The organism is Actinophytocola sp., from assembly GCF_050699935.1.
Lineage (GTDB): Bacteria > Actinomycetota > Actinomycetes > Mycobacteriales > Pseudonocardiaceae > Actinophytocola.
Genome location: NZ_JBOHGB010000043.1, coordinates 1 through 46117, shown reverse-complemented (window position 1 = coordinate 46117; position 46117 = coordinate 1). Strand labels below are relative to the sequence as shown.

The 46117-nt window shown below is 69.2% G+C and carries 39 protein-coding genes and 2 pseudogenes; 37 read left to right on the top strand and 4 right to left on the bottom strand.

Going from position 1 to position 46117, the window contains the following annotated elements:
• The 4 genes from ACRDTB_RS16440 to ACRDTB_RS16425 form a co-directional block, all read left to right on the top strand.
• The coding region (locus ACRDTB_RS16440; protein WP_431431177.1) for a penicillin acylase family protein at positions 1-2314 on the top strand (2314 nt) is incomplete at its 5' end.
• Positions 2311-4116, top strand: a complete 1806-nt coding sequence (locus tag ACRDTB_RS16435) for an amino acid adenylation domain-containing protein (protein WP_431431176.1) — start codon at positions 2311-2313, stop codon at positions 4114-4116. The genes ACRDTB_RS16440 and ACRDTB_RS16435, both read left to right, overlap by 4 nt.
• A gap of 39 nt (positions 4117-4155) precedes the next feature.
• Positions 4156-5418, top strand: a complete 1263-nt coding sequence (locus ACRDTB_RS16430; RefSeq protein ID WP_431431175.1) for a cytochrome P450 — start codon at positions 4156-4158, stop codon at positions 5416-5418.
• Positions 5419-5437: 19 nt separating this feature from the next.
• The gene (locus ACRDTB_RS16425) at positions 5438-6538 is read left to right on the top strand and encodes a branched-chain amino acid aminotransferase (protein WP_431431174.1); all 1101 of its coding nucleotides are present in this window, start codon (positions 5438-5440) and stop codon (positions 6536-6538) included.
• 10 nt (positions 6539-6548) lie between these two features.
• On the opposite strand, the gene ACRDTB_RS16420 is transcribed toward ACRDTB_RS16425, so the two are convergent.
• A complete protein-coding gene (locus ACRDTB_RS16420; RefSeq protein ID WP_431431173.1) occupies positions 6549-7304 on the bottom strand; it encodes a thioesterase II family protein in 756 nt (251 codons plus the stop codon).
• A gap of 86 nt (positions 7305-7390) precedes the next feature.
• Positions 7391-8179, bottom strand: coding sequence for an IS110 family transposase (locus ACRDTB_RS16415; protein ID WP_431431172.1), 789 nt, complete (start codon positions 8177-8179; stop codon positions 7391-7393).
• Between the two features lie 90 nt (positions 8180-8269).
• Between ACRDTB_RS16415 and ACRDTB_RS16410 the strand changes: the two genes are divergently transcribed.
• Both ACRDTB_RS16410 and ACRDTB_RS16405 read left to right on the top strand, forming a co-directional pair.
• A complete protein-coding gene (locus ACRDTB_RS16410) occupies positions 8270-9295 on the top strand; it encodes an ornithine cyclodeaminase (protein WP_431431171.1) in 1026 nt (341 codons plus the stop codon).
• 103 nt (positions 9296-9398) lie between these two features.
• Complete coding sequence (locus ACRDTB_RS16405) at positions 9399-9590, top strand: putative quinol monooxygenase (RefSeq protein ID WP_431431170.1); 192 nt, start codon at positions 9399-9401, stop codon at positions 9588-9590.
• 213 nt (positions 9591-9803) lie between these two features.
• On the opposite strand, the gene ACRDTB_RS16400 is transcribed toward ACRDTB_RS16405, so the two are convergent.
• The gene (locus ACRDTB_RS16400; protein ID WP_431431169.1) at positions 9804-10994 is read right to left on the bottom strand and encodes an MFS transporter; all 1191 of its coding nucleotides are present in this window, start codon (positions 10992-10994) and stop codon (positions 9804-9806) included.
• A 218-nt stretch (positions 10995-11212) separates the two neighbouring features.
• Between ACRDTB_RS16400 and ACRDTB_RS16395 the strand changes: the two genes are divergently transcribed.
• From ACRDTB_RS16395 to ACRDTB_RS16245, 31 genes and pseudogenes are all read left to right on the top strand, one after another.
• A complete protein-coding gene (locus ACRDTB_RS16395; protein WP_431431168.1) occupies positions 11213-11992 on the top strand; it encodes an IclR family transcriptional regulator domain-containing protein in 780 nt (259 codons plus the stop codon).
• A gap of 234 nt (positions 11993-12226) precedes the next feature.
• Positions 12227-12658, top strand: coding sequence for a Zn-ribbon domain-containing OB-fold protein (locus ACRDTB_RS16390; protein WP_431431166.1), 432 nt, complete (start codon positions 12227-12229; stop codon positions 12656-12658).
• Positions 12659-12669: 11 nt separating this feature from the next.
• Positions 12670-13893, top strand: a complete 1224-nt coding sequence (locus ACRDTB_RS16385) for a thiolase family protein (protein WP_431431165.1) — start codon at positions 12670-12672, stop codon at positions 13891-13893.
• Complete coding sequence (locus ACRDTB_RS16380; protein ID WP_431431163.1) at positions 13893-16004, top strand: acetate--CoA ligase family protein; 2112 nt, start codon at positions 13893-13895, stop codon at positions 16002-16004. The genes ACRDTB_RS16385 and ACRDTB_RS16380 overlap by 1 nt, the downstream gene beginning before the upstream one ends.
• Positions 16001-17299 carry an aromatic ring-hydroxylating oxygenase subunit alpha gene (locus tag ACRDTB_RS16375; RefSeq protein ID WP_431431162.1) on the top strand — a complete coding sequence of 433 codons (1299 nt, stop codon included), beginning with the start codon at positions 16001-16003 and terminating at the stop codon, positions 17297-17299. The genes ACRDTB_RS16380 and ACRDTB_RS16375 overlap by 4 nt, the downstream gene beginning before the upstream one ends.
• A 5-nt stretch (positions 17300-17304) precedes the next feature.
• On the top strand, positions 17305-17811 hold the full coding sequence (locus ACRDTB_RS16370; protein WP_431431161.1) for an aromatic-ring-hydroxylating dioxygenase subunit beta: 507 nt from the start codon (positions 17305-17307) through the stop codon (positions 17809-17811).
• 15 nt (positions 17812-17826) lie between these two features.
• On the top strand, positions 17827-18054 hold the full coding sequence (locus ACRDTB_RS16365; RefSeq protein ID WP_431431160.1) for a hypothetical protein: 228 nt from the start codon (positions 17827-17829) through the stop codon (positions 18052-18054).
• Positions 18055-18085: 31 nt separating this feature from the next.
• On the top strand, positions 18086-18292 hold the full coding sequence (locus ACRDTB_RS16360; protein ID WP_431431159.1) for a ferredoxin: 207 nt from the start codon (positions 18086-18088) through the stop codon (positions 18290-18292).
• Complete coding sequence (locus ACRDTB_RS16355) at positions 18289-19500, top strand: FAD-dependent oxidoreductase (protein ID WP_431431158.1); 1212 nt, start codon at positions 18289-18291, stop codon at positions 19498-19500. Before ACRDTB_RS16360 ends, ACRDTB_RS16355 begins: the two co-directional genes overlap by 4 nt.
• A 41-nt stretch (positions 19501-19541) precedes the next feature.
• Positions 19542-21269, top strand: coding sequence for an AMP-binding protein (locus ACRDTB_RS16350; RefSeq protein ID WP_431431157.1), 1728 nt, complete (start codon positions 19542-19544; stop codon positions 21267-21269).
• Between the two features lie 133 nt (positions 21270-21402).
• The gene (locus ACRDTB_RS16345) at positions 21403-22854 is read left to right on the top strand and encodes a hypothetical protein (protein ID WP_431431156.1); all 1452 of its coding nucleotides are present in this window, start codon (positions 21403-21405) and stop codon (positions 22852-22854) included.
• A 95-nt stretch (positions 22855-22949) separates the two neighbouring features.
• The gene (locus ACRDTB_RS16340) at positions 22950-24020 is read left to right on the top strand and encodes a zinc-dependent alcohol dehydrogenase (RefSeq protein ID WP_431431155.1); all 1071 of its coding nucleotides are present in this window, start codon (positions 22950-22952) and stop codon (positions 24018-24020) included.
• Positions 24021-24062: 42 nt separating this feature from the next.
• Positions 24063-25712, top strand: coding sequence for an FAD-dependent oxidoreductase (locus ACRDTB_RS16335; protein WP_431431154.1), 1650 nt, complete (start codon positions 24063-24065; stop codon positions 25710-25712).
• 2 nt (positions 25713-25714) lie between these two features.
• Positions 25715-26137 (top strand): organic hydroperoxide resistance protein, encoded by a 423-nt coding sequence (locus ACRDTB_RS16330; protein ID WP_431431153.1) that lies wholly within the window; start codon positions 25715-25717, stop codon positions 26135-26137.
• 177 nt (positions 26138-26314) lie between these two features.
• Positions 26315-27370 (top strand): ABC transporter substrate-binding protein, encoded by a 1056-nt coding sequence (locus ACRDTB_RS16325; protein ID WP_431431152.1) that lies wholly within the window; start codon positions 26315-26317, stop codon positions 27368-27370.
• A 7-nt stretch (positions 27371-27377) separates the two neighbouring features.
• Positions 27378-29159 (top strand): ABC transporter permease, encoded by a 1782-nt coding sequence (locus tag ACRDTB_RS16320; protein WP_431431151.1) that lies wholly within the window; start codon positions 27378-27380, stop codon positions 29157-29159.
• The gene (locus ACRDTB_RS16315) at positions 29156-30970 is read left to right on the top strand and encodes a thiamine pyrophosphate-binding protein (protein WP_431431150.1); all 1815 of its coding nucleotides are present in this window, start codon (positions 29156-29158) and stop codon (positions 30968-30970) included. Before ACRDTB_RS16320 ends, ACRDTB_RS16315 begins: the two co-directional genes overlap by 4 nt.
• Entirely contained in the window at positions 30967-32184 is a 1218-nt protein-coding gene (locus ACRDTB_RS16310; RefSeq protein WP_431431149.1) for an alpha-hydroxy acid oxidase, read from the top strand. Before ACRDTB_RS16315 ends, ACRDTB_RS16310 begins: the two co-directional genes overlap by 4 nt.
• On the top strand, positions 32178-33818 hold the full coding sequence (locus tag ACRDTB_RS16305) for an AMP-binding protein (RefSeq protein WP_431431148.1): 1641 nt from the start codon (positions 32178-32180) through the stop codon (positions 33816-33818). Before ACRDTB_RS16310 ends, ACRDTB_RS16305 begins: the two co-directional genes overlap by 7 nt.
• Positions 33811-34578, top strand: coding sequence for an enoyl-CoA hydratase/isomerase family protein (locus ACRDTB_RS16300; RefSeq protein WP_431431147.1), 768 nt, complete (start codon positions 33811-33813; stop codon positions 34576-34578). The genes ACRDTB_RS16305 and ACRDTB_RS16300 overlap by 8 nt, the downstream gene beginning before the upstream one ends.
• Positions 34579-34743: 165 nt before the next feature.
• A complete protein-coding gene (locus ACRDTB_RS16295) occupies positions 34744-35844 on the top strand; it encodes an ABC transporter substrate-binding protein (RefSeq protein WP_431431146.1) in 1101 nt (366 codons plus the stop codon).
• A 52-nt stretch (positions 35845-35896) separates the two neighbouring features.
• On the top strand, positions 35897-37672 hold the full coding sequence (locus ACRDTB_RS16290; protein ID WP_431431145.1) for an ABC transporter permease: 1776 nt from the start codon (positions 35897-35899) through the stop codon (positions 37670-37672).
• A 139-nt stretch (positions 37673-37811) separates the two neighbouring features.
• Positions 37812-38903 (top strand): ABC transporter ATP-binding protein, encoded by a 1092-nt coding sequence (locus ACRDTB_RS16285; RefSeq protein ID WP_431431144.1) that lies wholly within the window; start codon positions 37812-37814, stop codon positions 38901-38903.
• A complete protein-coding gene (locus tag ACRDTB_RS16280) occupies positions 38900-40558 on the top strand; it encodes an FAD-binding protein (RefSeq protein WP_431431143.1) in 1659 nt (552 codons plus the stop codon). The genes ACRDTB_RS16285 and ACRDTB_RS16280 overlap by 4 nt, the downstream gene beginning before the upstream one ends.
• A gap of 15 nt (positions 40559-40573) precedes the next feature.
• Entirely contained in the window at positions 40574-41140 is a 567-nt protein-coding gene (locus tag ACRDTB_RS16275; protein WP_431431142.1) for a DUF5134 domain-containing protein, read from the top strand.
• A gap of 340 nt (positions 41141-41480) precedes the next feature.
• Positions 41481-42203: a protocatechuate 3,4-dioxygenase subunit beta gene (pcaH, locus tag ACRDTB_RS16270; protein WP_431431179.1), complete on the top strand. Its 723-nt coding sequence runs from the start codon at positions 41481-41483 to the stop codon at positions 42201-42203.
• Entirely contained in the window at positions 42200-42751 is a 552-nt protein-coding gene (pcaG, locus tag ACRDTB_RS16265; RefSeq protein ID WP_431431141.1) for a protocatechuate 3,4-dioxygenase subunit alpha, read from the top strand. Before pcaH ends, pcaG begins: the two co-directional genes overlap by 4 nt.
• Positions 42748-43470, top strand: a pseudogene (locus tag ACRDTB_RS16260) (alpha/beta fold hydrolase); the annotation flags it as partial. The gene pcaG and the pseudogene ACRDTB_RS16260, both read left to right, overlap by 4 nt.
• Positions 43471-43563: 93 nt before the next feature.
• A complete protein-coding gene (gene pcaC / locus ACRDTB_RS16255; RefSeq protein ID WP_431431178.1) occupies positions 43564-43929 on the top strand; it encodes a 4-carboxymuconolactone decarboxylase in 366 nt (121 codons plus the stop codon).
• A gap of 4 nt (positions 43930-43933) precedes the next feature.
• The gene (locus ACRDTB_RS16250) at positions 43934-44614 is read left to right on the top strand and encodes a 3-oxoacid CoA-transferase subunit A (protein WP_431431140.1); all 681 of its coding nucleotides are present in this window, start codon (positions 43934-43936) and stop codon (positions 44612-44614) included.
• Entirely contained in the window at positions 44611-45345 is a 735-nt protein-coding gene (locus ACRDTB_RS16245) for a 3-oxoacid CoA-transferase subunit B (RefSeq protein ID WP_431431139.1), read from the top strand. The genes ACRDTB_RS16250 and ACRDTB_RS16245 overlap by 4 nt, the downstream gene beginning before the upstream one ends.
• Before the next feature lie 641 nt (positions 45346-45986).
• On the opposite strand, the pseudogene ACRDTB_RS16240 reads toward ACRDTB_RS16245, so the two are convergent.
• Positions 45987-46117: pseudogene (locus tag ACRDTB_RS16240) on the bottom strand (IS5/IS1182 family transposase); the annotation flags it as partial.

Sequence of the window (46117 nt, the reverse complement as noted above, 5' to 3'; positions counted from 1 at the left end):
GCTCTCGGTCGCCGCGGGATGGCTGCCGCTCGCGCCGTGGCCGTCCGTCGCGGTGCTCGGCGCCGGCGCGGTGGGTGTCGCGGCGTACGCGCGCCGCCACCGGGGCCGGATCGTCGTCGAGGCCAGGATGTTGCGTGCGCTCCGCGCGTCCGCGCCGCGGTGCCCGGGTGACACCGTGATCCCCGGGCTGACCGCCGAGGTGACCGCCGAGACCGGGGGCGACGGGGTCACCCGCGTCACCGCCACGAGCTACCACGACGCGGTCCGCGCGCTCGGCCACGTCATGGGCCGCGACCGCGGCTTCCAGCTGGACCTCATGCGCCGCACCGGAAGCGGCCGGCTCGCCGAGGTATGGGGTCGCACCGCGCTGCCCTCGGACATCCGGTTCCGCGAGCTCGGGCTCGGTTCGGCCGCCACCGCGGCCGCCGCCACGCTCGCCGAGCCGGAACGCGCGCTGCTCACCGCGTTCGCCGACGGCGTCAACGCCGCGTTCGCGCACGAGACGCCGTTCGAGTGCCGGTTCCTGTCCTACCGGCCCCAGCCGTGGCGGGTCGAGGACAGCCTGCTCGTCGCGCTCGTCCTGTTCCACTCGCTGTCCTGGAACGAGCAGGCCAAGCGCGCCGAGGCGGTCGTGCGTCGCACGATGCCCGCCGAGATCGCAGACTTCCTCCTACCCACCACCGGCGGCAACGCTCCGCCGGTGCCGGCCGGTCTGGCCGCGCACCGGGCGGAGGACGTGCCGGATGACGACCTCGTCGTGCTCGACCGGGTCGTCGCGGGCTCCAACTGCTGGGTCACCGCGCGGGGCGAGAGCCCCCTCCTCGCGTGCGACCTCCACCTGCCGCTCGGCGTGCCGAACGTCCTCTACGAGATCGACCTGGCCTGGCCGGGCACCAGGTTGCGGGGCCTCGCCGCCCCCGGCCTGCCGGTCGTGCTCACCGGCACCAACGGGCGAATCGCGTGGGGGGTCACGAACCTGACCGCCGACGTGCTCGACCTCGTCCCCACGAGCGCCGGCGGCCAGACCACCACCACCGAACGGGTCCGGGTCCGCGGCCGCGCGGAGCCGGCCGAGGTCACCGTCATCACTGACGGCGGCATGCCGGTCGCCGGCGCGCCACTGTGCGGTGAGCAGGTCGCCGTCCGCTGGACCGGGCACGACCCGCGTGCCGCCGACCTCCGCCTCCACCGTCTCGCCGCCGCCCGCGACGTCGCCGAGGCCGTCGCCGTGCTCGACGACGCCGACGGCGTCGCGCTCAACGTGCTCGTCACCGACGTGGCGGGCCACCTGGCACACCTCGCCACGGGCCTGCTCCCGCGCCGGAAGCCGACCACCCCGCGCACCGACCTCGCCGACGGGCACCTCACCGGCCCGGAACGGCCCCGGGTCCTCGACCCGGCCGACCGGATCCTGGTGTCCGCCAACGACGAAGCGCTGCCCGAGGAGCCCCACCGCATCGGCCTCGACCTCGACCCCGGCTACCGCGCCCGCCGCATCCGCGACGTGCTCACCGCCGCCGACCGCCCCGACGTGGCCGCCATGCACGCGCTCCAACACGACATCGCCGCGGACCTGTACCTGCCCTACCGCGACCTCGCCCTCGCCGCACTGCCCGCCGGTCCGATCGCGACGCTGCTCGCCGGCTGGGACGGCACCGCCGACACCCGCTCCCGCGCGTTCGGCGCGCTGGTGCGGCTGCGCGACGTGCTCGCCCGGCGCGTGCTCACGCCCTACCTCGTCGCGTGCCGGGCCGCCGACCCCGCGTTCCGCTTTCCGTTCCGCGCGTTCGACCGGCCACTGCTCGCGATCCTCCACGCCCGCGACCCCGACCTGCTGCCGGCCGGCGTGACCGACGTCGACGCGTTCGTCACCGGCTGCGTCGCCACCGCCAGTGCCGGCCCCGGTGGCGACCCCGGTGGCGCCCGCCCGCCCAGGTGGGGCCGGCTCAACCGGGTCGGCCTCGGGCACCCGCTCGCCGGACTCGCGCCGTGGGCCGACGCCGTGCTCGGCATCCGGCCCCGTCCCCAGGCCGGGATGCTGCACAGCGTCCGAACCGCCGTGGCCGGGTTCGGCGCCGCCGGCCGGATCGTGCTCACCGCGGCCGGCGTCGCCTCCGTCGCGGTGCCCGCCGGCCAGTCCGGCCACCCGCTGAGCCCGCACTACGCCGACCGGCACGCCGCCTGGGTTGCCCGGTCCGCGCCCCGACCAGGAGCCCGCCGCGACGGCTGCGGCTTCGTGCTCCGACCGCGTCCGGATGCGGGCGTCCACCAGACAGCTGACGTGCTCGGTTGTGAAGGAGATGAGAGCCGATGAGTACGGTGCACGAGCGGCCGGAGGCAACGATCACCGAGTTGTTCGCCGAGCAGGTGCGCAGCAGGCCGGAGGCGACCGCGCTGCGGTTCCTGGGCGAGGACCTGAGCTACGCGGTCCTCGACGAGCGGTCCGACCGCCTGGCCCGGCACCTCGTGGCGATGGGCGTCGGGCCGGAGTGCGTCGTCGGCGTGTGCATCGACCGCTCCTTCGAGATGATCGTCGCGCTGCTCGCGATCCTCAAGGCGGGCGGCGCGTACCTGCCGATCCACGCCAAGGAGCCCGTCGAGCGGTTCCAGTACATGCTCGACCAGGCCGGCACGCGGATCCTGCTCACCCACGAGCGACTCGCCGCGACCTTGCCCGCCGTGGACGCCGAGGTGCTGTCGCTGGACGCGGCGCCGCTGCCGGAGCCGGTGGACCCGACGCCGCTCGACCCGGCCACGATCGCCGACAGCACGGCCTACGTCTGCTACACGTCCGGTTCGACCGGCAAGCCGAAGGGTGTCTCCGTCCCGCACCGCGGCGTGACGCGGCTCGTCCAGGACGGTGACTACGCGCACTTCGGTCCCGACGAGACGATCCTGCAGCTGTGCGCGCTGACCTTCGACCCGGCCACGTTCGAGATCTGGGGCGCGCTGCTCCACGGCGGCAAGCTGGTCATCTACCAGCCCGGCACGCTCGAGCTGGACGCGCTCGCCGAGTGCCTACGCCGTGACGAGGTCACCACCCTGTGGCTGACCACCGGCCTGTTCCACCGCATGGTCGACGGCCAGCTCGACGGCCTCGGCGGCCTGCGGCAGCTGCTGGCCGGCGGTGACGTGCTGTCGCCGGCGCACATCAACCGGGTGCACCGCACCTATCCGAACCTGCGGCTGGTCAACGGGTACGGGCCCACCGAGAACACCTGCTTCACCACGTGCCACGTCGTCACCGAGCCGGTGGGCGAGCGGGTGCCGATCGGCATCCCGATCACCGGGACCCGGACCTACGTCCTCGACGACAAGCTCCAGCCGGTGGCCGACGGCGAGTGGGGCGAGCTGTTCACCTCCGGCGCCGGCCTCGCTCGCGGCTACCTCGGCCGCCCCGGGCTCACGGCGGAGAAGTTCATGCCGGACCTGTACCAGCCCGGTCAGCGCATGTACAGCATCGGCGACGTCGTGCGCAGGGAGCCCGACGGCGCGCTCACCTTCCGCGGCCGCCGGGACAACCAGGTGAAGGTCGGCGGCTACCGGGTCGAGCTCGGCGAGATCGAGGCCGTGCTCGCCGGGCAGCCGAGGGTCAAGGAGGCCGTCGTGGTGGTCCGCGAGGACATCACGCCCGGCGAGAAGGTGCTCGCCGCCTACGTCGTCCCCGAGGGCGACGACGAGAACCTGCTCGCCGACCTGCGGCTCGCGCTGCACCGCAGGCTGCCCGCGCACATGATCCCGCCCGCCATCGTGATCCTCGACCAGTTCCCGCTGACCCGCAACGAGAAGATCGACCGCAAGGCGCTCCCGACTCCCCAGCAGGCGCCCCGCGAGGTCGACACCGAGTTCGAGGCGCCCCGCACCCCGGTCGAGGCGCTGCTCGCCGACATGTGGAGCGACGCGCTCGCGATCCGCGAGGTCGGCGTGTACGACGACTTCTTCGAGCTGGGCGGCAACTCGCTGATGGCGACCGACCTGCTCGCCAAGATCCGCGTCGCGCTCGACGTCGACGTGCCTGGCGCACGCCTGTTCTACGAGAACGCCACCGTCTCCGGTCTCGCCGAGATCGTCGACAAGTCTCCCGCACTGTCCGCCCAGGACGGACCAGCGGCCTGAGCCCGGCCGCCGCCGCTACAACTCACGGAGGAGGAACCCATGAAGCTCACGCGGCCGACGGGCGCTGAGGACATCGACCTGGACTCGGTCGACCTCGTGGACGCCGCCATCCACGGCGAGGGCGACCCGCACGCCATCTGGCACGCCATGCGCGAGCACGACCCGGTGCACTGGCAGCAGGTCACGCCCGAGCTCGGCTTCTGGTCCGCCACTACGTTCGTGGACGTCACCAGGGTCCTCAAGGACCACCACGTGTTCACCTCCGAACACGGCACCCTGCTCAACCTGCTCGGCAAGAAGGACCCGGCGAGCGGTCAACAGCTGCCCGCCACCGATCCGCCCAAGCACACGAAGATGCGCTCGCCGGTGCAGCGCGCGCTCAACAGCCGCATCCTGGCTCGGCACGAGGAGCTGATCCGCAAGGAGATCAGGATGCTCTTCGACGCCGTGGTCGACGGCGAGGTGGTCGACCTCGCCGAGATGAACGCCAAGATCCCGATGGCGGTCACCGGCACCCTCATGGGCCTGGACCGGGAGGACTGGCCGCAGCTCACCTTCCTCACCAGCCAGGCGATCGCACCTGACGACCCGGAGTTCGTGCGGCCGGAGGGCGGCAAGGCGACCCTGCACCGTGCGCACCGCATGCTGTTCGCCGCGTTCGAGGAGGCCATGACCCGCCGCGTCGGTGGCGGCACCGGCGACCTCATCGACATCCTGCGCACCATGGAGCTCGAGGACGGCAGGCGGCTGCGGCCCGGTGAGATCGTGTCCAACTGCTACAGCCTGCTGCTCGGCGCGAACGTCACCACCCCGCACGTGCCCAACGCCGCCATCGTGGAGCTGGTCGAGCACGACCTCTACGACGAGTGGGCCGCCCACCCCGAGCTGCTGGAGAGCGGCATCGAGGAGGCGTTGCGCTGGAGCTCGCCCGCGAGCCATTTCATGCGCTACGCCAAGGTCGACGTCGAGCTGAGCGGCACCACGATTCGCAAGGGCGAGCCCGTCGCCGCGTGGCTCGGCTCCGCGAACCGCGACGCCACCGTCTTCCCCGACCCGTACTCCTTCGACCTGCGCCGCACGTCGAAGGAGCGCAACCTCGCTTTCGGCGTCGGACCGCACTACTGCGTCGGCCACGCGGTCGCCCGGATCACCCTGCGGGTGTTCTTCGAGGAGCTGTTCGAGCAGTTCGCCGGGTTCGAGCTGGCGGGGGAGCCGGAGCACCTGCACTCGAACTTCATCGCCGGGATGAAGCACCTCCCGGTCGTCGCCAGGCGCAGGCAGCCGGTCGGGCCAGCGCGGTGACCGGAGGGAGCAGACGACCATGACGCTGGCGACGGTGTTCCGCCACACCCCGCACCAGAACCCCGCCACACCGGCACGGATCGCGGAGATCCTCGCTGATCCCGGGTTCGGCAAGCACGTCACCGACCACATGGTGACGATCGACTTCGACCCGGAGAACGGCTGGCACGACGGGGAAATCCGCCCGTACGAGGACCTGCGGATCGCCCCGTGCGCCAACGTGCTCAACTACGGGCAGGCCATCTTCGAGGGCCTCAAGGCGTACCGGCAGCCCGACGGGTCCGTCGCCACGTTCCGGCCGGAGGCGAACGCCGCCCGGTTCCGGGACTCCGCGCGCCGCCTCGCCATGCCGGAGCTGCCCGAGGACCTGTTCGTGTCGTCGCTGTCCGAGCTCATCGCCGTCGAGGACCGCTGGATCCCCGCCGGCGACGGGCAGTCGCTGTACCTGCGGCCGTTGATGATCGCGACGTCCACCGACCTGCTCGTCACCCCCGGAACCGAGTACACCTATGTCGTCGTCGCGTTGCCGTCCGGCCCGTACTTCACCGGCGGCGTCACACCGGTGAGCGTGTGGCTGTCCCGCGAGTACGTGCGTGCCGCGCCGGGCGGCACCGGGGCGGCGAAGTTCGCCGGAAACTATGCCGGTACGTTCGTGGCGCAGGCACAGGCGAAGGCGGCGGGCTGCGACCAGGTCGTGTGGCTGGACGCGGTCGAGCGTCGGTGGATCGAGGAGATGGGCGGGATGAACCTGTTCTTCGTCTTCGGCTCCGGCACCGACGCGCGGGTCGTCACGCCCGGTCTCACCGGGACACTGCTGCCCGGTGTCACCCGTGACTCCGTGTTGCGCCTGGCGACCGATCTCGGCCTCGCGGTCGAGGAGCGCCGGGTGTCTACAGAGGAATGGCAGGCCGCGGCCGCGTCCGGCGCGCTGACCGAGGTGTTCGCCTGCGGCACGGCCGCCGTCATCACGCCGGTCGGCGCCGTCCGCCACAGCGAGGGCGGGTTCACCGTCGCCGACGGCGAGCCTGGCCCCGTGACGATGCGGCTGCGCGACCGGCTCACCGGCATCCAGGAAGGGCGTGTGCCCGATCCTTATGGCTGGATGCGCGGGATCGGCTGAGGTGCCGTCACTACGCGGTGGCAATCTGCTCGCCGAGGTCGGCACGGATCTCGGCGAGCAGGGTCTCCGGTGCGGACATGAACTCGAAGTGCCCGCCCGGCAGCTCGACGTGGCGGCAGTCCGCCGACGTGTCCGTCCAGCCACCCATGAGCTTCATGGGGATCTCCGGGTCCTCGCTCCAGCCGATCGCGGTGATCCCGGCCGGGATGGTGATGGCGCCGGGGGAGTAGCGCTTGTTCGCCTCGATGTCGTTGACGAGCACCTCGAGCCCCATCTCGATCAGCGCGCCCGTCGGCTCGCCGCCGAGCCTGGTGATGATGTGGCCCAGCTCCACCCGCAGCCCGTCGGCGTCGAGCTCGAGCAACCTGCCGTACGGACCGTCGTGCGGCGCGACCTGCGAGGAGACGAAGACCCTGGTAGGCAAGGGAAGTCCGGCCGCGGCGAGCTGCCGGGTCACCTCGACGCCGGGCAGCGCGCCGCCGCAGTGGCCGAAGAACGCGAACGGCCGGTCGAGATGCGGGCGCAGGTACTCGATGAGCCCTTCCGCCATGTTCTCGTAGGTCTCGTAGTGCGGCTCGGCGATCCGGTTCTGGCGTGCGGGCGGCTGGATCAGGCAGACGTCGATGTCGCCGACCTTCCTCGGCCACGCCTGGTACATCGAGGCGCCACAGCCCGAGTAGGGGAACAGGAAGAGACGGGCCCGGGCCTCGGGATCCGGCCGGCGCAACAGCCAGCGAGGCGGCCTTGCCCGGCGCGACTCACTCATGTGGACGAACGTAGAGGAAACCCCGTGGTTACTTCAAGTTCCGCGACAGGCCCGCGCCCGACGGGTGGATCTCAATGATGATCCTGTCAAGCGATGGCCGCATTCGGCGCGGCGGGTTGCCGGAGTCGGTTCTCGCGCGGCAGTGCCCACAGGACGTCCACGAGGCGTCGGGCGAGCGCGATGATCGCTTTGGCGTGGCGTTGGTGTTCGGAACGCCTTCGTTGGCAGAGCTCGCGGGATGGTCCGTCGATTCTGAGGCTGGAGCAGGCGGCCAGGCGGGCCGGGCTGCCGAAGACGGTCAGGTCGCCGGCGAGGAATTCGGCGCCGAGCGTGGGTCCCGTGCCGGGCATGCTCTCGATGATCTTCGTGGTCGGGTGGGCACGGAACCGCTCGGCGAGAGTCTTGTCAAGGGTGCGGACGGTGGGGATCGACGCGCGGTGCGTGCCGTGTTCCCGCAGGTGGTCGGTGAGGCCCTGTTCACCGGCCTGCCGGATCGCCTCGGGCGTGCAGTACCCGGCGACGAGGACGGTCCGATGCCCGGTCAGCACGGACCGCTCCACGACGAGCTGGTCTGGCGTCGCGATCTCGCGCGGGTCGCGCCGCGGCCGGGCGGTCTCGGCGATGACCTTGGCGTCGCGAGCGTCGGTCTTGCACTCGCCGAACGCGCCGGCCATCCGGCCGGGCACGTACCCCACCGGTTGGTCCGTAGTGACCAACAACGCGAGCAGCGGGCCGCCTGGTCGTTTGCTGACCTGCACGGACCACAGCACAATGCCGTCAGCGTCCACGGCCGTGGGGTGGTGAGCCGTCTTGCCGACATCGGCACCGATCCACACCATCTCGGGAATGGTCAGCTGCCGCTCTTCCTTGATCACTCCCACAACGGCGGTCGCCGATCAGCCACGCCTCGTCGTCTCCGGGCATCCAGGGCGACTCCCTGAAGATCATGAACTTAGGGGTAGCCGATGACGGGACCTGATGTGGACATGGTGCGAACGCCGCTGCGGTACCTCGACGGCGCACAGGTCGCCGAGCTGTGCGCGAAGATCGACCCGCTCGAGGTGGTGACGGAGGCCTTCCTCGCCGTCCGCGACGGCCGGTCGGCGGTGGCGCCGGAGGCGGCGTTGCGCTGGACCGCGCCGGACGGGACCGCCGCGCGGAGCCTGGTCCTCCCCGCCCACCACGACGGCGCGTACGGCTGCAAGATCATCAACGCGTGCGTCGGCAACCCCGATCGGGGGCTGCCCCGCGCGGGTGGCCTGATCCTGTTGTACGACAGGGAAACCGCGGCGCCGGTGTGCATCATGGAGGGAGCCAGGATCAGCGCCCTGCGCACGGCGGCCGTGTCCGTGGCGGCGCTGCGGGCGGTGCGGCCGCTCGTGTCGGTGCGCCGCGTCGCGTTCCTCGGGTGCGGCCGGCAGGCGCGGACGCACCTGGAGTTGTTGCGCGCCAACGGTGCCGTCGACTCCGTGCTGGCCTACGACCAGGATCCCGCCCGTGCCAGGGAGTTCGCCGACTCAGCGCCCGGCGTGGAGGTGGAGGTGGTCACCGAGCCGCGAGCCGCGGTCAGCGACGCCCCGGTCACCGTCGCGGCCACCACCACCACGACATCGTACGTGCCCCTGGCATGGTTGCCGGCGGGAGCCGTGTTCCTGAACGTCTCCCTGGACGACGCGGCGGAGGATGTGTTGCTGGGCGCCGAACACCTCGTGATCGACGACTGGCACCTGGTGAGCGAGGACCGATCGCGGCTGCTGGGCAGGCTCATCGGCGCCGGGCGCGCCACCGCACCCGGTGTGCACAAGCTCGGTGCCCGCCAGATCGACACCGACCTGGCCACGCTGCTGTCTGGAGGCTACTCGCGGCCGTTCGCCGCCCCCGACCGCACCGTGATCAACCCGTTCGGCATGGGTGTCCACGACGTCGCCCTCGCCACCCGCGTCTACCGAACCGCCGAGGAATCCGGCGCCGGCACTCTCCTGCCCCGCTGACCCGCCGGACCGGCGGATCTTCGTCCTACGCCCGCCGGTGAGTTCGGCCGGGCCGGCTGGTCATACCTTGCGACCACCGGTTCGACCAGCGAAGGAGCGGCTCATGGTGATCGTCGCGGGACATGTCGTCGTCGATCCGCGGCAGCGCGAGTCCTACCTCGCGGAATGCGTGAGCGTCGTCGACCAGGCGCGCCGTGCGCCCGGCTGCCTCGACTTCGCCATCTCCGCCGATCTGGTGGACGTCGGCCGCATCCTTAGCTTCGAGCGCGGGGAGCCGCAGGCGTGCACCCACTGACCTGACCGCGTGCCACACCGTCGCCTTCAGCGGCACCTGCCATTCGCGGATCACTTTCACCGAGTGCGACTACGCCCGGCACTGCCGGCCGTCAGCGGGGACCTCGCGACGTGGGGACGCGGTCGAGCTGTTCCTCAGGCTGGTGGGCCCGCGGGCATGGCCTCCGGCCCGCTCGGCTGTCGTTGGGAGTGCCACTGGGTTCCTGTCTGGACTCTAGCGATTCGGATGTGGTGTGGTTGGTCGGTGGATGACCAATCTCGCCGCGGCGAAGCAGGCGAGTACGGTCAGCCAGCCGACCGGGTAGGACGCCGTCGTCGTGATGAAGCCCATCGCGGCGGGGCCGGTGAGGAGGCCGAGGAAGAAGCCGAGCATGACGCGACCGGTGAGCCGCGCCGTGCCTTCGCGGCTGGTGTGCCTGAGCACCGCGACCATGGCCACGGAGTTCCACGCCACGGCGGTGAGCCCGAGCCCCACGGCGCCGATCCACACGAGCCAGCTCATGCCGAATGCGGACACTATGATCGGCACCTCTGACAGCGCGGCCGCGATTGCGAGCGTCGCCAGGGCACCGGCGGGGTCCCCTAGCCTGCCGCCCAGCCATCCCCACAGATACCGGGAAACGATTCCCAGCAGACCTACGCACGAGATCAGCAAGCCCGCCGTGCGCTCGTCGAAGCTGAGAACGGAATGGGCGTACAAAGGCAGGAACCCGTTGGTGGCGCCCATTCCGATGCCCATGAGCAGGCCGTAGACGCCGAGCGTCAGTGCACCGGTGTGCGCAGTGGGCTGGGGACTAGATCCTTTGTGGACATCTCGCGCCACGAGTCCGGCCCCGCGAAAGAACAGCAACGTGTATACGAGGCCGGCGATGGACAGAATCGTGACGGCCTGCGCGGCTGCTCTCCATCCCCACATGTCCGCGAGCGGCGGCAAGGTCGCTCCCGTCAGTAGTGCCGCGACCTGAACGCCTGCCTGTTTCACACCGACCGCCCGACCGTGGTGCCTCGGCGCGACGTAGGCGACGATCGCCTGATTGGTCGCCGGGTTGCCGATCGCGAGTGCCACGCCCATCGCGCCTACTACGAAAAACAGCGCTACGTGGCTCCTGGTGTACATGATGAGCCCGAAACAGGCAGCCGTCACCACGAACACCGCCAGCACCGAACGCTCGATTCCCAGCCCGTTGAGAATACGTGACGAAAACACCGAGGTCACAATGGCGACCGCGAAGAGCACGGTCGGCAACAATCCGAACACGGCCGGGCTGATTTGGAGATCGTTCGTAATGTTCGGCGCGAGTACACCCAGGCTGAACTGCATGGTCGAACTGACTATCATCGCCAGTGCGAGAATTGCGACGATGTTCGACTGGTGCCGCGCTTCCGGCAGCTGGTCCTCGACCATCAGGCCGCGCTTCGTCGGGGTCGTCGCGGCTCATCGCACGTCCGGGCGGTCGCGGCGAGCGTGGCCCAGACGGGGCTACTATATGCGGTGACCCCGTGGCGAGACGCCGCGCGGTGAGCATGGAGCGTGTGCATATCGGCTCGTGACAGCGTCCTTTGGTACGGGTAGTCTGCGCGGGACCGATTGGCCGAACACCTCCATATGGAGCGGAGGAAAAGGTGACAGGCGATAGCGAGCGACAGGAATCGTATGTTCAGTCGCTGAGTCGCGGGCTCGGTGTGCTGCGCTGCTTCACGGCGAGCACGCCCAACCTCACCATCGCCGAAGTCGCGCACGCGACCGGGCTGACCCGGTCCACCGCGAGGCGATTCCTGCATACTCTTAAAACGCTCGGTTATGTCGGTTCGCAAAACGGCCGATTCCACTTGCGGCCACGGGTACTCGAGCTTGGTTACGCGTACCTGTCGTCGGTTTCGATCGCCGACATCGCGCAGGAGTGTCTGGCTCCCGTCGCCGAGGAGCTCCACGAGGCCTGCTCTGCCGCCGTCCTGGACGGCCACGACATCTTCTTCATCGCACGGGTGCAGACGAGCCGGGTCATGAGCATCACGCTCACCGTCGGTACGCGGCTCCCGGCGTACTTGACCTCGCTGGGACGCGTTCTGCTCGCCGGCCTGTCCGAGGCCGAACTGGACGAGTACCTGCGGACCGCGGAGTTCCACCGGGAGACCGGCCGGACGGTCGTCGAGAAGGACGCCCTTCGCGAGCTGCTGGCCAAGGTTCGCCGAGACGGCTATTGCCTGGTCGACCAGGAGATGGAGATCGGCGTCCGCTCCGTGGCGGTCCCGGTGCGAGACGGGACCGGAAACGTCGTAGCCGCGGTCAACGCCGCCGCGCATGCTTCCCGAGTCGGGCTCGCCAGCCTTCGCAAGACTTTCCTGCCACGGCTCCAGGAGGCCGCGCAGGAGATCGAGACCGCCCTCGCCGCCAAGCGTTGAGCTGACACCGCGCGCACTCCTGGTGCCGCCGGCGCGCGTCTTGGCGGATGGCCCTGTAGATCGTTCAGGCATTGGTCCGATCCGTTCTCTCGTCATGTCCTCGGTACCAGCACGCCTCGTGATGACGCGTCGTTGACCGGGTGCCGGCACGCCGGGTAGTGTTCACTATAAGCACCATGGTTCGCATCGTGGACGCTCGCCGGAACGTTGTCTCGAGGGGCCAGGAGGACATCAATGGCGCTGGGAGAGCCCCGCTACCTGAAGGTCGACGATCTTCAGGTCGGTGTCTACGACGTCAGCCCGGAGGCGGAGTACTTCTGGTCGCAGGTCGCCGAGCGGCGGGTGGTGATCCGGTACTGCGAACGATGCGGCCGATACAGCCATCCCCGACAGGGAACCTGCGCCAACTGCTTTGCCGGTGGCCTCACGTGGCGAGAGGTGCCGGGCAGCGGGACCGTCTACACGTACAGCACGGCGTACCGGGCGAAGGACCCGGACATGACGATGCCGCGCACGTTCGCGCTCGTCGAGCTCGCCGACGTCGAGACGTACCTGTTCACCGAGATCGTCCCGGCCGAAGGGGTACACATCGGACTTCCGGTTGAACCGTTGTTCGTCCAGACCGAACAGGGCGTGCTGCTCAAGTACCAGACACGCACGAACTAGGAGGGCCTGTCGTGCCGTTCGAGGACATCGTCGTCGCCGGGTACGCAGCCGCGGCTCAGACCCTGCCGCTCGCGCCGGACGAACGGCCCAAGAGCACGTTGGGGTTGGTCAACGAGGCCATCGGCGGTGCGGTGGACATGGCCGGAGTCGACCGGCGGCGGATCGACGCCGTGATCACGCATCGTCCGCCGTCGGCCGACCACGTCCTCCAGTTCAACCAGAAGATCGTCGAGGAGTTGAAGATCGCTCCCACGTCGACGACATCGATCACCAATCACGGCGCCGGCATGCTCAGCGGCTTCAAGTACGGCGCACTCCTCTTGGAACGAGGACTCGCCGACTACGTCCTGCTCGCCAGTGGCGATGCCGGGGCCCTGTGGATCCACGACGAGGCGGGCCAGAACGCGAACCTCGAGTCGGACACGCACTTCGAGGCGCCGTACAAACCGATCACACCGGCCCTCTACGCGCAGGTGGGCCAGCGCTACCTGTACGAGCGGAAGATCGGCGAGGAGGCCCTGGCGCACATCGCGGTCGAGAACCGCAAGTGGGCACTGCGGCACCCGGACGCGACCATGCGGCACAAGGGCGAGCTCACCAAGCAGCAGGTGCTGGAGTCACCGATGATCGCCTCACCCAGCCGGCTGCTGCACTGCGCGCCCTTCTACAAGGGCGGCCGCGCGGGAGCGGTCGTGCTGGCCAGGGCCGCGGACGTGCCGTGGACCGGACGGCCCGCCATCCTGGTGCGGTCGGTGGGGGAGTGCGTGACGCACGAGTACATCTCCGGGCGGATGGGCCTGTACGGCTTCGGCCCGTGGGCCGATGGTCCGAACCTGACGGTGACCGCGGCGGCGCTGGCCGCGCGGCAGGCGTACGAGTTCGGCGAGATCTCCGCCGCGGACCTGGACATCGTCAACACGCCGCTGCCGTTCGCGTTCGCGATCCTCATGGTGCTCGAGGAACTCGAGCTGTGCCCACCCGGCCAGGTGGCGGACTGGGTTCTCGGCGGCGGCATCGACTTCGACGGCGGCCTACCGTTCAACACCCACGGCGGCAGTCTCTCGTTCGGACAGTCCCATCTGAACTGCATCATGGACTGCGTGATCGAGAGCCTCGAGCAGCTCGACGGGGTGGCGAAAGGACGCCAGGTCGAGGACCCCCGAACCGCTCTGGTCCACTCGCACGGCGGCGTGCTCGCCGCCCACACGGTCGCCATCTTCGAGCGGAGTGCCTGATGGGCGTCCGTGAGCTGCTCGCGCCCCGCACGCTGGCTCTGGTCGGAGCGTCGGAGAAGTCCGCGTTCGCGCGTGCGGTGTGGAGCAACCTCGCCGGCTCGCGGCGTACCGCCGCCCGGCTGCACCTGGTACATCCGACGACGCGCGAGGTGTTCGATCGGCCCTGTCATCCGTCCATCGCGGAGATCGACGAGCGGATCGACTGTGCCGTCGTCTGCGTGCGTCGAGAACGCGTGCCAGACGTCCTCGCCGATGCCGCCGCGGCCGGCGTGCCTGCCGCGGTCGTGTTCGCCACCGGGTTCGAGGAGTCCGCGGACGACACGGGTCCCACGCTCGCCCGGCGGGTGCGGGACATCGGACTGTCGTCCGGACTGGCCGTCGCGGGCCCCAATTGCCTCGGCGTGGCCAACCTGCTCGACGGCGTGACGCCGTATTCCGGTGGGATACCCGAGGATCTCGCCGCTGGCCGGGTGGCGATCGTGTCCCAGAGCGGCGGACTGCTCGCCGTGCTGCTCGAGGCCGCCGCGGTTCGTGGAGTAGGGATCGGCGTTGCCGTCTCCAGCGGCAACGAGACCGTCACGTCCATGGCCCACTACACCAGGGTGCTCGCCGATGACGATCGGGTCGAGGTCATCGGCCTGGTCGTGGAGGGTTTCCGGGACGGCCCCGACATGCTGGCCGCGACTCGGCACGCCGTCAAGCGGGGCAAGCGCGTGGTGTTCCTGAAGTTGGGCCGCGCGGCGGCCGGGATGCGCGCCGCGCGATCACATACGGGCAACCTCGGCACGAGCTACGAACGGTTCCGCGGAGTGGTCGAGCAGTGCGGCGGCGTGCTCGCCGACGACCTGCCCGACTTCCTCACCGCGCTGATCCTGGTCTCCGCACTGCACGGTAGGGCGGGGCGCGTCGCCGTCGTCGCGTGTTCGGGCGGCACGGCCGCGCTCGGTGCCGACCTGGCTGAACGCCGGGCGGTTCCTCTGTCCACTTTGGAAGACGCCACGACCGCGAAGCTGGCCGCGGTCCTGCCTGAGCACGCGGCGATCGGCAACCCGGTCGACTTGATCACGCCCACCGCGGAGTCGGCCGGCGCGGTGCTCGACGCACTCGACAGCGACGATGGCGTGGACGCCATGCTCGTGGCCCTCCCGTTGTTCCGCACGCCGGAGCGCACGGTCCCGGCCATCGCCGCGGTCGCGCGCGCCGCCACCAACTACCGCGGCCGCACCCCGCTCGTGGCCGCGACCGTCATGCCCGGCACGGTGAGCGCGGAGTGGGCGAGGACGCTGGGCGGATGCCCGCTCGTCGACGGACTGGACATCGCTCTGACGGGTGTGGGCAACGTGCTTCGCCAGGAGGTGTACCTGCGATCGGTGGCACGGAGATCTGGTGGCATCGGCTCACGGCCCGAGACCGGTCTCGCCGTGCGCGCCTGGTCGGAACAGGACCTACTCGCGGAGCTCAGCGCGCGCGACTTCCCCGTGGTCGAGCAGCGCCATCTGGACTCGGAAAGCGAGCTGTCCTCACTGGACGATGCCGGGCTGCGGTTTCCGGTTGTGGTCAAGGTGGACTCGCCGGATGTCCCGCACAAGTCCCACGCGGGTGGAGTACGAACCGGTGTCGGCTCGCTCGACGAGTTGGCGAGCGCGCTGCCGACCATCCGAGGCGACGTGCTCCGGCATGTGCCGTCCGCCCGCATTCGTGGCTTTCTCGTGCAGCGGCAGGTGGTCGGCGACGTTCGGGAGCTGTTCGTCGGCGGGGTTCGTGATCCGGCGCTCGGGCCACTGATCGCCGTCGGACTGGGTGGCACGAACGTCGAGTCCCTCGGCGGCGCCAGGTTCATGTCCGCCCGATTCCTCGACGGCGCGGACGTCCGGTCGGCCGTGCTGACCTCGGGAATGAGGTCGCTTGTGGACGGGGGATACGACGTCGACGCCTTCGTCGCTCTGGTGGTACGCGTCGCGCGCCTGTTCGAGGCGAGCGACGGGATCGCCGAACTGGACCTGAACCCGGTGCTGCTCGGTCGCACGGGCGAAGGTCTGTGGCTGGTCGACGCCCTCGCCGAGCCGGCCGATCAGCAGCCGTCCATGACCAGAGAGGTGGAACGACCGTGACCGTCACCCAAGCCCCGGCTGACACCACGAGCATCCCCGGTGCGGCGGAGAGCCTGGTGTGGGAGACCGACACTCGCTTCCGGCTCCACTCAGCCGTCTATACCTCACCGAGGATCTTCGAGTTGGAGCTGTCCAGGATCTTCGGGCGCTGCTGGCTCTTCCTCGGTTACGAGGGCTCGATCCCCGAGCCGGGCGACTATCTCACCACGACCATGGGACTGCAGCCGGTGATCGTCACCCGGACCGATGGCGGGGAGATCGCGGCGATGCTCAACCGGTGCGCGCACCGAGCGTCGGTGGTCTGCCGGGAGGAACGCGGACGGGCGACGACCTTCCGCTGCCCTTATCACGGTTGGGTCTACCGCAACGACGGCACGCTGATCGGTGCGGCCCAGCGGCAGGGCTACCCGGACGACTTCATGAGCTGGGGGCTGCGGCTGCCACCGGTGCGGGTGGAGAGCTATCGGGGACTGATCTTCGGCACGCTCGATCCGGATGCCGTGCCGCTGCTGGACCGGCTCGACGGAGTTCGGCGCTACATAGACCTGTGGTGTGACCGCTCGCCGACCGGGCGCTACGACATCGCGTCCGCGGCGCATCGGTACTCCTACGAGGCCAACTGGAAGTTCCAGATGGAGAACGGCGTCGACGGATACCACGGCAACTACATCCACGAGTCGTTCACGAAGATCCTCGAACGGTCCGGCGAACGCAAGGCCACCGACATAACCCGCGCGCGCAACAACGTGAGCGCGCACAACTACGCGATCGGGCTGCCCTGCGGCGACGCGTTGCTGGAGCGGGAGAGCGGGATGCTCGGCACCTACGACTTCAGTCGGCATCCCGAGTTCGCCGAGGCACTCCGACGCCAGCACGACGGCGATCGCGTTCGCGACATCATGATGCAGCGCAACATCTTCATCTTTCCCAACCTCTTCCTCTTCGAGTCGCACATCAGGGTCGTTCGGCCGGTACGGCTGGACCACACGTACGTCGATGTCCATCCCGTCCACCTGCAGGGGGTCGACGACCAGCTGAACATCGACCGGCTCAAGGAGCACGAGCGGTTCTTCGGACCCGCCAGCTTCGGCGCGCCGGACGACATCGAGGCGTTCCTGTGCGTGCAGACGGGCGCACAGGCGACGGTCGACCCGTGGTTGGAGATGTCCCGCGGCATGCACCGCGAGGAGCGTCTGGAATCCGGTGAGGTTCGCGGACATTCGACCGACGAGACGACGCAGCGGGCCCAGTACCGCGAGTGGCGGCAGCTGATGCGTGGCGGGGAGGCACGGTGACGCGCATGACGACGGTCGAGGACCTGATCCTCCGTCACGACGTCGAGATGTTGCTCTACCACGAGGTGCGGCTGCTCGACGAGGGCCGGTTCGACGACTGGCTCGAGTTGTACACCGAGGACGCTCGTTACGTAGTACCCATCGGCGACCGCGACGACGATCACGAGCCGGCCGTCATCGACGACTCCCGCCAGCGAATGGGCGAGCGGGTGTTCCGACTCACCGAAACGCTCGTGCACGCCCAGAACCCGCCCTCGCGGACCCAACACGAGGTGACCAATGTCGACATCCTCGAGCGTTCCACCGAGACGATCGTCGTCGGCTGCAACCAGACGGTGCACGAGATTCGCGGTGGAGACATCTTCCACGTTGGTCTGGGGTCGCCGCGCAGCTTTCACGCACGGGTCACCTACCGGCTCGTGAACGCTGCGGATGGCTGGCGGATCGCGCTGAAGTCGGTCGTCCTTCTCGATCGGGACATGCCGCTCGGCAACCTCGTCTTCATCATCTGAGCGCGGGAGTGCTCGATGAGTAGCGGCGACACGGAAGGTGGACGGACACCAAGAGCATTCATCCGCAACGAGTTCTCCGTCGTGCGAATCGAGTGGTGCACCGACGAGCGGCGGGGATCGTTGCGCATCGAGGTGCCCTCGACGGACCAGTCCATCGTGCTTGACCCGCTCGAGCTGGAGGCCCTGACCAAGATCGACCGAGTGCTGCTGCGCGAGTTGCTGGTGGAGGGTGACGAGCGATGAGGGTCGACCCGGGGAGTGTGTGGGAGGCGAGATGCTGAGAATCACGGCGGATCTCGGCCTGTGTGAGGGATACGCGAACTGCATGATCGCGGCGCCGGAGGTGTTCACGGTCGACGACGCCGACGGCGTTGTGGTTCTGCTCCAGGAGCAGGTGTCCGAGTCTCAGCGTGCCGAGGTGCTGCAGGCAGTGGAAAGCTGCCCGGTGCGGGCACTGGCCGTGGCCGAGCGGCAACCATGACCACCACCTCGTCCGTGCTGATCGTCGGGGCGTCGACGGCTGGTTGGCGCACGGCCACCGCGCTGCGCGCCGCGGGCTACGACGGGTCGATCGTCGTCGTCGGTGACGAGCCGCACCTGCCCTACGACCGCCCATGCCTGTCCAAGCAGCTGCTGCTGGGAACGTGGCCGGTCGAGCGCGCCTACCTCACCACGGCCACCGAGGTGCGTGACCTCGCCGTCGACCTCCGGCTCGGCGTCGCGGTGCGTGCGGTCGGCGCCGGGCACGCCGAGCTGACCGACGGATCGACGGTCTCCTTCGAGCACCTCGTCGTGGCCACGGGTGTGCGGCCCAGACTGCCCCCGGGCTGGGCGGCCGGGCGGGCGATGCACGTGCTGCGCCGCATCGGCGACTCGGTCACGCTGAGGCGCAGCCTGGCCGGCGCGTCGAACGTCCTCGTCGTCGGTGGCGGTTTCATCGGGACCGAGGTCGCGGCGGCGGCCCGCCGGCTAGGTCTGGAAACGACGATCCTCCTCCAGGAGGACGTTCTCCTCGAGCTCGCGCTCGGCCCCGCGGCGGGTGGTGCGGTGACCGAGTCGCACCGCGCGAACGGCGTGAAGGTCCTACCCGGTGCGATGATCGGCACCATCCTGACCGCGTCGGACGACGAGGTCGTCGTCGAGCTGGCCGACGGCGCCAGGCTGGAGAGCGACTGCGCGGTGTTCGGCCTCGGCTCACTGCCCAATGTGGAGTGGCTGGCCGGGTGCCTGCCCGGCGACCTGTCGGGCGGCCTGCCCTGCGACGGCTCCGGGCGAGTCATCGGCAGCCCGTTCCCGATGCACGCGGTCGGCGACGTGGCGTCCTGGCCGGACGAGCACTTCGGTGGCCACGTCCGGCACGAGCACTGGACGAGCGCGGGAGAGCAGGCCCGGGTCGTGGCCGCGACGCTGACCGGAGCCACCCGGCCACCGCGCTCGCTGCCCTACTTCTGGTCCGACCAGTTCAACAAGATCCAGCTGGTCGGGCGCCCGGACCTCGCGACCTCGGTCGTGCGAATCGACACCGCCGGTGGCGGCCGCCCCGGCGCGATCTTCGCCTACTACCGCGGGACGACCCTCGTCGCCGCGGCGGCCATCGACGCTCCGCGAGCACTGGCGGCGGTTCGCCGGGTGGTCTCGCACGACACGGGGGACCGGGACCTGGCACGGCTCGTCGGGTCCGTCGGCTGACGACAACTGTTCCGCCGGCACCGCGAAGAAAGGAATGTGCGATGAGAACAGCCTCTGAGTCGACCCAGGCTTTCCGCCGGGTGCGCGACACACTTCTGCGGCTGCGTGACGACCACGATCAGGCGTACCGGGAGTTCCGCTGGCCGGAGCTCGACCGGTTCAACTGGGCCACCGACTGGTTCGATGTCGTGTCGGAACCGGACAGGACGGCGCTGTCCATAGTCGAGGCCGACGGCAGCCGGCTCGACCGGTCCTTCGCGGACATGTCGCGCAACTCGAACCGGGTGGCCAACTGGTTGCGTGGCAACGGTGTGGCGCCCGGCGATCGGGTGCTCGTCATGCTGAACAACCAGGTGGAGCTATGGGAGACCGTTCTCGCGTGCATGAAGCTGGGTGCCGTCATCATCCCGGCGACGACACTCCTGTCCACCGAGGACGTCCGGGATCGGGTGGAGCGTGGCGACGTCCGGCACGTCGTCGTGACGGCTGACGTCGTCGACGCCTTCCGCGACGTGCCCGGCGACTACACGCGCGTTGCGGTCGGAGCGGCCACGCCGGGCTGGTTGGCCTACGCCGACGGATATGCGGCCGGCGATGTGCTGGAGGCCCACCCGACCCGCGGCGACGATCCGATGCTGCTCTACTTCACATCCGGTACGACCGCCAACCCCAAGCTGGTCGAGCACACCCACGCGTCTTACCCGGCCGGGCATCTCTCCACGATGTACTGGATCGGTCTACGGCCCGGCGACGTGCACCTCAACGTCTCCTCGCCCGGATGGGCCAAGCACGCGTGGAGCAGCCTGTTCGCACCGTGGAACGCCGAAGCGACGATTCTCGTGTACAACTACTCGCGCTTCGACGCGAACGCGATGCTCGACGTGGTCGTGGACAACGCGGTAACGACGTTCTGCGCACCGCCGACCGTGTGGCGGATGCTCATCCAGCAGGACCTCTCCCGCCGGTCGGTACGGATCCGGGACGCGGTGGCGGCCGGCGAGCCGCTCAATCCGGAGGTCATCGACCAGGTTCAGAAAGCATGGGGGATCACCGTTCGGGACGGCTTCGGGCAGACCGAAACCACGGCACAGGTCGGGAACTCGCCCGGGCTCCCCGTACGTGTCGGCGCGATGGGCCGGCCGCTGCCCGGATACGCGGTCGAGCTGCTCGATCCGGTGACCGGCAGACCCGGCGACGAAGGAGAGATCGCACTCGACCTGTCGAAGCGCCCACTCGGCCTCATGACCGGGTATCGCGACGATCCGGAACGCACGGACGATGCGTTCCGCGACGGCTACTACCGCACTGGCGACATCGCCCGCCGGGACCGCGAGGGATACCTGACCTACGTCGGCCGCGCCGACGACGTGTTCAAGTCGTCGGACTACCGGATATCGCCGTTCGAGCTGGAAAGTGTCCTACTGGAACATGACGCGGTGGCCGAGGCCGCCGTGGTGCCCTCACCCGACGAGCTGCGGCTGTCGGTGCCCAAGGCGTACGTCACGCTCGCCGCCGACCACGAACCGACGGCGGAGACCGCGCTGTCCATCTTCGCCGAGACACGCCTGCGACTGGCGCCTTACAAGCGGATCCGCCGGCTCGAGTTCGCGGAGCTGCCCAAGACCATCTCCGGAAAGATTCGTCGGGTCGATCTCCGCAGGCGCGAACACGACCTGCGTGCGGACGGCGACGACAACCGCGCCGACGGTGAGTACCAGGAGCGCGATTTCCCTCAGCTCACAAGGAATGACGGCGCAACGACGCGATAGCTGTTGACGCCGGTACCACTCGGACTTACGCTACGAGTGTTCGCACTACGATCCATTGTTCGCTATGTGGACACCTCGACTAGCGGCCCCTTCCAGGTCGTGGTCGACCTATCTCACAACAAGGAGTGACGCGATGCAGGGTCACGAACGTGTTGTCCCCCCGCTGGCCGGAGTGGTCCCGCCGCGGTGCCCGCCGTACGTCGAGGTCACCGGTGTGGACGACTTGTTGCCCTACCTCGAGGCGGTTGCCCGCCGGCCGTACTCGGCCGGGCTGCACGCGGCATGGGACCTTCAGCCGGGTGAGCGGATCTTGTTGAGGTTGGACAGCTGGTACGACCCGCTGTGTGTCGAGGCGACGATCAAGACGCTGGAGAAGTTCGGCTGCACCTACGAGATCATGAACATCGACCGCGGGCCGCAGCCCAACTACACCGGCGACGACGAGGTCGACTTCATGTTCAAGCTGACGAAGGAGATCGCCGGCTGGATGGAGACGTGGAAGCAGATCGAGAAGGAAGGTCGCTTCGACAAGCTGCTCTGGGGATTCGGTGGTCCGATTCTCGCGGACCGACAGATCAAGATTCAGCGGATGCCCTTCTACTCCACGGAGATGGTGACGTCGGAGGCGCACACGCTGCCGTACGAGATCCTGGATGCCCTGGACAACTGGACCTGGGACCGGATCTGCGCGGCACGTCGCGTGCGGATCACGGACCCCGAGGGCACCGACCTGACCTACACGAACTACGACGACTACTACGACGAGACGCGCACGCAGTTCAACGAGGACCTGCTGCAGGAGTGGTATCCGGAGAATGCCGCGTTCGTCCGGAAGTTCCAACCGGGCCACGTGTGGGGCAAGCCGAAGTTCCTCCTGGGCAAGGACGACGCGTCGGGTGTCATCGCGGGCACCATGAACCACATCGGACCGTTCAAGCATGTCACGATGCGGGTGGAGAACAGCAAGATCACTGAGATCACCGGCGGCGGTCGCTATGGTGACCGGCTTCGTGACGTGCTCGCCGAGTCGGCCGACACCCAGTATCCCGGCTATCCCGGCAAGGGCCTGCTGTACTGGTGGGAGGCGTCGATCGGGACCAACCCGAAGATCCACCGGCCACGCAAGGACTACCTGCTCGGCATGAACTGCGCGCTGTACGAGCGGATGCGGAGCGGGATCGTCCACCTCGGATTCGGCACGATCATCTCCAGCGAGATGGAGCGCCAGGCGGTGGCGCAGGGCCTGCCGGCGGGTCACTTCCACGTGCATCTCAACTACGCCACGATGATCGGGGAGAACGCCGACGGAAGCGAAACCGTCATCATCGAGAACGGCCGGCTGAAGGGCCTGGACGACCCGAAGATCCGGGACATCGCGGCGAAGTACGGCGATCCCGACCACCTGTTGAGCGAGGACTGGATCCCGGCCACCCCGGGGATCAACATGGACGGCGACTACTTCGCCGACTACGCCAGTGATCCGCTCGACTGGACGATGACCGAGCTGCACATCTGCCAGCGGTGGCACGGTCTCTACATGAAGATGATCGCGCCGTCCGACGGTGCGCCCCAGCACCACCACTGACCCGGGTCGACGGGCGGAGGAGTCCCAGAGCCGTGAAGTGCCGCCACAGCATGGCATTCGTCGCCGACGGCCCCTTGTCGGGGGCCGTGCGTCAGGTGCCCGTCCCGAATGACCTCGCCGGGGGAGGTCTCGGCGAGGTCATCGCGGCCGGGGTGTGCGGCAGCGACGTGTCCCTGTTCCGTGACGGAACGATCACTCGTCGGCTCGGGCCGAACATCCTCGGGCACGAGAACGTGGTGCGGATCGTCGACGCCGACGACGAGTTGCGGCGGCGATGGAACGTGGAGACGGGCGACCGGGTGTACGTGGAGGAGTACGCCCCATGTGGTTGGTGCCAGGCGTGCCGATCGGGCCGTTACATCTCATGTCCGCGGACCAGCTACACCTCGGCACACTTCATCCGGTATGGACGGACACCACTCGCGCAGGAACCCGGCTTGTGGGGTGGCTTCGCCGACCTTCTCTACCTGCATCCGGACGCACGCCTGCACCGGCTCCCACCGGACCTGCCGAACCAGGTCGCGGTGCTGGCCACCCCGATCGCCAATGGTCTGCGCTGGATCGGTGAGATCGCGGGCGGTCACCAGGGCAGGGGAGTGGTCGTGTTCGGGCCGGGCGCGCACGGTCTCGGCTGCGTCGTCGCCGCGCGGCACCTTGGTGCGTCACCGGTGATCCTGGTGGGCACCCCCACCGACTCGACCCGGTTACGGACCGGTCGCCAACTCGGCGCGGACATCACGCTGGACAGCGAGTCCGACGACATCGTCGCGGAGGTCGCCACCGCGACCGCGGGCGAGCTCGCCGACGTGGTGATCGACACGACCGGAGTGCCGGCGGTTTGCGCGATCGCCGTGTCCGTCGCCGGTGACGGCGCACGCGTCGTCATCGCCGGAAACCCCGACGCGGCGACATCGGCACCCTTCCCGGTGGACACCCTCGCCCGCAGGCAGATCTCCCTGATCGGCGTGCGAGGTCACGACGGTGAGTCCATCGAGGCGGCTATCGCCTTGCTGTCGACCCGGTCCGCCGACGTGGCTCCGTTCGCGTCGGATGCCGTCGCGCTCGGCGACGTGGGTGGCCTCCTGCACGACCTCGCGTCGGGGACCGCGGACCGGCCCGCCCACTACTACGTGGCCCCTGGGGGCCATCACACCGTCTCCGGCTGACCACGGCCGGACCGGGTTTCGTCGCGACACGAAGGAGTTCCGGTGGAACCAACGGATGACACCTGTGACGTCGCCATCGCGGGTTCGGGAGTGGCCGGACTCTCGGCGGCACTCGCCGCGGCCGAGCTGGGACTTCGCCCGATCGTGTTCGAGAAGTCCGAAGAGGTCGGCGGCTCGACCGCGCTGGCCAACACCTTGTGGGTCGGCGCCAATCGCCTCGCGGCTGCGGCGGGACACGACGACTCGCTCGAGGACGTGCGCCGGTATATGCGCTTCGTCGGTGGTGACCAGTACCGCGAGGAGAACCTCGACCAGTTCGTGCGCGTGGCTCCCGAGGCACTGTCGTTCTTCGAACGCTGTGGTGTCCGGTTCCGGCTCGTGCGGAACTTCGTCGACCACTACTACCCGAGGGTGCCCGGTTCGATGGGGGTTGGCCGGTCCATCGAGGCGGAGTTGATCTCCGAGCACGAGATCGGCGAGCTTGCCGGCAAGGTGCCGGTCAAACCGGACGAGTCCACGCACGTGACCAAGGACGAGGCGAGTGAGTGGGGCGGGCACCAGAACCTGCGGGCATGGGACACCGAGCTTCTCGAGGAGCGGCGCCGGCAGCGGATTCGTGGACGTGGCGCGGCGCTGATCATCCACCTGCTCAAGCAGCTGCGGGCTCGCTCGGTGCCGATCCGCGTCGGAGTGGGCGTGAGCCGCCTGGTCCACGAGGGCGGGCGCGTCCGCGGCGTGGTGACGTCCACGGGTGAACGGGTCGCCGCCTCGCGCGGTGTCGTCCTGTCCACCGGCGGGTACGAGTCCAACCCGGATCTCATGCGTCGCTTCGAGGACATTCCCGGGCCGGAGTCGATGTTCGTTCCCGGCAGCACCGGCGACGGGCTCGTCATGGCCAGCGAGATCGGCGCCGCTGTCACGACGATCCACAACAACCTCACCGTCCTGCTGGGTTTCAAGATGCCGGCGGGCAGCGGCACGACGTTCCGCCTGTGCGGCATCCTCGAACTGCTCTCCCCGCACACGGCGGTGGTGAACTACCACGGCAGGCGATTCGCCGACGAGACCTACTTCCAGACCGTCGCCGCACGGCTTCGCGACTTCGACGTGCCCACCCACCGGTACGCCAACTGGCCGTGTTTCCTCGTCTTCGACCAGCAGTACGTCGACAAGTTCTCCTTCGCGGGCGGGGAGCCCGGCACGACACCGCCCGAGTGGGTCGTCCGCGCGGACTCCGTCACCGGCCTGGCCGAGCAGTTGGGCATCGACGCGCGGAACCTCGAGGAGACGATCGCACGGTTCAACGGGTTCGCGGAGTCCGGAGTGGACGAGGACTTCGGCAGACCGACGTACGAGTGGTCGGTCTCGAAACGGGACAGCTACTACGGGACCTACACCAACCCGAGCCTCGGCTCGATCGCGAAGCCGCCCTTCTACGGAGTACCGCTGCACAGCGCGCCCTTCGGCTCGGCCGGCCTGTCCACCGACGGCCACGCTCGCGTGCTCACCTACCGCGAGGAGCCGATCCCTGGCCTCTACGCGGCGGGAAACGCCGCCGCACACACCGAGTACGGCGTCGGCTACCAGGCCGGCTACTCACTGACGTCCGGCATGACGTTCGGATACCTCGCCGCCGTGCACATGTCCGGCGATCGCGCTGCCGCGCTCGCCCATCCGACAAGGAGATCGTGACCATGACAGAGTTCGTCTATCAGACGGCCGCGACAGCGACAGGAGGGCGTGGGGGCAAGGTCGCTTCCGAGGACGGCCGGCTCTCCCTCGCCCTGTCGCTCCCGCGAGAGCTCGGCGGTGACTCCGGCCAGGGAACCAACCCCGAGCAGCTGTTCGCGGCGGGATACGCGGCATGCTTCCACTCGGCACTGTCGGCGCGGGCGCGTGCGCGAGGCCTGACGAACCCGGACGTGACGGTCCACGTGGCGACCGGCCTCATGCGACGAGAACCGACCGGGTTCCGTCTTGGTGTCACCCTCACCGTCGAGATGCCCGGTGTCGACCCCGACCAAGCGCGGGAACTCGTCGCCGAGGCCGACGACATCTGCCCGTACTCCGATGCGTTGCGTGGCAACGCCGTGGTCAGCGTGTCGCTGGCGGGCTGATCTCCGCACGCCCGCAAGGCGGCGCGGACCGATCGGGGCTGTCAGGGGAATCATCGCAACGTCGCGAGAGGCTTCAACATGTGGACGTACGACACGGCGCCGCGGCGCCCCGAGACCGGCAGGCCGAGAATCGTGCGGCGAGTACTGGGAGTCACGCTCTCCTGCACTGTCGCACTGGTGGCCGCTGCCTGCACCAGTGCGCCAACCTCGTCCGGAGGGTCGGGCGAGGACATCGAGGCGACCGCGGCGGCCGGCATCCGTCCGGTCGACGACGTGCCGGCCGACGTGCCGCAGGACGTGGTTGACGCTGCCCGTGACGAGGTCGCGGCCGACCCAAGCCCGTTCGTGTACTACGAGGGCAACCCCGAGGACCAGATCGCGAAGGTATTCGCGGCGTTCAAGGCGGAGTATCCGTTCGTGTCGGAGCTCACCCACGTCCGGCTGGCGGTCAGGGACCTGGCGCCACGGATCGACCAGGAGTCACGGGCGGGCGCGCGCACGGCCGACGTCGCGCTGCTCGCCGACGACGGCGCGCAAGAACTCGACAGCCGCGGCCAACTGTTGCATATGGACTGGGAGGCCGCGGGTATCGCGCCCGGATTGGTGACCACACCGTACGCGGTGGTCACCACGGCGGGCGTGTTCACGTTCATCAGCAACCGGAACGAGCTCCCGTCGCCGCCGAAGTCCTGGGACGACTGGCTCGACGGTGACCTGGCCGGGAAGGTGACACTGTGGAGCCAGGCGGTGCCGTTCGCGGCGCTGGTGCCGGTATGGGGAGTGGAGAAGACACAGGACTACGTCCGGGACCTGGTCGCCGAGGTTCACCCGACGTTGTCGGACACGCCATGGGTGCCGGCCCAGAACGTGGCAGCCGCCGAAGGGGCGTTGACCATCAACGCCTACCACACGGCGTTGCCCGCAGTGAACTCCGGGGCGCCGATCGAGGTCGTCCTGCCGGATCCGACTCCGGTGAGCCTGGTGTACGCGAGCGTGCCCAAGGCGGCCAAGCACCCGAAGGTGGCGCAGTTGTTCATCGCCTGGCTCAACACCCAGAGCGGAGCAAAGGCCTACGAGGACGCCACCGGCCGCGGCAACCCGCTCATCCCGACGACGGACACCGCCGAGATGCTTCGCGGGCACACGATCTCGGCGTGGACGCCTCAGGAGGCGAAGAAGCTGGGCCAGAACATCGTCGACCTCACCGCCATTCTGCGCGGCGGTGGAGTCTGATGGCCCCATGAGCGCCGTTACGGAGGTCGTCCGTCCCGTCGCGAGCGTGCGGGAGCCCCGGGGCACGCGCCGGACCAGGCGTCGGACCAGGCACCGGTTCGGGCCGTTCGGCTGGTTGCTCTTCGCGGCCGTGAGCGTGGTCATCGGGTACCTGGTCGTCGTGCCGCTGGCGCTGCTGTTGCTGAGCAGCTTCCGGCCGACCGGGTACCCGCTGGACGCCGGGCTCACCCTGGACAACTACCGCACGATCTATCTCAGCGGCGACACCTACCGTCTACTGTGGACGACGATCCAGTTCGCGGTGGGCAGCACGGTCGTGGCGGTGGCCATCGGCGCGGTACTCGCCTGGCTCGTCGAACGGACCGACCTGCCGGGACGGTCGGTGCTGCAAGCGCTCATCCTGCTGCCGATGGGCGTGCCGCCGGTCCTGCTCGCGATCTCGTGGGTACTGATCCTCAGTCCCCGCGTCGGGTTCGTCAACCAGCTCATCCACCAGATCCCCGCCCTGGAGAACGTGTCCATCGACATCTTCGGGATGCCCGGGATGATCTTCGTGCAGGGCCTGTCGGTGGTGCCCACCGTGTTCCTCGTACTCGGCCCCGCGTTCCGCAACCTGGACACCTCCGTGGAGGAGGCGGCTCGGACGTCGGGCGCGGGCGCCTGGCTGACGATGCGCCGGATCATCTTCCCGCTGCTGTGGCCGGCGACGCTCGCCGCGGCGACGTTCGTGGTGATCGTCGGCATGGTCTCGTTCGACGTGCCCGGAGTGCTCGGGCTGCCGTCCGGGATACGGGTGCTCAGCTCGGCGGTCCTGGAACAGTCGAGCCCGACGTCCGGATTTCCGAAGTACGGCACCATCAGCGCGCTGTTGAGCCTGTTCCTCGTGCTGTTGGTCGCGCTCGCCGCGATCTACTACCGACAGACGAGCCGTTCGTATCGGTACGTGACCGTCGGTGGCCGCGCGTACCAGGACCGGCGCTCACCGCTGGGGCGCTGGCGGGTGCCCGCGACGATGCTCGCGTGGCTCTACGTGGTGTGCGGCGCGATCGCGCCACTCGGGATTCTCGTGTGGACCAGCCTGCTGCCGTACTACTCGGGTGTGACGGCCGAGGCCGTGGGGCTGCTGTCGTTCGACAACTACCGGACGATCTTCGACAATCCGTCCTTCGGCGAGGTCGCCCGGAACACCGTGATCGTCGCCGGTGTCTCGGCGACCGCGGTGGCGGCGCTGTGCGCCGTCGTGTCGTGGCTCGTGGTCCGGACGACCTTTCCAGGGCGGAAGGTGCTGGACGTCCTCGCGTTCGTGCCACTCGCGATCCCGCACGTGCTGGTCGGGCTCGCGCTGATCTACGTGTACCTGTCGTTCACCGTGGTGAACGTCTACGGCACGGTCTGGATCCTGGTGATCGCCTTCGTCACCACGTACATCTCGTTCGGCACGCGAGTCGTCAACTCGGTCGTGTTGCAGATCGACCCGGTGCTCGAGGAGGCGGCCCGGACCAGCGGCGCCACGATGGCGCGGACGTTCATGAAGATCACGACTCCCATCCTGCGGCCGGCTCTCGTGGTGGTGTGGATCTGGGTCGCCGCGCACGCGATGCGCGAACTGTCGGCCGCGCTGATGCTGCAGGGCGCGGACAACCAGGTCGTCGCCACGTTCCTGTGGGGCTACTGGACGGGTGGCGAGACCACGAAGGCGGCCGCTGTCGGCGTGGTCCTCATCGGAGCCGTGCTCGCGATGGGTGCCGCATGGGTCTACTCCGCCAAGCGTCAGGTACGAGCGAGATGAACGTCGCCGAACTCGCCTGCCGAGTGCTCGTCGCCGAGGGCGTCGACACCGCGTTCGGCCTGCTCGGGCATGGCAACGTGGCGTTCGCCGGGCGGCTCCCGGACGCCGGGATCCGCTACCACGGCGCACGGCACGAGGGCAACGCCGTCGCCATGGCGGACGGTTACGCGAGGGCGACCGGACGCGTCGGGTTGTGCACGGTGACGCTCGGACCAGGACTGACCAACACGCTCACCGCATTGATCACGGCGCGGCGAGCGCGCACGCCACTGGTCCTGATCGCCGGCGAGGGCTCGAACTCACCGGCCGACTTCCAGCATTTCGACCAGACGGGCTTCTTCGAGCTGGCCGGCGTGCCGGCTCGGCGTATCCGCGAGCCGGCGACGGTGGCCGCCGACCTCGCGACCGCCGTCCGGCTCGCCGTCGCCGAGCGCATGCCGGTGGGGGTGAACCTGCCGCGGCATCTTCAGCAGCGCGAGTGTGCGGTCACGCTGCCCGAGCCGCCGCGTTCGGCCATGCCCCGCGCGCCGGATCTCGCGGCCGTCCGGCGTGCTGCCGATGTGATCGAGCGCGCCCGGCGCCCGGTCGTTCTCGCCGGTCGAGGGGCGGTCACCGCGAACGCGCGGCACGAGCTCGAGACGCTCGCGCGGCAGGTCGGCGCGCTGCTCGCCACCTCGTTGCCCGCCAAGGCGTACTTCGCCGACGACCCGTTCTCGATCGGCGTCTCGGGCGGTTTCGCCACACGCCTGTCCCGCCGGCTCCTGCGGGACGCCGACTGTGTGCTCGTGTTCGGTGCGAGCCTCAACGACTTCACCACCGACCACGGTGAGGCGTTCGCCGCGTCGGCACCGGTCGTCCGCGTCGACACCGACGCCGCGGTTCTCGGCACGAACGCGCCCGCTCGCGGCGTGCTGGGCGACGCGGCGCTGGCCGCCGCCGCGTTGCGTGCCGAACTCGACCGGCGCGGGTTCCACCAGGAGGGGTACCGCACCAGCGACGTGCGAGCCGTGCTCGCGGCCTGGCGGCCCGACGACGAGCTCGACGACACCGGCGTGCCGGGTGCCCTCGATCCGCGTGCGCTGGTCGCCGCTCTCGACCGGATCCTGCCCTCGCGGCGGGTCGTCGTGGTGGACGGCGGCAACACCCAGGGCTACCCGTCGACGTACCTCTCGGTTCCCGAGCCGTCGAGCTTCCTGCACATGCCGGGCGGGTTCGGCGCGATCGGGTGCGGCCTCGGTGCCGCCATCGGCGCCGCGGTCGGCCGCCCGGACCGGCTGACGGTCGCCGTCCTCGGCGACGGCTCGCTGATGATGAGCTCGAGCGACCTCGATGCGAGTGTCCGCTTCGGTGTGCCGCTCGTGGTCGTGGTGCTCGACGACGGCGGTTTCGGCGCCGAGGTGCACGCGCTGCGCGCCCTCGATCTCCCGCACACGGGAGCCCGGTACGCGAGCCCGGACTTCGTCGGACTGGCACGCGCGGTCGGCGGCGATGGTGCCACGGTGGACTCGCTCGACGACCTCCGCCTCCTCGAACGCGACCTCGCCGACCCACGCGGGTTGTTCGTCGTGGACTGCAAGATCTCCTCCGATCCGCTCGCCGAGTGGGCCGCGAGGCTCGCCGGCACCGGGCGGCGACCCACGGCCGTGGAGTGGCGAGTGAGCGAGCTTGCGGAGCGAACCATCAAACACAGGGCGACCGCGAGCGGCTCGACCGAGCCTGCGAGGGGGAGTCGTGAGCGAGCTTGCGGAGCGAACCATCAAACACAGGGCGACCGCGAGCGGCTCGACCGAGCCTGCGAGGGGGAGTCATGAGCTTCTCGCGCGCGTACACGTTTCGGTGGCGCCACCGGCCGCCGCCGGTCGCGGTGTCCGACTACCGGCGGCTGGCGCGCCGCGCGCTGCCCGCGATGCCGTGGGCCTTCCTGGAGAACGGTGCCGAGGACGAGATCACGTTGCGGCGCAACCGGTCCGACTTCGACGGTTGGCAACTCAAGCAGCGGGTCCTCACCGGCAAGGCGGGATCGGACCTGACGGTCGATGTCGTCGGCGTGCGCCTGGACCTGCCGGTCGTGCTCGCCCCGACCGGACTCAACGGGCTCTTCCACTGGCGTGGTGAGGTTGCCGCGGCCCATGGCGCGGAACGTTGCGGGACGCGGCACGTCTCGTCGACCGGTGCCAGCTACCGGCTCGACGAGGTGGCGGGAGGCACCCGCGAGGCGCACTGGTTCCAGCTCTATCCCTGGGCCGACCGCGATGTCATGCGAGACCTGGTGCGACGCGCGAGCGAGGCCGGCATCGGCGTCCTGCTCGTGACCGTCGACGTGCCGGTCGTCGGGAACCGGGAGAGGGAGAAGCGGGTCGGCATGGGCACCCGTCCCGTGCTGACGCCCGGCCGCGCGCTCGAGGCGCTTCGCCACCCACGCTGGTTGTACGGGTACGCGCGTCACAAGCGGTACACGATGGTCAACTTCGCCACCGGCCGTGGCCCGCGCTCAGCCGTCACGGCCGCGGCCAGACAGGCCGACTTCCTCCGTCCCGACCTGCTGAGCTGGGACACGCTGCGTTGGCTGCGTGACCTGTGGCCAGGTCCACTCCTCGTCAAGGGAGTGATGGACCCCGACGACGCGTCGCGGGTCATGGACATCGGCTGCGACGGCGTCGTCGTGTCCAACCACGGCGGGCGGCAGCTCGACAGCCAGGCCAGCAGCATCGACGCGCTTCCAACGGTCGTGGACGCGACGGGTGGACGCGGGTCGGTCCTGATCGACAGCGGCATTCGCCGTGGCACCGACGTCGTGAAGGCGCTCTGCCTCGGCGCTGACGCGTGCCTGATCGGACGGCCGTACCTCTACGGGCTCGCGGCCCGTGGCGAGGACGGCGTCGTCGATGTCCTCCGGATCTTCCGCAGGGAGATCCAAACCGCGCTCACGCTCATGGGCTGCAAGAGCGTCGGCGAACTGGACCGCTCCCGGATCGAGCGGGCACGCGGTCCGGCCGGCACGGACGCGGGGGAGGTCCCGTGGTAGCACTGCCACAGCTGAACGGGCTCGACGTGCCCTGGACGACGATCGGTCAGCTGGTCGCCGACCGCGCGCGCACGAGTCCTGACCGGGAGGCCGTCACCTTTCCGGACAGTGGCACGGTGCTCACCTGCGCGGACCTGGACCGGCGCAGCGACGCGGTCGCGGCGAGCTACGCCGAGCTCGGTGTCGTCAAGGGAGACCGGGTCGCCGCCCTGCTGTTGAACTCGGTCGAGCAGCTGGTCTCGTGGATCGCCGCGGCGAAGCTGGGCGCGGTCGCCGTCATGCTCAACGTCTCACTGCGCGACCGCGACCTGCGCCACGCGCTGTCCGTGGCGGCGCCGTCGATCGTCCTCGTGGGACGCGAGCTGGCGGACGGCTACGAGTCGGCCAGGTCGCTCTCGGGCAGACTGCTACGGGAGATCATCGTCGGCGGCGAGCGACGTGGGTACCTGCCGTTCGCGGAGCTGGAACGCCGCGGCGACACCGACCCGCCGCGTGTCGAGGTCGATCCCGCGGACCCCGCGTGCGTGGTCTTCACCGGGGGCACCACCGGGCTGCCGAAGGGCGTCATCCGGCCGCACTTCTCCTACCTGTGTGCGGGCGCGCGGTACGCGCAGGCGTTCCAGCCGACCTCCGCCGACCGGCACTACTCGGCTGGCCAGCTGTTCCACATCGGAGGTCAGGAGTCCGCGTTCATCGGCCCGCTCATGAACGGGGTACCCACCGCGATCAGCGCCTGGTTCAGCGCCTCCCGGTTCTGGCCCGCCGTCCGCCGGCAGCGCGCGACCATCATCGAGGCGGTCGGCTCGCGGATCATGCTGCTGCTGAGGCAGCCAACCACACCGCTCGACGGCACCAACGACGTGCGGGTCGCGCTGGCCGGCACCCGTGACATCCCGCCGTCGGCCCGAGCGGAGTTCGCCCGGCGGTTCGGTATCCCGCGCTTGGTCGAGGTGTACGCGATGACCGAGACGGGCTCGTTGCTCTTCTTCGGCGACGACGAGAGCGAGTCCCGGCGGTTCGTGCTCGACTCGCACGGGTGGTGCGAGGCGAGGGTGACCGATGCCCGCGGGGTGCCGTCACCGCCCGGGCACATCGGCGAGATCCTGCTCCGGCCGACGGTCGCGCACAGCACGTCGCTCGGCTACCTCGACGATCCCGCGTCCACTGTGGAGCGCTGGCGGGACCTGTGGGTTCACACCGGCGATCTCGGCCGGCTCCATCCCGGTGGCCGGCTGGAGTTCGTGGGCAGGCAGGCGCATTGGCTGCGCAGGCGGGGCGAGAACGTGTCGGCACTCGAGGTGGAGCAGGTGCTCGACGACCACCCCGACGTGGTCGAGTCGGCCATCGTCGCGACGCCCTCCGAACTCGGCGAGGACGACCTGCGAGCGGTCGTGGTCCCCACGGCGGACCGCCCTGGGCTCGCCGAGGAGCTGTTCGACTGGTGCGAGCGGCGTCTCGCCTACTTCAAGGTGCCCCGCTTCATCGAGCTGCGGTCCGGCCCGCTGCCGCGTACCGCCACCAAGCGGGAGATCGAACGGCACGTCATTCGCGACCAGGCGATGACCGGCGCCGTCGAACGTGTACCGCGCAACCCGCGACATCGATCGGCGGTCGAAAGGACGGGAAATGGCTAGCGAGTGTGGTGAGTGGATCCGCGCGGAGCGGAATGGCGGCATCCTTCGAATCACGATCGACCGACCGGAGAAAAAGAATGCGATGACTCCGGAAATGGGCGAGGCGATGATCGATCTCGTCGAGCGCTCCGCCGGCGATCCCGAGGTCGCCGTGATCGTGCTCGGCGGGGCGGGCGGCTGCTACACGTCCGGGGCCGACGTCACGATCGCGCTTCCCGCCAGGGCACAGAGTCCCCTACGGCGCCACGTGCGGGGACAGCCCTTGATGCGGCTGCTGTCCGTCGTCGCGCGCAGCAGCGTCCCGGTCGTGTCCAGTGTGTCCGGCTGGGCTCTCGGAGCGGGCACGGGCCTGGTCGGCGCGAGCACGTTCGCGGTGGCCGGTCGCTCCGCCGTGTTCGGCATGCCGGAAGTGCGGCTCGGCGTGTTCCCCGCTGCCGTCATGCCCGTCATCGTCGACCGAGTCGGTCCACACCGCGCGATGCGCTGGGCACTGACTGGAGTCAGGATCTCGGCCACCGAGGCACATGACAGCGGTCTGGTCGACATCCTCGTCCCGGACGACGAGCTCGGCCATACGGTCGACGAGCTCGCGGAGACAATCGTTTCAAATGGATCGTTGGTGAACCGCGCCGGGATGGAATGGTTCCGGAAGGTCAACGCGGGCCTCGGTGAGCTCGTGGATTACTCCAACATGCTGTCCCATCTGTATGCCGCCGGAACCGAGGCCGACATAACTGGCGAACCGTTACCGAACAGGTAAACCCGAGCACGGCGTCGCCGTTGACAACCCAACCGGCGCACCCTAACGTATCGTGCATCATGCGAACATCTGACCGCATTGTGAACGCATGGTCGGGGCATCGACGGTGGCACGAGGCGAACCGCAACATTCGACGACCGAGCGCCTACCCGAACTGAGGTGATCATGTTGACCCCGCATCTGCCGAACCGACGACGTTTCGGTGTCGTGCTGCTCGCCCTCTGCGCCCTCGTCCTTAGCGGCTGTGTCGAGGCTGGCAGTGATGTGACCGCTGCCGACAAGCCGAAGGCCGGCGCGGACGAGTTCCTTCCACTGCTCGACGAAGGTTCGGGGGAGCCGTCGCAGGAGATACAGGACGCGGCGGCCAAGGAAGGCGGGCTGGTCTGGTACGACAGCAGCACGCAGGAGCAAGCCGCTCAGATCATGAAGGCGTTCCAGCGGAAGTACCCGTTCATCAAGGAGGTCAGCCACGTCCAACTGGTCGCCGGCGACATCGCCACTCGCGTCGTGCAGGAGGACCAGTCCGGACGGTCCACAGCGGACGTCGTGAGCAATGCGGCGGAGCTGATGACCCCCCTGGACGAGCGCGGGCTCATCGCGCCGCTGGAGGCCGACAAGCTCGCGATGCCGAGCGACCTCGTGGCCGGAGACCTCGCGGTCACCTCGACGACCGCGTACGGGATCCAGTACAACACGAAGCTGGTCGCCGCCCAGGACGTGCCGAAGACGTGGGACGACCTGCTCGATCCAAAGTGGAAAGGAAAGATCGGGCTCTGGTCCCTGCCGGCTCCCTTGGTCAACCTCGTACCCACCTGGGGTGGTGACGAGACGCAGTCGTTCGTCAAGTCGCTGATGGCGCAGCAGCCGCAGGTCTTCCAGTCGGTGTTCGAGATGACCTCCGCGATCTCGTCGGGTCAGCTGCCCCTGGGGATCGGCGTCGACCGCCTGACCTCGATCGCCAAGGCACAGGGGGCACCGACGGACTTCGCCGCCGCCGACCCGCTCTCGGTGTCCGTTCTGTACAGCGCGGTGGTCCAGGGGGGTGCCAACCCGAACGCCGCTCGCCTGTTCATCTCCTGGCTCGACTCCGCCGAGGGAGCCAAGGCGCAGGAGGACGCGACCGGTCGAGCCAACCCACAGGTACCGGGGACCAAGGTCCGAGACGAGTACCAGGGCAAGAACCTGTCGGGCTGGCCGCCGGGCAACACCGACCAGGTGAAGGAGTGGGCAGACGCGTTCACCGAGCTGATCCAGGCAGCCGGCTGACCGCGACGCGACCTTCGTTCCATCGCGGAGTGGCGGAGAGGAAGACGAACGCGTGCAGACCGACGTTGTCGTGCCGAGCCCCGCGGCACCGCCGCGGGAACCCGGCGTCCCGGGCACCGCGACCGGCCGCGTGGTCGGCCGCGGTGCCCGCGCCGTGCTGCGCTACGCACCGCTGCTGGTCGTCGGCGCCATACTCGCCTACCTCGTCCTGGCGCCACTGGCCGTCCTGCTGTGGAGCAGCTTCAAGCCAGGCGGCGTCATCGACAGCGCCGGCCTGACGCTCGCCAACTACCTCGAGGTGTACAGCCGACCGCGGATCTACCGGATGCTCGGCAACACGATCGTGTTCGCCGTCGGCAGCACGGTGTTCGCCGTCGTCGTCGGTGCCGCGCTGGCGTGGCTGTTCGAGCGAACCGACCTGCCGTCGCGTCGCTTCCTGCGGTCGTTCATCGTTGTCCCGCTCGCAATGCCGCCCGTGCTGCTCGGGGTCGCCTGGGTTCTCCTGCTCGACCCGACCATCGGAGTGATCAATTCCGGCCTGGGTCTGCTGTCGATCGGCCCGCTCGACATCTATTCGATGTGGGGGATGATCTTCCTTGAAGGCGTCGCGTTCGTGCCGACGACCTACCTCATGCTCGCCCCGGCGTTCCGCAACATCGACTCGTCGCTGGAGGAGGCGGCGCTCACCAGTGGCGCCGGAACGTGGATGCTCCTGCGGCGTGTGCTGATCCCGCTCGTGACGCCGTCGTTGCTCGCTGTGTCGTCGTTCCTGTTCATCGCGAGCTTCCTGTTGTTCGACATCCCCGGGCTCATCGGCCTTCGCGGCGGGATCCACGTGCTCGCATCGGAGATCTACGTGGCCAGTCAGCCACAGGCCGGGTTTCCCGAGTACGGCGAGATCGGCGCGCTTGCGGGCATCCCGCTGATCATGCTGCTCATGCTGACCTGGGCCTACCACTTCTTCGTGCGCAGGTCCTACCGGTACGTCGTGGTGTCGGGTAAGGCTCGCCACCGTAGGCTGTTCCGGCTCGGCAGGTGGCGCACGCCCTGCGTGATCGTCGTGTGGGTGTACTTCCTGTGCGCGATCATCGGGCCGACCCTCGCGCTCGCCGCGGTCAGCTTCTTCCCCTACTACACGGGCATCAGCCGGGACGCGCTCGCCGGACTCACGTTCGCCAACTACGGCGAGCTGCTGTCCAGCCCGACCATGCTGTCCGGCGCGTGGCACACACTGGTCGTCGCGGTGGTCACGGCGACGTTCCTGATGTTCTTCGCGCCCTTGGTGTCCTGGGTGGTCACGAAGACCAGGCTGCGTGGGCGCGGTGTGGTCGACGCGCTGGCGTTCATGCCCATCGGCATCCCCGCGGTGATGATCGGCGTCGCGCTGATCTTCCTGTATCTCCAGCTTCCGTCGGTGCCCATCTACGCGACGATCTGGATCATCGCCATCGCGCACATCACGACGTTCACGTCGTTCGCCACCCGGACGACGAACGGTGCGGTGATGCAGATCGCGCCCGAACTCGAAGAGGCGGCGCGAACGAGCGGGGCGACCCGCGCCGCGGCGTTCCGGCGGGTCATCCTGCCACTCGTCCGCCCGGCGATGTTGATCGTGTTCGTCTGGGTCGCCGCGCATTCGATCCGCGAACTGTCCTCCGCGTTGCTGCTGCAGGGCACCGACAACGAGACGGTGCCGACGGTCCTGTGGGGTTACTGGGAGAACGGCGAGCCGACGGTCACGGCAGCGGGTGGCGTCTTGCTGATCGCGGTGCTGGCGGTTCTGGTGTTCGCCTGGAGCCGGGTGCGAAAAGAGGACGGGGAGTACTGATGGTGGAGATCGAACAGCTGGTTCGCCGCCGGCCGCGGTCGGGTTCCTGGTTTGGAGCGTCGTCATGAGCATGTTGTCGGTCCGGAATCTGGGTAAGACTTACGATGGCCATGGGGCGGATTCCTTCGCGGTGCGGGACGTGAGTTTCGACGTTGCCGCGGGCGAGTTCTTCACCTTGCTGGGCCCGAGTGGGTGCGGCAAGACGACCACTCTGCGGTGCATCGCGGGGCTGGAGGCCCTGAACGACGGGGAGATCTCCATCGACGGCCGGGTCGTGGCGGCGCCCGCGCGCCGTGTCGAGGTGCCGCCGAACCGCCGGCCGATCGCCATGGTGTTCCAGTCATACGCGATCTGGCCGCACCTCAACGTCTTCGAGAACGTGGCGTTCCCCCTGACCGCGATGAAGGTCGGGAAGGCGGAGACCGCGACCCGCGTGGGGGAGGTGCTGGACCTCGTCGGACTGGGTGCGCTGGCGTCGCGATCCGCCACGATGCTCTCCGGTGGGCAGCAGCAACGGGTGGCTCTGGCCAGGGCGATCGTCAAGGAGCCGAAGCTGTTGTTGTTGGACGAGCCGCTGTCCAACTTGGACGCTCAGTTGCGGACGGAGATGCGTGACGAGCTCATCCGGCTGCGCGAGCGGTTGCCGATCACCATGCTGTACGTGACGCACGACCAGACCGAGGCGTTGACGTTGTCCGATCGCCTCGCGGTCATGCGCGACGGGGTGATCGAGGAGGTCGGACGGCCGCTGGATCTGTACCTGCGGCCCCGGTCGGCATTCGGGGCGCGGTTCGTGGGTCCGGTGAACACTCTGGACGGTGCGATCACCGCGCGGAACGGGACCTCGCTGACCATATCGACCCCGCGGGGGGAATTCGCCGCGGAGGTGTTCGAGTCCGACCTGAGCGACTCGGTCAGCCTCCTGGTCCGCCCGGAGCACATCGAGCTCAGCCCGATCGACACGGCCATGGGGTCACACCGGAACGCGGTCGACGGTGTGGTGCGGACGCGACGCTTCTCCGGCCGGTTCATCGACTACGAGATCGACACGCCGCTCGGTCAGATCAAGGCCGTCCAGGACGCCAACACCCCCTACACACAGGGCGATCGCCTCATGGTCCACCTACCCCCCAAGCGTTGCATCGCCGTCCCGCAACACTCCGAGAACGGCGGTGTGGACACGGCGCAAAACACTGCGGACCACAGCGACGAGCAGGTGGCGAAGGGGTGAGCGTCGTGGACTTCGACGAGACGTTCGACGTCGTCGTGCTCGGGTCCGGCGCGAGCGGCACGGCTGCGGCCGCGACCGCGGCGGCACACGGTGCGACGGTGCTCCTGGCCGAGAAGGCCGACGTGCTCGGCGGCGGCACGGCCTACTCATACGGCGCGATCTGGCTCGGCGTCGACCCGTTCGGCCCGTCACCGCAGGCACCTCCGGCGCAGGAGCTGGCCGACGCGGTCGACTACCTCCGCTTCCTCACCGCTGACACGGCGTCGGTCGCGGAACTCCAACGGTTCATCCGGCGCTCCTCGTGGGCGATGCGGTCGCTGCGATCACTCGGCGTGCCGTTCAAGACCTTGCAACGGGTTCCGGACCACTACTTTCCCATGGCACCGGGGTCGCGGCCGAAGGGCAGGGTGTTCGCCACGGAGCTGTTCCGCGCGGCGGATCTCGGCGAGTGGGCCCCGCACCTCGGGCGGTCGCCGTACGTGCCGACCGGTGTCGACTGGGACGAGGCGATCGGCTGGGGCGGGCTGACCGACCAGACCGGCTGGGATCATGAGCTCGTGGCGTCCCGTCGTGCCGACGGGGATCACCGTGGTTTCGGTATGGGCCTCGCCGGCCACCTGCTCGCCGCGTGCCTTCGGCACCGCGTGGACGTCCGCACGGCGTGCGCCGGACACCGCCTCATCCTGGACGACGGCGCGGTGGCCGGCGTCGAACTGGTCGCGCGGCGTGGGGAGGAGCTCGTCACCCTGCGCGTCGGCGCGAAGCGGGGTGTCGTCCTCGCCTGTGGTGGGGCGGAGGGCGACACCGAGCTGGTCCGCAAGTTCGAGGACCTGCCGGCATGGCGTACCCATTTCCCACCGAGCGTCGAGGGCGACGGAATCCGGATGGCGCTGGAGATCGGCGCCGCGCTCGCGCGTGCCCGGCACAACCTCCGGGTCATGCTCGGCTACCAGCTCGACGTACCCGAGGGAGGCCGGCATTTCCGGTCGTCGGGAGTTCGTGAAGCGGCCGCTCCGCACACGGTCATCGTCAACGCGCGTGGAGAGCGGTTCGGCGACGAATCGTCCTTCCAATTCATGGTCAACGAGGTCAAGCGTTTCGACGTGCGGACCCATACCTACGTCAACTATCCGTGTTTCCTGATCATGGACGCGCAGTTCTTCGAGCGATACTCGTTCGCTGGCCGCCCGGTCGGCGAACCCGCACCGGCGTGGCTCGCCCGTGGTGGCGATCTGCGTGAGCTCGCCGGCAAGCTCTCGATCGACGCCGCGGGCCTGGAACGAACCGTCGAGGCGTTCAACGCCGGCGTCGCGGCCGGTGCGGATGTGTTCGGCCGCGGTTCCACGCCGTTCGCGAACATCATGGGTGGCACCGCACAAGCGGGAAGCTCCGCCAACCTCGGTCCGCTGACGCGTCCGCCGTACTACGGTGTCGCGCTCGTCCCGACCGGGATCAGTTCGATCACGCTCGAAGTCGACGCGGGCGGCCAGGTGCGCGACGTGCGAGGCCGGCCGGTCCCCGGCCTTTTCGCGTGCGGCAACAACGCCAGCGACATCGACACCGGGCCTGGCTACCAGGCCGGGCTGTCCCACGCCCAGGGGATGGCGATGGGTGTGACGATCGGGACCGCGGTCGCGGGCGCGCCGGTGCCGTGATGGCCGCGAAAGACCATGTCGATTCCAGGTCCGGTGGCGTGGTGCCTGCTCGGTCTGTTCCTGCTTCTCGCGGTGGCCGTGGTGATCCGGCTCGGTCACCACGAGCAGGCGGCCTCGACCAGCGCCGTCCGGCAGTCCGACGTCGCGGAGTTTCTCCTGCTGTTGGCCATGGCCGCGAGCGTCTCGCCGGTCGGCGCGCCCATTCCGCGCGCCGGCTGGCAGACCGTGTTGCTGCTCGTCACGTCGTGGTTCGCGGTCGCCGCGACCAGACCCCGCTCACCGGCGGGCATGAGCCGGCTGACGGAGCTGCACCATGTCGTGTCCGCGGTGGCGATGTTCTACATGGCGACCGTGATGCCGCACGGCGGGTCGGTCCACGGTCATCCGGCTGCTCCACTCCTCGCCGTGGCGATGGCGACATACTTCGGAATCGACGGCATCCGGTCGATGGTGGTGGCCGTGCGCACGGAACGGCGTTGGCCGAACCTGGTGGTCGTGCCACGTCTTCGCCGGCTGAGCCGTCCTGCCTGTCGCGCGGTGATGAGCCTCGGCATGGCCTACATGTCGGCGATCGCATTGTGAGCTCGTTGAAGGCTGGAGGCGGATCGATGACCTGCGAGCCCGACGACAAGGGACCACCGAGGACGTGGTGCCCACCCTGTGGCGCCAGCTGCCCCGAACGGGAGTTGGTCCGCCGTGGCCAGTACACGGAGGTGGGCGTGTGCAGGCACGTCGGCATGGGGACGACCTCGGCACAGGGCAGATCACCGGGCGGGCGCCGGGCCTCCTCGCTGGGTCGGCTCTTGCGCTGGTGGGGTCGCCGCGCGTCGTAGTCCAGCTTTCGGACAGATTCCGACCAGTCCAAGGAGCTGCCGTGGGCGAGTCATCCACAGCACCGACCCAGGCCGAGGTGAGCGCCGAGATGGCGGCCATCGCCAAGGAGTACGAGCCCGACGCGGCCGTCTCCCCGCAGACGCATCCGTGGCTGGACTACCCGCCGTATCGCAGCAGCATCCGGCGCCACCCGACCAAGGACTTGCATCACGCCGACCCGGAGACCCTCGAGCTGCACGGCCCGGTGTTCGGGCACCGCGATGTGGACCCGCTGGAGGCGGACCTGACGATCCGGCACGGCGGCGCGCCGATTGGCGAACGCATCGTGGTGAGCGGCCGCGTACTGGGCGGCGACGGCCGTCCTGTTGCGGGTCAGCTCATCGAGATCTGGCAAGCGAACGCATCGGGACGATACGTCCACAAGCGCGACCAGCACGATGCCGCGATCGATCCGAACTTCACCGGGATCGGCCGGTGTCTGACCGGACCCGATGGCGCGTACCAGTTCACCACGATCAAGCCGGGCCCGTACCCGTGGCGCAACCACGACAACGCCTGGCGGCCGGCGCACATCCACTTCTCCCTCTTCGGCACGGGCTTCACTCACCGGCTGGTCACCCAGATGTACTTCCCCGGTGATCCGCTGCTGGCGCTCGACCCGATCTGTCAGTCCATCAGGGACCAGTGGGTGAGAGAGCGACTCGTGGCGACCTATGACCACGACCTGTCCCGACCGGAGTGGAGCACGGGCTACCGCTGGGACATCGTGCTCACCGGCAGCGCGCGCGTCTGGGAGGAGACCGAGCCGTGACCCGGACCCCGACGCCTGGCCAGACGATTGGGCCGTTCTTCCACGACGCCCTGCCATACGACGGTGGCCAGGAGCTGGTACCGCCGGGCCGTCCCGACGCGATCCTCCTGTATGGACACGTGTGGGACGGCGACGGCGACCCGGTGCACGACGCGCTGCTGGAGATCTGGCAGGCCGACGCGGCCGGGCACATCTCGCGTTCCCCCGGCTCACTGCGCCGCGACGGCCACACCTTCACGGGATGGGGCCGAGCCGCCACGGACAACACGGGTCGCTACGCCTTCACCACGGTGTGGCCGGGCCGCGTCGATGTAGGGCGGCCGCCCTACATCGCGCTGACGGTGTTCGCGCGTGGCCTGCTGAACCGCTTGTTCACCCGGATCTACCTGCCCGACGACGACCACGCGGCGGATCCGCTGCTGGCCGCATTGCCGGAGGAACGGCGCCGCACGCTCGTCGCGACACAGGACACCGCGGGGTTGCGGTTCGACGTTCGAATGCAAGGCGAGGGCGAGACCGTATTCCTCCGCTATCCGGAGTACCCATGACCGTCGCTCGACAGTTGTCGATCGTCGACTTCACCGGTGACGAGTCCGGACCGACACGGGATCTGCCGTTGCTGGTACTCGGCCCATCCCTGGGAACCACGGTGCGGAACCTCTGGGGCGCTGCCGCGGCGAAGCTCACCGGTCGGTTCCACGTACTCGGCTGGGACCTCCCGGGACACGGGACCGGCCGGCCGGCCGGCCGGCTCGACATCGCCGGGCTGGCACAGGCCGTGCTGGCGATCACCGACCGAGAGTTCCACTACGCCGGTGACTCCATCGGCGGCGCGGTCGGCCTCCAGCTGTTGCTCGACGCCGCGGACCGGGTCCGTTCGGCGACGCTCGTGTGCACGGGTGCCCGCATCGGCGACGCCGCGATGTGGCACGAACGTGCGGCGGCAGTCCGCGCACACGGCACCGGAGCCCTCCTGGACATGGCGCGGGCCCGATGGTTCGGCCCCGGTTTCACCCAGCATGAGCCGGCCGTGGCCGACGCGCTGCTCGACGATCTGCGTCACACCGATCCGACCAGCTACGCCGCGGCCTGCGAGGCACTCGCCCGGTTCGACGTCCGAGACCGGCTGGCCGAGATCACCGCGCCCGTCCTCGCGATCGCCGGCGAGGTCGACCGCGTCACCCCCACCGCGTCGTTGCGCCAGATCGCCGGCGGTGTGCAGCACGGCCGGCTCGAGACGATTCCCGGTACCGCACACCTCGCCCCCGCGGAGGAACCAGGCCTGGTCGCCGGCCTGGTCGCCGCCAACACGGCCGCCGAAGTCACGGCGACGGGGACCGCGCAGGTGCGTGCGGAGGGCATGCGCGTACGCCGCGAGGTGCTTGGCGACGCGCACGTGGACGGAGCCACCGCGCAGACCACCGAGTTCACCGCCGACTTCCAGGAGTTGATCACCCGCTACGCGTGGGGCGAGATCTGGACCCGGCGAGGGCTGGACCACCGGAGCCGTTCCCTCATCACGCTGTCGGCGCTCGTCGCCCTGGGACACCACGACGAGCTGGCGATGCACGTCCGGGCCGCACGAACGAACGGTCTGACCTCCGACGAGATCAAGGAGCTACTCCTGCTCACCGCCATCTACTGCGGCGTCCCCGCCGCGAACACCGCGTTCCGCATCGCCCAGCGAGCCCTCACGGCCGAGGAGAGCACGACTACGGAGGGATGACGTCGTGGAGATCGCGCCGGATGCTGACGCGGCCGTTCGCGGAATCGTGGACGGCTCGACGGTGCTGATCGGCGGCTTCGGTCGGGCGGGGTTGCCGTTCGCGCTCGTCGACGCGCTGCGACGTGGCGGCGCGCGGGAGCTCACGGTGGTGAACAACAATGCGGGAAACGGGTCCACCGGACTGGCCGCGCTGCTCGCCACCGGCCAGGTTCGCAAGATCATTTGCTCGTTCCCGCGCCAGTCCGACTCGTTCGTCTTCGACGAGCTGTACCGCGCCGGTCGCGTCGAGCTCGAGGTGGTGCCACAGGGCAACCTGGCTGAGCGGATCCGTGCCGCGGGCGCCGGGATCGGTGCGTTCTACACGCCCACCGGCGTGGGAACGCCGCTCGCCGAGGGAAAGGAGACCCGAACCATCAACGGTCGCGAGTACCTGCTCGAGTACCCGATCCACGCTGACGCCGCGCTGATCCGCGCGCACACGGCCGACCTGGCGGGCAATCTCGTCTACCGCAAGACCGCCCGCAACTTCGGCCCCGTCATGGCCACCGCGGCCCGGCTGACCGTGGCCGAGGTCTCGCGGCTCGTGCCGGTCGGCGATCTCGACCCGGAAACCGTTGTCACGCCAGGGATCTTCGTCAACCGCGTACTGGACACCGCGCAGCCGATCGACCTGGAGGAGTCATGACGATCGAGTACACCGACCGTCGTCCGCTGAGCCGGAGGGAGCTGGCCGGGCGCATCGCCAAGGAAATCCCACCCGGCTCCTACGTCAACCTCGGAATCGGCCAGCCGACGACGGTCGCCGAACATCTCGACCCCGCGCACGGCATCGTGTTGCACACCGAGAACGGCATGCTGGGCATGGGCCCGAGGGCGTCCGGTGACCGAATCGACCCCGACCTGATCAATGCCGGCAAGATCCCGGTCACGGAGTTGCCCGGCGCGTCCTACTTCGACCATGCCGAGTCCTTCGCGATGATGCGCGGCGGACACATCGACATATGCGTGCTCGGCGCGTTCCAGGTCTCCGCTCGTGGCGATCTCGCCAACTGGCACACGGGAGACCGCGACGCGATCCCCGCCGTAGGCGGCGCGATGGACCTCGCAACGGGCGCCAAGGACGTCTACGTGATGATGACCCTGTTCACAAAGGACGGCGCCCCGAAACTCGTACCCGAATGCGGCTACCCGCTCACCGGCCTCGCCTGCGTGAGCCGGGTGTACACCGACCAGGCCATCTTCCACATCGGACCCGACAGCGTCGTGGTGACCGAGACGTTCGGCACCACCTTCGCCGAGCTCACCGAACGGCTCGACGTGCCACTCCATGGCATTGACGATTTCACGGTGGCCGCCAACGGCAATGACAGCACAGTCAGTCGAGGCGAGTTGAACCAGGCAGGACCGATCACTTGACAACACATAAGCGTCAGATCCACCGTTGATCCCAGTCCCGGCAGATCCTGCGACGGTGGGCCGCGGATGCCGGGCTGGACACCGACGGGTCGACCGACCAACTCGACCTGGTCGAGCAGGACCTGGTGGACGAGTTGTTTCCGCGGCTGTTCGAGTGGATGGTGAACCGTGTACGCCGGTTGCCGACCGGGCAGACACTGGCCGAGTCTTGAGCATCATGCCGATCGCAGGTTGGGGTCCTACTGCGGGATCACCGAGCAGGACGGCGCTGTGATCTGTCTCTGGCGAGCAGCGGCTGCGGGTCGCGTGGGCTGTCACTATTGGTGGGGCACCCGCCCTGGCCTCGGCTCGTAGACCGGTTCCTGCAGATCCTCGACCAGCCCGGCCACGAACACGGGGGGCCGGCGACGAACGTGGGAACATGCTGGGTGCCGATAACCGATGCCTGTAGCAAACCAGCCGCATTGAGCTCCATCTTCGAAAGGAGGAGACGTGCGGTGGCGATCCCGCCTTCTAGCGGCGGTTGGAGCGTGCACGATCAGGACAGTCGTATCGTGGTGCAGCGGCCAGCAACACGACCATTTCACGCCTAAGCGCCGTCTCGTAACGGGTGGTGTGGTTGGTGGCGCTCGGTGTTGATGTCAATCGGCGTGGACGATGTTGTGCAGGTGGGCGATTCCGGACACGGCGTCGGTGAGGGTTTGGCGGCGCGGCGGTAGTCGCGGAGGATCTTCCAGCACTTCATGCTGGCCAGGGTGTGCTCGACCCGAGC

Bases quoted from the DNA above. Each gene is read 5' to 3' on its own strand.
- ACRDTB_RS16435 (WP_431431176.1), top strand. From the start codon at position 2,311: ATGAGTACGGTGCACGAGCGGCCGGAGGCAACGATCACCGAGTTGTTC.
- ACRDTB_RS16430 (WP_431431175.1), top strand. From the start codon at position 4,156: ATGAAGCTCACGCGGCCGACGGGCGCTGAGGACATCGACCTGGACTCG.
- ACRDTB_RS16425 (WP_431431174.1), top strand. From the start codon at position 5,438: ATGACGCTGGCGACGGTGTTCCGCCACACCCCGCACCAGAACCCCGCC.
- ACRDTB_RS16420 (WP_431431173.1), bottom strand. From the start codon at position 7,304: ATGAGTGAGTCGCGCCGGGCAAGGCCGCCTCGCTGGCTGTTGCGCCGG.
- ACRDTB_RS16410 (WP_431431171.1), top strand. From the start codon at position 8,270: ATGACGGGACCTGATGTGGACATGGTGCGAACGCCGCTGCGGTACCTC.
- ACRDTB_RS16405 (WP_431431170.1), top strand. From the start codon at position 9,399: ATGGTGATCGTCGCGGGACATGTCGTCGTCGATCCGCGGCAGCGCGAG.
- ACRDTB_RS16400 (WP_431431169.1), bottom strand. From the start codon at position 10,994: ATGGTCGAGGACCAGCTGCCGGAAGCGCGGCACCAGTCGAACATCGTC.
- ACRDTB_RS16390 (WP_431431166.1), top strand. From the start codon at position 12,227: ATGGCGCTGGGAGAGCCCCGCTACCTGAAGGTCGACGATCTTCAGGTC.
- ACRDTB_RS16380 (WP_431431163.1), top strand. From the start codon at position 13,893: ATGGGCGTCCGTGAGCTGCTCGCGCCCCGCACGCTGGCTCTGGTCGGA.
- ACRDTB_RS16370 (WP_431431161.1), top strand. From the start codon at position 17,305: ATGACGACGGTCGAGGACCTGATCCTCCGTCACGACGTCGAGATGTTG.
- ACRDTB_RS16365 (WP_431431160.1), top strand. From the start codon at position 17,827: ATGAGTAGCGGCGACACGGAAGGTGGACGGACACCAAGAGCATTCATC.
- ACRDTB_RS16360 (WP_431431159.1), top strand. From the start codon at position 18,086: ATGCTGAGAATCACGGCGGATCTCGGCCTGTGTGAGGGATACGCGAAC.
- ACRDTB_RS16355 (WP_431431158.1), top strand. From the start codon at position 18,289: ATGACCACCACCTCGTCCGTGCTGATCGTCGGGGCGTCGACGGCTGGT.
- ACRDTB_RS16350 (WP_431431157.1), top strand. From the start codon at position 19,542: ATGAGAACAGCCTCTGAGTCGACCCAGGCTTTCCGCCGGGTGCGCGAC.
- ACRDTB_RS16345 (WP_431431156.1), top strand. From the start codon at position 21,403: ATGCAGGGTCACGAACGTGTTGTCCCCCCGCTGGCCGGAGTGGTCCCG.
- ACRDTB_RS16330 (WP_431431153.1), top strand. From the start codon at position 25,715: ATGACAGAGTTCGTCTATCAGACGGCCGCGACAGCGACAGGAGGGCGT.
- ACRDTB_RS16320 (WP_431431151.1), top strand. From the start codon at position 27,378: ATGAGCGCCGTTACGGAGGTCGTCCGTCCCGTCGCGAGCGTGCGGGAG.
- ACRDTB_RS16315 (WP_431431150.1), top strand. From the start codon at position 29,156: ATGAACGTCGCCGAACTCGCCTGCCGAGTGCTCGTCGCCGAGGGCGTC.
- ACRDTB_RS16310 (WP_431431149.1), top strand. From the start codon at position 30,967: ATGAGCTTCTCGCGCGCGTACACGTTTCGGTGGCGCCACCGGCCGCCG.
- ACRDTB_RS16300 (WP_431431147.1), top strand. From the start codon at position 33,811: ATGGCTAGCGAGTGTGGTGAGTGGATCCGCGCGGAGCGGAATGGCGGC.
- ACRDTB_RS16295 (WP_431431146.1), top strand. From the start codon at position 34,744: ATGTTGACCCCGCATCTGCCGAACCGACGACGTTTCGGTGTCGTGCTG.
- ACRDTB_RS16275 (WP_431431142.1), top strand. From the start codon at position 40,574: ATGTCGATTCCAGGTCCGGTGGCGTGGTGCCTGCTCGGTCTGTTCCTG.
- pcaH (WP_431431179.1), top strand. From the start codon at position 41,481: ATGGCGGCCATCGCCAAGGAGTACGAGCCCGACGCGGCCGTCTCCCCG.
- pcaC (WP_431431178.1), top strand. From the start codon at position 43,564: ATGCGCGTACGCCGCGAGGTGCTTGGCGACGCGCACGTGGACGGAGCC.
- ACRDTB_RS16245 (WP_431431139.1), top strand. From the start codon at position 44,611: ATGACGATCGAGTACACCGACCGTCGTCCGCTGAGCCGGAGGGAGCTG.